Genomic DNA, 57,671 nt, shown 5'->3' on the forward strand with positions numbered 1-57,671 from the left:
TGAGTACAGGCTCACATTGCCTTAACTCCTCCTATGACACCATCATAGTGGGAGTTAATTATTTAGTTAATGGTCTTTTTTTTAAGTGTCCTTGACATGGGGTCCACTTTACCCTATGTGTCTTGTTGCTATCCTTTTTGCATGATTAAATCCATAACGCATCTACGAAAAACCAAATTACCATTACAAACATAATCACTGCTTGTACAACAGAACTTGTAAAAATAGCCGTTAATGCGCCAATACTTGCTTTTATCGCAGACTGAAATGCAATGCCTTGCAAAAGCTCTACAAATAAAACGGTGATAAATGGGACGATAATAATACCGAATGGTGGCAATATAAATGCACCAACAATCACACCGATGAGGGCTGCCCACTCCCCTTTTTTAGAACCACCGAAACGGGTCACAAAATAACGGCTAAGCAGTAAATCTGAAACGAAAATAAGCAACGTCCATAAGACTGCTGAGCCCCAGAACCACCATGATAACGTCTCATTATTAATCCCCCATTGATAGATAAAAAAGCCAATCCAAAGCATTAAAACGCCCGGTATAATGGGCTTCACTAAACTAATAAAGCCTAATATAAAAGCGCATATAATTAACAACCATAAAATTATTTGTAACCAATCCATGCTTTCCCTCCTTCCGAGCAATACACGTTCACACGCTTATGCTTGGGCACTGGCACGTACTTCTTTTTTCGTAAATAAAATTAAAATAAAACCACATGCAAGCGAGAGTGCAGATACATAAAAGACATTACCTAAACCAACCCAGTTACTCATCGCACCACCGAGCAAGTTACCGAGCAATTGTCCAATAACCATTGCGTTAGCGAACAACGTTGACGCATAACCAGGAAATTGCGGCAAAATGTCTTGGAAGTAACTAATCCCAATCCCTAACAATACCGCTAAAAAGGATGCTAATAACACTTGACCGACGAGCATCATTTGAACACTTTCAAAAAGTCCAATACTTGCAAAGAAACATGTCCCGCAAATAGCAGCAATTGCTAATAATGTACGTGTCGATACTTTACTCGCTACAATACCTAAAATAATCATAAATGGCACTTCTAATCCCGCACATAAACTCGCTAAATGACCGACATATTTTTCATCTTCATGTAAATAATTTGTAACGTATAACGGCATATTCAGCGTATACATCCATTGTCCAATATGAAGCAAAATAAACGCTAGAAATGGCACAATTAAATACGTGTGTGTTAACATCGACGGCGCATTTTGTTCTGTATGCGTACTGTTGCTCACAGGTTTTGCTGCCTTCACATCTTTAAAGAAGAACACTTGTAAAATCAATGTCGTTAAAATAATCGCAACGGTCCCACCAAACAAACCGTTATAGCCCATTGACTGATTTAAAATATTGCCGACTAACGGACCGAAAAGGAAGCCGAAAGAAAACATCGAACGTAATACAGAGTTTGCAAAAATAGCACGACTGCTTGACGTAGATTGATTAATCGACTCACGTGCTGAAGCATATAACTGAGGCATCGCTGGGGCAAATAGCCCTTGAAAAATAGCATATAAAATAATAAACAATATAATGTTGTCGACAAAAAATGGCAACGTAAAACTAATCGCCCCCATTAATAACGCCGCAATAATAATCGCTTTTCGATTGATGGCGTGCGTATCTGAAAAACGTGCAACAATCGTATTCATCGTAAACTGACTAATCGCTGCTAATGCTAATAATAAACCGAATTGATTCGTTGTCATGCCTAATTGATTTGTTGCAAATAACACGAAAAATGGTACGGTCACCGCAATGCCCATACCAATCAACATCATATTGACGACAAACAATTTATAATTTTTGATCGTTAATAACTCACGAAACATAAAATTCTCCTTTATTTTTATACTGGAAACTTATTTTTATTGCTTGGGCGTAAGGCAATTACCAAAAGCTTTAAATGTCCTACCCCCGCAAAGGTAACGCGTCAGATGAGCATATATCTAAAACATCTTAGCACTGCAGTTATTATGCATCCATCATGCTATGCAGAGCAGTTGTTTCTTTAATATATGATTTCAACACGCCGATAAATGCGCTCACTTGTGGCAATTGCATCATACTCATATCATAACTTAAATACGTCGCACGAACGAGCGGACGTTCTTCAATATCTACCTTCACCATTGCAAATTGATTTGGATCTAAATCTTTCGTCATAATCTCTGGTAAAATTGTCACACCGACGCCACTTAATAACAACGCTTTACATGTTGCAACTTGGTCCACTTTAATGCGTGCATGATAATCTTGTGACATATGTTGGTAATACCATGATTTAATTTGATTAATATACACAGGATCTGCTTGGAACTCTATAAATGGCAGTTTATGTAATGCTGTCGTCTTATTCTTCGGGTAAATAAAATAATGTTGATCATCCATTAAATGATCATTATGTTTATTTAACAATTGATTCCCACGTACGATCATAATGTGATAGTCATTGTAGTGCTTTTTAATATGATCACTAGAACCAACGTGTAACTTCACTTCTACGTTTGGATATTCTGCTGTGTAACGGCTCAACACTTCAGGTAACAGCGTCTGTCCGACTAAAGATGAACAACCGATGGATAGATTCCCGTTAATCGCACCGATATGCGCTTTAATCTTATCTTTAAATAAATGTTCTTGATTAAGCATTTCTTTGGCATGCGCAATGACCATTGCCCCTTCTGTTGTTGTAATCAATTGCTTTTTCGTACGGATAAAAATCTCCACACCAAAGTAACGCTCAATTGACTTCAAGCGTTGTGTCACGGCAGGTTGCGAAATGTACAATTGTTCCGCTGCCTTACGCAATGTTCTTGTTTCATCTAATGTGATGAGTAAACGATAATCATCCATCTTCATCACGGTTCCTCCTCTGCATGTTGGCATTGTCTATTTGTCTATGAGTGATATAAAGAAACACTAGACGACACATCGCCCAGCGTGTAATAAACTATGAAACATTTGTATCTTTTAGGGTGTGAGACAAAAAGCGTGTTTTACTTCAAATCGCTACTTTCAATCATGTCCCAGCTTCTAATTGTCCCCGTCTATGATACTTATGACGAATTTTGTTAAAACAATACATTGCTTTTTCTTGAATCGTCTTAAAGTCTTCATCGATTTGTATCATCAATTGGTGCGCAATAATATACGCTTCATGATACTGTTTGCGTGTAATTTGTTTCGTGCGCAATGCACGTTCCAAGTCGTCTTGGTCTACCAGTTCATATCGCCCGTCTGGCAGTGCCAATACATCTAAACATAAATCTACCGTTCGTGCCTTGCCCCTTTGTGTGATATTTTTTAGATTAATATCAAAATAATATTGCAGCGGTTGGCCCTGTGGATTAAACATCACAGTCAAGCTGTAACGTTTCTTTTCTGGTACAATTTGCAACCATTGATACTTTTCATCTGCTACAACCATCTTTTTACCTAGTACCGTCACTTCTAACGGTTCTCGTACTTTATTAATCGTAATCAAGCCAATAATCCCTTTAAACTTATTGTTATTGACCTTCACTTCTATATAATCACGGTCTAAGAGGCGACGCCAGTGACGCTTATCTATATACTTTACTTTCACAGCAACCATCCTCCTTTCGTTTATTATATAAAATTAATAGAACCCTGTCACTCGTTCGAGCATATGTCTAAAAAATGCGTGTGGTGCATGAATCAAAATGGCTGCCCACACTGCGCTCAAAGAAACACCCTTTTCTTACCACGTATGACGATAAGAAAGGGTGTCATTCATCTTATATTATTAAAGTGACTGTTTCGCATAGCGACGAATTATCGCTTCATGCTCGGGATATGTTTGTAACAATTCGTCTTGTGTAAACAACTTAAACTGTTCAAATTGGAATGCAGGTTGCACCATACAGCCTACCACAGCAAACGTATTCGGCATCTCAATTGATGAGGCGAATATTGTATGCTTCGGCACGACGTATTGTAGCACTTCGCCTTGATCAACATTTGGGCCGAGTTTTACCGCTTCATACGTATGATCTGGATGAATCATATGAATCGTCAACGTTTCACCGGCATGAAAATACCAAATTTCATCGGCATCTATTTGATGAAAATGTGAAATGTTCGTATCTTCTAACAAAAAGTAGATGCTTGAATAATTCGGGCGTTCTCCCGTCCTATCAGGGCTTACAATCGTTTGACGATAGTATCCCCCTTCAGGATGCGGGCTTAATCCTAAATGCTGAATCCACGCTTTCGCTTCCATAGTCATTATAACGCCACGTTATGGAACACATGTTGAACGTCTTCAAGATCTTCTAAGACGTCGATTAATTTTTCAAACGTCGCTAAGTCGTCACCAGCTAATTCTACTTCTGATTGCGGTAACATTTCTAATTCTGCCACTTCAAATTCTTGTACGCCAAGTGCACGTAATGCTTGTTGAACTGCTGCAAATTGATCTGGCTCTGCATAAACGATTGTTAAGTCGCCTTCTTCAATCACGTCGCGCACATCAATGTCTTGTTCCATCAATTGTTCTAATACTGTATCCGCATCATAACCTTCAAATGCAAATGTCGCTGTATGATCAAACATATACGCAACTGAACCAGATACACCCATGTTACCGCCGTTTTTACCAAAAGCAGCACGCACATCAGAAGCTGTACGGTTCACGTTGTTCGTTAAAGCATCAACAATTAACATAGAGCCACTTGGTCCAAAACCTTCATAGCGTAAGGCGTCAAAATTCTCATCGCCGCCACCTTTCGCTTTGTCGATTGCTCTATCAATAATATGGTTCGGTACAGAATACGTTTTTGCACGTTCTAAGACAAGTTTCAATGCTTGGTTAGATTCTGGATCTGGTTCGCCTGACTTCGCCGCTACATAGATTTCCTTACCAAATTTCGCATAAATACGGCTTGTATTCTTATCCTTTTGTGCTTTTTTCTCCTTAATGTTATTCCATTTACGTCCCATTCTTCCATCTCGCTTTCAATTGCTTTTTAGATTACCCTTTATTATACATGGTAATTTTATATGAAAGCAACATGTGTCAATCGTACACTGCTTCAAATAGCTGTTGACGCAACTTTTCAGCTTCTTGAATATCGTCAGCACCATAAATCAGTAACCGACCATCTTGATATAATGTCATCTCATAACCTTCACTGATCAAGCGTTTCACATACTCATTTTGTACCCCTACTGTCACATGCGGTTGTAAAGACGCTTGAAAGTAACGCTGTGGTAAGCGGAATTGAAATGCACCTCCACATAATGCACGGACACGCGCGATTTGCATATCGTCCAAACGTTGATAATGATGGTGTGCACAAACGTCACAATCCGCTTCTTTTAACGCTTGGACATTAACTCTGCGCATTTTGCCACTGTATATATCTATCATTGTCATATAACTTTCAAAAGTCCCGTGCATGAGGTAGCGAAACACTTCAGCGACAATAAGACTGCATGCTATATGCACAGCCGGTGGCAACACACCATTGATTTCACAACGTTCCATCGTATCGGGGACATCTGGCATGATACATTGCAAACAAGGTCCGTCATGATGTATTGGTAACACACTGACTTGACTCCCTACGACCGCACCATAAATATATGGAATATCCAATTTTCGCGTCGCTTCATTTAGCAAATAACGCATTTCAAACGTATCCATGCCGTCAAGTACAATATCTGGCTGTGCTTGTGTTAAAATATCCAAAATATTTTGTGCCGTAATTTCTTGGTTATATGCGACGACTTCTACATCTCGATTCATCGCATTTAAATGATGTTTTAATGCGACAACTTTTGGTAACATCGCTTCTGCATCAGCTTCTACATAGCCACTTTGTCGGTGTAAGTTAGATAATGTCACAATATCTTTATCGACAATCGTTATATGACCAACGCCACTACGCACGAGCTGTTCTGCCACACCACTGCCGAGTGCACCCACACCCATTACAATGACACGTAAATTTTGGAGTTGTTGTTGCCCATCTTGTCCAAAATGCGCATATTTGATTTGTCTGTCATAACGTTCCATTACAAAAAGCCAAGTCCTTCTGATGGGCTAGACTGTACCGCATTATATTTGATTGGAATACGCCCTGCTTCATAACTTAAACGTCCGGCTTCAATCCCTTTTTTCATCGCTTCTGCCATCTTTACCGGATCTTTCGCACGTGATACCGCAGAATTTAGCAAAATAGCGCCTGCACCTAATTCCATTGCTTCGGCACAATCTTTTGCTGAACCGATGCCCGCATCAACAATGACAGGCACACGACTTTTTTCAATGATATAACGCAAATTGAGTGGATTACTAATTCCTCTACCTGTGCCAATCGGTGACGCTAATGGCATAATCGCATGCACACCTAATGCTTCTAAACGACGTGCTAACACGACATCATCTGAAATATAAGGACAAACGATATAGCCTTTACTCAATAAAATTTCACACGCTTTATACGTCTCAAATGGGTCAGGCAACAACGTATCATCATCACCAATGACTTCAACTTTAATCATGTCACACACGCCCGCTTCATTTGCCAGCTCAGCAATTCGCACCGCTTCTTCCGCTGTTTTGGCGCCTGCTGTATTCGGGAACGTCACAAACTGTTCTAAATCAACATTCGCCAATGGATTCGGTAAATCACGATTATACAAATGCATACGTCGCACCGCAAACGTTAAAACTTCTGTTCCAGACGCTTCAATCGCTGCACTTTGTACTTGCTCATTTTCAAACTTCCCTGTTCCTAAAAACAATCTTGACTGAAATGTTAAATGTCCAATGTTAAACATCTTATCCGCCTCCTACAAATTCTAATAACTCTAATCGATCATCAGGTCGTAAATATGTCGTTACCCACGCAGAACGCTTCACGACCATTTCATTATGTTCGACAGCCATGCGTTTTGCTTCAATACCAAAATGATCTAATACATCTTGAATCGTCGTCTCATCTTGAAACTGCTGACATTCACCATTTACATAAATTTCCATCATGGCATCCTCTCCTTTTTTAACTGTTGCCAATGTTGTACCATCTCTTTAAATGTGGATGTTGACGTTGCAAATGCACTCTGAATACAAGCAATACCAGAAAATTGTGGTGCAACTTCTTTCACTGACGCAACATCAATGCCACCTATTGCGACAAGCGGCCAATGTTGCGACAACGCTTGTTGAATGGCGTCTTTCGTACGCGGTGCTTGCCCAGGCTTCGACGCTGACATAAACAGATGTCCATATACGCCAAAGTCTAACTGTCGATCACGTGCTGTTACGATGGATTCCACACTATGAGCAGACATGCTCACTTGATATGACGGCTTTTGTGCTTTTAACGCAAATGCCGTCATGTCACCTTCTCTAAAATGTAATTGCTGAATCCCCATGCGTTCCGCTAACGTCACGTCAGTGTGGACAATCACTTTCGATTTTGGAAACCCGGCTCGCAACAATGTTTCTATCCAGTTAACAAGCATGTCTTGTTCAGTCGGTGTACGTAATATCACGCCGTCAATATAAGTTTCTATGTCTAACAGTTTATCTATATGTGTCTGTGTCAAACGCTCATATGGTGTCACTACAACAATCATGGCATCACCCCTTTATGCGTACAAATTGCGTTTTACAACCAAAATAAAAAGCCACCTCTCTACATATCAGTAGAAAAGTAGCTTCACATCTATACTTAAGCAAAACCACTTTCCTACGCCAGTACTAACTGGATCAGGTTCAGGAATTTTGAATAAGCATTCAATCTCAGCCAACGCATCTCGTGGCACTTCCAGTGGATTAATTTTATTTAATTAACACGCTAATACTATCATAATAAAATGTGATACATGAATCAATGATAAATGGTTGTATCATTTTATCCCGTAACACTTAACGTCGCATCGTTTGTGCTAGGTTTAACGCATGACGAATAATGCGGAATAGGTTTAGAAATAGATTGAAGCCCATTTCTCTTGGTGCAAAAGCACCGCGTTTCAATCTATTAAAGTCATACAATGTATACAGTAAAAATAGCCCTAAACCGACAACAGATATTACTGTGTATAACATCGGTATATGGAAAATCCATGCGACGAGACTCATACAAATTAAAGCAATCAGTGTCACAAACAAATATTTACCCATGCTTGACGCATCACGAATAACGAAAAAGCCGAGCAATCCAAACACGATAAAACCTGTAATGGCTAAAAGAACAATCATTAAGAAAGTCTCTGCCCCAAGATTTGCTAAAGAATACATAAACGTCGCATAGGACAATAATCCTGCTACAATCGTGTAAATATGTGAAATGATTGGTCCACTAAAACGTGCACGTTGAACCACCATTGTAATCAGCACAAGTAATGCTAAACCAATCGACATCGGTTGACGCCATGCTGCTGGCAAAAATTGACCAAAGTACACGGAAATACCAAAAATCAACCAATAGTACATAAAAAATAACCAAACTTGTCCGTAACGTCTAGAATATGCTGACTGAGACGAACGACCTTCTGTTTTTGCGTTCATAAAACTCTCCTTCTTAACAAATGTTTGTATTGAATAAATGTTACAAAAATGTATGCACACAGTAAAATGATATGCTAAAACAGCGTAGCCCTTTTGCTTACTGTGCCTATGTTATAGCATGAAACCATTTGGTATTTTAAAACAAACCTATCTTGCAAACATTTTAAATTCATTACAGATTCGTAACATCGCCCACAAACGGATTAATCTTTGATACTATATACAAGAATAACAGAACAAAATGAGAAAATATATGAATCAAGATACATAAGGAGGCAATACTTTGAAAAAATTCGCATTTGCACTTACGTTGACATCTGGTGCGGCAGCAGTGCTTACACATCAAGATGCTCAAGCTTCAACACAACACGCAGTACAGTCAGGTGAATCTTTATGGACAGTCGCAGCACAATATGGCACAACAGTTGATGCAATTAAACAAGCGAATGGCCTAACAAACAACATGATTTTCCCTGGGCAAGTATTATCAATCGGTGGCGGTAGCGCAACAACGCAAAACGCTACACAATACAATGTCTCAACAACAAACGTATCAGGTGGCGGACATACTGTTATCGCTGGCGAATCTTTAGATCTTATCGCAGCACAATATGGTGTATCTGTTCAAGATTTAATGAACGCGAACGGCTTGAATGGTTACTTAATCCACCCAAATCAAACATTACAAATTCCAGGACAATCTAGTTATACGACAACAAATGTAAACACTGCAGCAGCAGGTGGCGCTACAGGTGTTACACAAGTGAGCAATGGTTACAACTCACCAACTTTCAACCACCAAAACTTATATGATTGGGGTCAATGTACTTGGCACGCTTTCAACCGTCGTGCAGAGACAGGTCAACCAATCAGCACATACTGGTGGAATGCAGATCACTGGGCAGGCGCAGCTGCAGCTGATGGCTATGTTGTCAATAACAGCCCACAAGCAGGCGCTATTATGCAATCATATGAAGGGCCAGTTGGTCACGTTGCATATGTTGAACGTGTAAACCCAGACGGTAGTGTCTTAGTATCAGAAATGAACTACAACACACCTCCAGGTCAAGTCGGCTATCGAACAGTACCTGGTTCACTTACAAGTTCATATAACTATATTCATTAATCATCCTTTTATATATGAAAGTGGAATGGCTAACGCTGTTCCGCTTTTTTGTATTTCTTTACCTTTTATATGAGCTGACAAGGAAAATTTTCATAGTACACATTACAAATGTAACATTAATAAACGGGGAAACAAGTATGCAAGGACATTATTGGGAGCGGGACAGAAAGCTCATTTTTACAAAAAGCTTTCGTCGTCCCGCCCCGGCAAGGGTGACTAGAAGTGAAAAAAGTTTTTTAAAACGCATTTTCACTTCAGACACCTACTGCCAATTACTGCTTTTCCGCTAATTATTTAGGATGATTTTCCTTATGTCCCAGCCCCGTAGGACTTAGCTGGAACGCCCTATTCTGCTAGAGCATGTATTTAGATTCATGATGTAATCGTTTCTATTGCGAGACTCCTTGTAGGAAAGTGAGCAATAAAGAAAAAAGATTGAGGCGTACTATCGACGTCCCAACCTTTAGATTTATTATGATTCGTTTAAAAAATTAAATTTAAAATAGCATAAATAATACCAGATAGTATCGCAGAGATTGGCAATGTAATAAACCATGTCACAATCATGCGTTTCGCCGTATTCCAATGCACACCTTTAATACGGTTAGCAGAACCCACCCCTAGGATAGAAGATGAAACAACGTGTGTTGTAGAAAGTGGGAAGTGCAATGATGATGCTACAAAGATTGTTAAAGCAGATGATAAGTCTGCTGCTGCACCGTTTGCAGGACGGATTTTCATGATGTTTCCGCCGACTGTTTTAATAATCTTCCAACCACCTACAGCTGTACCAAGTCCCATTGCTGCCGCACATGAGATTTTAACCCATAATGCTGGCTCGACACTTGTTTGCATGTTTGCAACGATCAATGCCATTGTAATAATCCCCATTGATTTTTGCGCATCGTTTGTACCATGTGAAAATGATTGTAACGCTGCCGTGAAGATTTGAAAAATACGGAAGTTACGATTTGTGCGTGCCAAATTCGCATTTTTAAAGACAACTTTTACAATTGAGTACATGATGTAACCGACTGTAAATGCGATGATTGGCGATAAAATTAATACGAGCACAATTTTACCGAAACCTTGTATGTGCAATACATTGATTGAACCTGCTGATGCAATTGCTGCACCTGCGATTGCGCCGATCAAAGCATGTGATGATGAACTTGGAATACCATAATACCATGTTACAAGGTTCCAAATAATCGCTGCAAGAATGGCTGCAAGCACAACAACTAACCCATTATCAAGTTCAAATGGATTAACAATCTCTTTTGTAATCGTTGATGCAACACCTGTAAATGTTAATGCACCAATAAAGTTCATAATTGCGGCTAAGAAAATCGCTTGTCTTGGCGATAATGCACGTGTTGAAACCGCAGTAGCTACCGCATTGGCTGTATCGTGAAACCCATTAATAAAGTCAAAAGCCAACGCAAATATAATAATAGCTATTGTTATAATCATCAAATATTCCATAAGTGAGGACTCCTTAGCTATTCTTCATGATAATTGTTTCAAAGTTGTTTGCGACTGTTTGACAACGGTCGGCGATATTTTCAAGACTTTCATAAATATCTTTAATTTTGATCAATGTCACTGGGTCTGTCTCACTGTTGAAAATGTGTTTAATAGATTGACGTAAAATACCATCACAATTCGTTTCATACTCTTTAATGTTAATTGAGTGCACACGCATATGTGATAATTTTTTCTCAGTCATTAAACCAATAGCTAACTTCATCTCACCAATGGCTTTTTGAATGTTCTCTACAAATTCTGACATGTATTCATCGGTATACTCAATTGAGTACATTTCAAACATGGCTGACGTTTCTTCCATTGCGTCAAGTACATCGTCAATCGCATTACATAACGACATAATATCTTCACGCTCGATTGGTGTGATAAATGTTTGATTCAAGTCCGTAATTACTTGATGCATCAAATCATCACCGTGAGATTCGTACGTCTTAATGTTTTCAGCATAAGTTCTCAAATCTAGGTGTGTTTTGAAGTCCATCTTACCGAACTCAACTGCAGCTCGATCTAAGTTGAAAATCATATCCTCTAGACGCTCCATGAACTTATCCTTTTTTTTCCTAATCATGTTAAATCCTCCGATCAGCGATTGGTACAATCACTTTGATAAATGTTTTGTTAACTTTATTATAAAACACTGTGAATTCAATGTTAACTTATAATCATGGATTGTTGCCAAATTGCCGTATATTTATTCAAATGACTTGTGTCACTTGTTTTCATGCAGATTTCATAATACTTATTGAAAGTATCATATATTACAGCGACCGACAATCAAATTTACAAAACCTTAACATTTTATTTACTTATCATCTCTTATGCACGCCACAAATAAAAATAAAGAGGTTAGGACTTAACAACATCATGCTCTAGGAAACCGATAAACGGTGTCCCAAAAGCAGGGTTTGTCCCAACCTCTACATCATTTCATTATATTGTAAACTTAATTGTTCTTTTCGTATGGATAAATGCGATGACCGCAAACACTGCGTAGATTAAAGAATAAATGCCCATCATAATAAATGCTGGTATTAAGTTCGGGCTATCCATTAACACATTAAACGCGCTTGCGGCAAAGTACGCATGACATAAACCAACGATGAGTGGTAATCCAAAGTTAAAGAGTGTTTTCAATGCAAGCCCTGATGTCATATCTTGGTGTGTATACCCAATCTTACGTAAAATTTCATAGTTACGCATTTCATCATCCGTCTCATCCATTTGCTTAATATAAATCACACAGCCCGCTGCTACAAGGAACGCAACACCTAAGAAACTACTTACAAATACAAACATCCCTGTAAATTGTAAACTTTCTTTTTCAATCACTGAACGTGATGATGGATTCGATTTATTAAACTGATGGTTCAATTGATCTACGACAGACTTATCTTTATCTTGCTTTAACTCATAGCCGATTTGTGTACCTTTTGGATGCTCTTTATTGTTCACATTCGCCGGCTCTAGTTGCTCAAATGTCTGCTCATCGACAACAGCAACAGGTGAACCAAATAAAAGATCGTTACCAATATAGTTTTGACTTGTCATCTTACCAACTTTTAAAGTCTTTTGATAATTGCCTTTACCTAAAACGACATCCATACCTTCTTCTACTTTAGCTGCCTTTTGCGTAATTGAAAACATGTTTACAAATTGTACTTCGCCTGGTGCTACGTGAATACCTTCCAACTCTGTGTCACGCATCAATGGCGTTTCGTCAAAGTACGAACCTAATGCACTTGTTTTTCCTTTAATTGGTACATTCATTAAATGTTGTGTGTACTTTTCAAACCCTATATTTTTTTGTTGCAACGCCACTTCAAACTTATCTGCTGATGCGACATCAAAATACGTGTACTCATAAGGTGATGATAAATTAACATTTTTTTGCACACTCGATTGTCCTAAAGCTGCAAAAGATAAAATCGTAATCGTAATTGCAGAAATAATTCCAATCAGCGTTAATGAAAAAGCGTTTTTCTTCATACGATGCATAATTGATGACGTGAAAACAACATCTGTTACCGTGACATTCCCTTTTTTACGTTTCTTCAATGTTTTAAAAATTAACGATACGGAACTTCTGAAGAAAAAGTACGCGCCTAATACAGTCAAAAATAAAATTGCGAGTGCTACAATAAAGGCTAGTCCGAACATGTACTCATTGGCAAACATAATTGTTGATAAATAATAACCTGTTCCAATCATCACGACACCAAGCATGCCAAAAATAACTTCACTCACTGTAATGCGTGGTACGGCTGTTTCTGTTTGTTGTGTATCTCCCATCAACTGTACGATAGAACGGCGTTTCACAAAGATTAAACTTTGGATCATGATTAAGAGCCATGCACATGCCACCAGTATCAGCGTCACGAGTACCGCTTCTGTTTGAATAGTCATTTTAATATTTATCGGCATATCTAGCACTTTTTTGACGATTAGTTGCAACAAGCGTGAACCGAAAATTCCTATGACAATTCCCATTAACGTAGTTGTAACGAAAATAGCAAGCTGTTCAAGCCCTAACATACGCATTAAATCTCTGCGTGAAAGTCCGACTAATTGAAATAACGCAAAGCTTTTTGCACGTTTTTTAATAAAAAGACGATTGGCATACATTAAGAAAAACAAGATAATGATAAATAAAAACTTTTCACCAATGCTCGCCGCTTTCGATAATAATACAGCATCCTCTGACGCCATCACTTCATCGGTATATTTTAATGTAACAAAGCTAAAATACATCGTAATACTAATAATTAGTGAAATCAGATATATCGCATAATGTTTCAAATTTTGTACTAAGTTTTTGATGATGATTTGATTAAAGCTCATATGTCACACCACCCAAAACGCTCTGATTATGGATAATTTCTTGATAAAAGTCCGCAGATGCTTTATCTCCTTGGAAAAGCTCCGTATGAATTTGTCCGTCTTTCAACATAATGACACGGTCTGAATAGCTCGCCGCAACTGGATCGTGTGTAACCATAACAATGGTTGTGCCCATGTCACGATTGATTTGTTCAAGGCGTGCTAACAAATCTTGCGCACTTTTTGAATCGAGCGCCCCAGTCGGCTCATCGGCAAAAATAATGGCTGGCTTTCCAATAAGCGCACGTGCTGCAGCCGTTCTTTGTTTTTGTCCACCTGATATTTCGTTCGGGTATTTATTACCAATATCTTGAATACCTAACGCAGTCGTCACTTCGTCATAGCGACGTTCTTTTTCTGCGCGATCCAATTTCATAATAGAAAGGGGTAACATAATATTTTCGCGTACTGTGAGTGTGTGCAGCACGTTATAATCTTGGAAAATAAAACCTACTTCTTGTTTACGGAAGTTTGATAATTGCTTGTTAGACATGCGTGTAATATCTTGACCGTTCACTTCTATCTGACCGTTTGTTACATAATCAATAGAGCTTAACACGTTTAACAATGTTGTTTTTCCTGAACCTGAAGGCCCCATAATCGACACAAAGCCACCACGCTTAACTTCAAAATTAATATCCTTCAACACTTCAAATGATTGCTGATGATTTCCATATACTTTCGTCACATGTTTGGCATTTAAGATAGACATGTTGTGCCACTTCCTTTTCTCTTTTGTTACATTTATCATACCTATTTTGTGCGTTTATTGCGTTTGAATCATATAACAAAACGCACCTCTCATGTGACAATATTGTCACTTCGACATGCGTTCTGTATATTGATTTTGTTTAGAAAAGTAAAGTGTCACTGTCGTCCCTTTTCCAACTTCTGACTGCACATCAATCGTAATGCCTAACGCTTCTTTCACACTATCGACTAAGTACAAGCCCATGCCTGAAGCATTAATTTCAGCGTTAGATGTCGTCCCAGTAAAACCGCGTGAAAAAATTCTCGGCAAGTCATGTGCAGGGATCCCACATCCCTCATCTTTTATCGCTAATGACACATGCGCCCCAGTCACTACACCCGTAATCACGACATCACCAGCATTTGAATATTTCACCGCATTAGAAATAATCTGACGCAGCACCATTTTAAGCCAACGCTTATCAGTATAAACTTCTATTTCACGTGCAACTTTTATATCAAAACCAATGCCTTTACGCATACTAATATGACGTGTTTCGCGCACTTCTTCAACTACCAATTGTCGCAGTGACGTCACTTCAAAAAACATATCATGCGCTTTATGATTGAGTCGTGACAAAAACAATTGCTGGTCTAACATATAAGCGATACGCGACCATTCATACATCAATTGTGCACGTCGACCAAAGTCACTTTCTTGTTCAATTAATAATTTCAACGCTGTGACAGGCGTTTTAATATCGTGTACAAACTCTGTTACCGACTGTTCGTTCATACTTAACCAGTGGCGTTGTTCTTCTAATATATGTTGTTGTGTCTTCAACTTATTTTCAAGATAATGAAGTATCAGCTTTTCAAACGGGCTTTCTGCATAGTCCCGATGTCGTATTTCACGAATTGTCGATCCTTTCGCTAACTTATCGTAAAACTTGATTTCTTTCATATACGTTAAAATTAAATAAAAGCTGGCAATAATCACTTGCAGTCCGACAGCAAACCACATACTATCGACAGCCATGCGATCATCTAAATAACCGACACCGATTAACACCACATCCAATAATACGAGCAACAATAGCCATGAACGTCGCTCTGCCACCCACATTGCCAACCATTTAAAGTGTTTCATGTGCCATATATCCCTTTCCTACTTTTGTTTCAATCGCTTGTTGCATATCAAACACACGTAATTTTTTGCGCAGACGATTAATATTAACCGTCAGCGTATTGTCACTTACGAACGCTTCATCATCCCATAAAGCTGTCATCAATTCATCACGCGTCACAATTTGATTCTTTTTCGCCAATAACACATCTAAAATGAGCATTTCAGTTTTGGATAATGTCACACATTCACCATTTCGTTCAATACAATCTTTCGTTAAATCGACAACACATTCTTGCCACATCAACGTTCGCTTCGCCTCTTGATTATATTGATACACACGTCGATAAATGGCTTGTAATTTTGCGACGAGCACGGGCATATGAAATGGTTTTTGCATGTAATCATCTGCCCCCAACTCCATACTCATCACTTGATCCATCGGGTTGTCACGTGATGACAAAAACACAATCGGTACATTGGACTGATTTCTAATTTGACGCGTCCAATAAAAACCGTCATATTTCGGCAATGTCACATCCATAATGACAATTTGAGGCGCCACTTCTATGTATGTCTGCAATATATGACTAAAGTCTGTTACTGCTATGACTTCAAAATCCCATTGTGCCAATGCTTCTGTAATTTGTTGACACAATGTTTGATCGTCTTCAACTAACAGTATTTTCATCAGAGCTCCTCCTTCAATACAGCTGTCCTATACATTTAATATAGCGTTTTTTATGTGAAAAGTCTTATAGAATCACACATATCACCAAAAACTCGCTTGTACAATACGTTTCGTATCACGACAAGCGAGTCACTCATAGCTATTTATTTTTGTTCGTAAGGATTCAAGTTAATTTCAGTATGCGGTATATCCTCTTGTTGCGTATTGCGTTGTGTTTGGTTTGTGTGACGGCTTAAAAAGTGCAAGATTTGTTTGATGTTTTCTTTAGATTCCGGCTTTTCTAAATGAAATTGATATTGATGTTTTAAATGATGTGTCCCATCATAAAAATGCGTATCAACAGGCACATCTTGTGCACGCAATGCTTTAACAAACGCATCATTTTGTGAAGTAAACGGATCAGCATCCCCAACCGATAAATACGTTGCCGGATAGTTTTCTGTCACTTGCTCAGCCGTTGACATTTCTGAGATTTTTTTGAATTGATGTTCCCAATCCTTCACACCTGTGTAACTTCTCATAAATAAATCAATTCGTGGAAACTCTGTCTCACGCACAGTTTGCATATCAAAAAAGCCACCTAAAAATATCGCCCCTTTAATTTGTGCAGGTGTGAATTGTTGTGGAAAGTCCATCTGTTGTCTTAGCTGTCCATTCGTTTGAATCGCTGCAAACTGACTGTTGATTTGTGCACCTGCAGAATCGCCACCAATAATGACTTGATTCAAATCAATAGGTAAATTGCGTTCATTCGATTTAATAAAATCAACGGCATGACGCATTTGAATGAGCGGCGTTGGATATTGATATTCAGGTGCTAACGCATAATTGACGTTCACGACAACGTACCCACGTTCTACGATATGTGACAATAACGCATTTTTATACTGCTTATCTCCCGCAATAAAGCCACCACCATGCGCCCAGAAAATAACGGGCAGCTTATCATCAGCATTGACATTATTTGGCATTAAAATATCTAGCTGACTGTTAGGCAAGCTTTCCATATATGTAATATCTTTATATACAGCGACATTTTTATTTTGGACAACGGCTTGATGCGTCTCTTGTTGCTTATGTTGTATAAAAAAATAGCCGGTAACGAGACCGACTATTACAAGCAAAACGATTGAAAGCATGATAAGCCATCTCTTTCTACGATATATCATAACGATCTCCCTTTCTGGGAAATTGTAACATATCTTAATCGTTAAGCAAATTACGCGATAAATTTCTTATCTTGTGATTTTCTATAAACGTATTTCACGATAACACCCGCAACGATAATTAAACCGATTGCCCCCATAATTGGGTATACGTATTCGATTAATACTTCGAATCCTGCAAAGCTTAATCCGTATGCTAGTGGTACGATGATAGAAATCATAATGTAATATTTTTTAGAGTAAGGTGTTGTAAAACGTGCAGCAAATGAATAAGACAATCCTAAAATGGTATTGTACATAACTGCAAGCATGACGATAGATAAAACGAATGTTAAAATTGGTGAAATGTTGTTCGCTAAAACAAGCGTTGGAATCGCTGAATCTTGAATGCTTGGATATTCTGATTGTAACGCGAAGTTAATCAAGCCTAATAGTACAAGATAAACGATACCACCCATTAAGCCACCCATACCTGAAACCATTCGTTTAGATGCGTCTCCACCGATAGCTACAAGTGTACTAAAACCTACTGCAAAAGCTAAACCACCGTAGTTGAAACCTTTCCAAATACCTACGAGTAAGCTTGGTTCTTCCACGACACCATTGATTTGTGTAAATGAAATTGAACCTTTAAATAAATATGTTGCAGCAATGATCACAACTAACACAATTAATACAGGTGTTACAAGACCAAGTGCGCCAACAATTTTGTTGAAGTCCATCAATAATGTGAGATACACAAGCGCACACATAATTAAAGCCCCAAGCCATACCGGTACACCGAAACTTTCTTCAAATGTAGAACCGGCACCTGCGATCATCGTAATCGTTACCGCAAAAAGTGATAAAATAAGTACGTAGTCAATAATTAAGCCGAATTTTTTTCCAAATAAATATTCGAGCGTTGTTTCATGGTTATCTGCGTCAAATGCTGTTCCGATCTTCGCAACTTGACGTCCGATGAATGTTAAAATAATACCTGATATAAGCACACCGATATAAGAATAGATACCGTGTTTACTGAAGAATTGTAGTACCTCTTGTCCTGTTGAGAAACCAGCACCAACTACAACTCCGACATAAGCGAAAGCAATTTTGATTGCTTCTCTATATTTTTGCATCTGTTTTGACCTCCTCGATTTGCAAAACACGTTAAACATTAAACCACAATATACGATTTATTTCAAATTTCTTCCCATACTCAAAAATCCCAAACCTCTTGATAATAAAGGGATTAACACCTTTTTAAATGAATTTTAAGCGCTGTATTCATACGTCAAAATGTATATCAATACATATAATCAATGTTAAATCGTATGAATATACATCAAAAACATAAAACCTTAGCATCTTTCGATAATTTCCTTCAAAAATTATTGATAAATATAACCTTTTATTCTCATTACATAAAAAAGTACGCCGACAAGCGATGGTCATGTCATTCTATTTGTCGAACGTACTTCGTCATTATGATTCAACTGTTTCTTTTGAAGCATTCGTTAAAGTCACTGCAATGGCAATTCCAATAACGATTAAAGCAATGGCAAATAAGTATGCCGCGTGCATGCCAGATGTCATCGCTTGATCCTGTACCGCTTGCGTCACTTGGGCATGCTGACTCATTTCCTTATTTTGAACACCTGTTAATATGCCTACGAATACGGAAATTCCTGCCGCGCCTGCAAGTGGTTGTAACACATTAAAAATCGCTGTACCGTGCGGATACTTATCTTTCGGTAATGCGTTCAATCCATTCGTACTTGCTGGCATCATAATCGCTGCAACAGCTACCATTAATAACATATAAGCAACGATGAAATGCCACACTGGTACACCCGGATGAATCGTCGTATAGAAGATCATCACGGCCAACAGTGTCACAAGCCCTGGCAAAATCATTTTACGTGGCCCTACACGGTCGAATAAACGCCCCATTACTGGAGAAAGCAAGCCATTCAATAACGCACCCGGCAATAAAACTAAACCTGCTAATTTGGCTGAAAAGCCCATAGGTCCTTGAAGATACATTGGCATTACAATTTCAGAAGCGAATAAACTCATCACTACAATAATAAAAATTAACATTCCGCGTCTATAGTTACGAATACTTAGTATACGGAAATCTAAAATAGGTGTTTCCAGTTTCAATTGACGTCGAATAAATGCAATGATACAAATTAAACCGACAATAAACGGCACGAATATTTGTGCAGACATCACGCCGCCTTCCACTGAACTTGCACTTGAAATGCTGTAAATGACACCTGTAATCCCTACTGTAGACAGTATCACTGACAGCACATCAATTTTCGGACGTGTCACTTCCCCTACATTTTGAAGGTAACGCATTGCGAAAACAAATGTGAATACCATAAACGGTACGACACTGAAAAAGAGCCAGCGCCATCCTAAATAGTCAACAATGACACCCGATAGCGTCGGTCCTATTGCCGGTGCGAACATAATAATTAAGCCGAAAAAGCCCATAACACGACCGCGGACAGAGACATCAAACATTAGTAGCATCGCATTCATAATGAGTGGAATCATCAATCCTGTTCCAATCGCTTGAATCATACGCCCTGCTAATAACATTGGGAAGTTGACTGCCATCCCAGATATGAGTGTGCCTAATGTAAAGACCGCAATAATTGCTAAAAATAAACGTCTTGTTGTAAACCATTGAATAATAAGTGCTGATAATGGCGACACGATAGCTGTTACCATCATAAAGCCACTTGCCATCCATTGTACGGTTGTTCGTGATATATTAAACTGCTCCATCAGCTCTTGTAATGCGATGTTGAGCAAAGTTTCATTCAAAATCATAAAGAAAGCACCAATCAAAAAGACCGTCATAATGATTTTCGTGTGTTGTTTATCTGCCATCTTATCAATCTCCTTAAAAATAAAGTAACTTTGCCATTATACACACCTGTCTAGACAAATGAAAGAGAAAAATCTTATGTGCAAAACAAAAAAACTAAGTAACACTCGTCCTCATATTTGTATGAGGAAGAACGCTACTTAGCGATTTCATTCATATAACGGTCTAACTTATTTTATTTATTTGGCATCTTTATATGCATTTAACTGATCAAAGTCAACGACAACTTGATCCATTCGCTTCGCTGTCTCTTTTAACACGTTACGTGCTACTTTGTTGTTTGGATCCAACTTCAATATTTGCTTCGCTGTATTGAAGGCTTGTTTGTCAGAAATGACCGGTTCAGGAATCGCATGTAACAACAACATCTGTAGTAAGCTTTTCACTTCTTGTCCTTCTGTCAATGTAATCGATGCTTCTGCATGATAATATGCCGCATCAAGTGCACCCGGTACATCGCTCAATGGATATACGAGCAGTAAGAAAGCCAAATCATGAATCTCAGATGTTTCATTTCCTTTGATCATGTCAAGAAGGCATGTATAGTACAACACACTTTCTTGTTCATGCGCGCTTGAAATAAACGCTTCTTCAAATTCAAGAAAATCTGTTGCAGCCATTAAATTTTTAACTGATTCAAATTCACCGTTAAGCACATGGTTTTTAATTAAATCCTTCATGGCTCTCCTCCCGAACAACTATCTAAATATAAGTATTACTAGTGTAACATAAAACGCAAATTATCGCTCGTACATCATGCGACAATTTGACATGATATTCGTTTACTAGCTAAAACGCACGTGTTCGATACATCAAATATAAGAAATACGGTGCTCCGATAATGGCAACAATCACACCTGCTGGCACGCCGGTCGGTTGTAAAACAATTTTCCCAATCGTATCTGAGATAACAAGAAGTAATGCGCCGACAATCAATGCAATCGGTAAAAAGAGTTGATGACGTGGTCCGACGATAGATTTGGCAATGTGTGGCCCCATCAGTCCGATAAACCCGATTGCACCGGCTACCGATACGGCGGCAGATGACAATAGGACGGCAATAAAAACGAGCACTAAACGCTCTCTATTTAATGCAACACCCAGACCAATCGCTGTATTTTCATTCGTATGTAGAATATTCAGCGTCTCTGCTTTATAGAATAGAAACGGAATCAGCACAACGAGCCAAGGTAAGAAGACCCAAACAAACGGCCAACTATCCCCCCATATATTTCCTGCTAGCCATGTCGCAATAAATTCCGACTGATCACGATCAAATGTCGACATAATCGTCAATGCCCCACCTGATAATGCTGTTGAAACGCCGACACCGACGAGAACCATACTTGCTGGCGACAATCCTTTCTCGCCACTATAACTAAATGTAAAAATAAACAGTGCTGTTAATAAGCCACCGACCATACTAATCAACGGTAATACGTAGACAAAATCATCTGCGTTAATTTGTCCAATGGCGATAAACAAAGCAATTGCAAAACCGCTTCCTGCATTAATACCTAAAATCCCCGGTTCTGCCAATGGATTTTTCGTCACACTTTGTAAAACCGCACCACTCATGCTTAATGCCATACCGGCAAGTAATGTAATCAATACGCGTGGCAAACGAAAATCAATTAAAATTAACTCATCTGCATATTCCCCATTACCGAGCAACGTTTGCATAATTTGTGTGAATGACATAGCATACTCACCTGTTGTCATACTCCACACAATCGCAGCAGCGAGTACAACAATTGCGCCTGTTAAAGCGATACGCTGTTTCAATTTATGCTTTGGATGGATCATATCGTACGTCCCCCTCTGCGAATAAGATATAAAAAGTACGGAACGCCGATAAACGAAATAATCGCACTCATAGGCGCTTCACCGAGCATGCGTGCTAATAAATCTGCTGATAAGACAAGAATACCACCTAACACAGCAGCCATCGGAAGAACTTTCACATAGTCTGTCCCGACTAGAAAACGTACAATGTGCGGCACGATTAAACCGACAAAGGCAATTTGCCCGACCATCGCTACCGAAATACCGGCAAGTAGCATCGTAAGCAGTAAACTCACGAAACGAATCATTTTAACATTTTGTCCGAGCCCAGAAGCGAGGGCATCTCCAAGACTCAATATTGTGAGTTGTCTGCTCATAAAAATAAGAAGTGTAATCGCCAAGAAAATAATAGGCGCACTAATCAATACTTGTTGCCAGTTCGTACCTGACACACCGCCTGCGCTCCAAAAATTAATTGATTGATTTAAACGGAAAATTAAAGCAATCCCTTGACTCAGCGCTGTTAGCAACGCACTGACAGCTGCACCTGCAAGGATAAGACGCATTGGATTGAAACCGTCACGTCGAGAAGAACCAATCATTAATACGACCATCCCACCAAATACAGCACCGATAAATCCTGCAAAAATCAATACTAAAAACGGGGCACCTGGATAAAATGCAAAAGTCGTCGCTAACGCAAACGCCGCACCAGAGTTTAAACCGATAAGACTTGGATCTGCGAGACCATTTTTTGTAACCCCTTGAATCACTGCACCTGCAGTTGCAAGTGATACACCGACTAATACCGCACCAATATTACGTGGTATCCGAATTTCTGAAATCACGTTGTGCGCTTGATTCGTCGGGTCATAATGGACAATCGCTTCAATAATCGTTGCAACATGAACACGTGCTTCGCCAAGTACGACAGATAACATAAATACCGCACATAAGACGATCAAGCCTAATAAAAACTGCAACGAAAAATTAAGGTTGCTAATTTGTTTTCTTTTCATTCATGACTTCCTCTATATTTCTTTTATAGTTTTTCATAGTGTTTACATAATAGATTGTATGTGACTAACATTGGCTTTCCTGTGCGTGGATCGGTACTTAATTCCGCATCGATATTGAAAACTTCTTCTAATATTTCATTGTTCAACACTTCATGTGTTTCCCCTTGCTTAATAATTTCACCTTTTTTCATCGCAATGAGGTGGTCTGAGAAACGAATCGCTTGGTTAATATCATGTAATACCATAATGATTGTTGTGCCGTGTTCCTCATTTAACTCTTGCACAAGTTCAAGTATCTCCAACTGATGTGAAATGTCTAAATAAGTCGTAGGTTCATCTAAAAAGATAATATCTGTTTTTTGTGCTAAAGCCATTGCAATCCATACACGTTGTCTTTGCCCACCACTTAAGTCATTGACCGCGCGATGTTTAAAGTCAAGTGTTCCTGTTACACGCATCGCCCAATCAATCTCTTTTTTATCTTGTTCACTTAATCTTCCGAACCCTTTTTGATGTGGAAAACGCCCATATGACACCAATTCTCCTGCTGTTAAACCGTCTGCAACATCTGGTGATTGCGGTAAAATAGCAATTTTTTTCGCGACTTCTTTCGTAGGTTGCGTTTGGATATTCTTGCCGTCCAAACAAATTTCGCCACTTTTTGTATTCAATAGACGTGACAATGCTTTTAGCAACGTTGACTTCCCACAGCCATTCGGTCCAATGATTGATGTGATTTGACCATCGGGTATTGTGACATCTAAGTTGTTAACAATCACGCGATCGCCGTATCCAATTGTTACCTCTTTCCCCGTTAATCTGCTCATTATGCTCCCTCTTTCTCTATTTAATACATCTCATATATGTAAATATTTTCAATCGTATTGAGAATGATTATCATACTTGCCGTATTATATCATTTTTTCTGTCGTATGACTAACTGTTTATACAGCCACGCATATTTCGTCACGTAATGCAACAAAAGTGGCATGCATGACAATCCACACATACCACTTTAATTTATTTATACGTTATTAATTTGTTATCATATGCAGTTTTAATCTTCTACCCAGAAACCATTCCCATAGACATCACGCACATCATGAACAACGACAAAGGCGTTCTCATCAATTTTACGAATCATGCGTTTTGTACGTGATAATTGCGTTTTACTAATAACCGCATATAACACATCTGTCTCTCTTTTTGAAAAATAACCTCGACCATTTAAAATTGTAATACCACGACCGATGTCTTCATCAATCATTTTAGCGATGCGATCGGGCGACTTAGAAATAATTGTCACAGCCTTTTTCGGATTTAAACCTTCAATAACGAAGTCCATTATTTTCGTACCGATATAAAGGCTAATAACCGTCACAAGCGCACGTTCTAACGGCATTACAGTGAGCGAGATAACAACGACAATCAAGTCGAAAAACAACAAGGCATAAGGCGTACTAACATCTAAATATTTATGCGCAATACGTGCCAAAATCGTTGTTCCGGCTGTTGTACCGCCTGCTAAAACAATCACGCCGATACCGAGACCCACAGCTGAGCCACCGAATACCGCATTAATCAAAATATTGTCGGTGTGCACTTGCCATGTTTCAGTTAAGCTCAAAAACAGTGAAATAAACACTGTCGCAACAATTGTTAAATACATGCTACGCTTGCTCAAAAACTTATAACCAATCACAATCAATACCGCATTCACGACTAAGTTTGTGACAGCCGGTGAGATATGGAAGGCATAGTAGAAGATAATCGCCAAACCTGTGACGCCACCTTCACCCAAGTCTCCAGCAATAATAAACGCATTGACGCCGACTGCAAATATAAACGCGCCGACGAGCACTAATGTTAAATCCCTAACCGTACGTTTCACCCAATCACACCTTTCATCTAAAATTCCCTTATCATAAGCCATACTATCACACAATTGTCACAAAACGAAACCGCGTTGTGTGACTTTTCAATAATTACTGAAATAAACAATAAATTTTCTGATTTTTTAGTTTACTTATTGTAGCACCTTCTGTATAATTAAAATTACCTTATTGGTTGTTTTATGCAACAAATAGGATATCTCCTTTGTGTTGTTTATAGTGAGAATAGTTTTGCTCATAGGTAGGTATTGGCTCGAGTACCTACCTTAAAGATTTATTTCCCGTAAAAGATGTACACGTAGCGATAACACTGCGTTTACGTCTTTTTCTTTGCATAAAAAAGCACGTCCGCCCCTTAAATGATGACGAACGTGTTATATCTCCTTAACTTTTTACCATGCAAATAAACCAACAAAGCCTGCTGTTAACAATGATACTAAAATCCCCGCAAGTAACATCATAGGCACATATTTAGATACAAAGTCAGATGTTTTTTCATTTACAATCCCTTTCAATGTACCAATAATCATACCAATTGTTGAGAAGTTTGCGAATGAGATTAAGAATGTTGAAATAACGGCACGACGATGTGGATCGTAGTTATTTACTTCACCAGCGATTTCACCCATAACAACAAATTCATTCGTTACAATTTTCTTCGCCATTTGTTGTGCTACTGGCCATGCCTCTTCAAATGGTAAACCGAGTAATAATGCAAATGGCCACATGAAGACACCTAAAATTTGGTTTAAGCCGAAACTACCTTTAAGGTGCATCACTGACGCTAAACCACCTGTAATCAGGTGAATTAAACGATCTGCTAACTCAGCCAATGCAACAAAACTAATTACAAAGGCGATAATAATCAGTACTAATTTCCCTGCATTAAGAACCGAGTCGCCTAGAAACGAGAAGAATGGTTGGCGCGTTTCATTTGAACGCAAATCATAAATGACATCTTCAGTCGCTTCTAACTTCACTGGGTTTAAAATAGACGCCACAATCATCGCATTGACGATATTCAACGGAATGGCTGTTAATACAAGTTCACCCGGAATCATTGTGACATATGCCCCAACAATTGCACCTGATACTGAACTCATTGACATCATCGCAATCGTTAATACGCGTGCTTCATTCATGCGTTTTAACTGTTCGCTTGAAACGGCTAATGCCTCTGTATTCCCTAAAAACATCATTTCAATACCGAAGAAAGATTCAAACTTTGGTTGACGTGTGACTTTCGCAAGCACCCAACCGATCGCACGAATAATCCATGGTAAAACGCCTAAATACATTAAAATATCAAAAAGTGGTACAACTAACAGAATTGGCATTAATGCAGCAACTGCCATATCCATTTCTTTCGTTGCTGTAAAACTACGAAATGCAAAGCCAATCCCTGAGAACGCTGCGTCAATTACCCAAGAAATACCTGCTGCAGCTTTTTCAACGACAAATGTACCTGCTGGGAAATACACAAAAAAACAAGCCAAGATTAAGTTAAGTACAACTAAAACACCAACAGACCCCCACTGAATGTTTTTACGGTCACGTGAGAAAATAACGGCAACACCTAAAAACACGAGCAAACCTATGATATTGATTAATAAGAACATAACCCTACCTCTAACCTTTCCAATAGTTTATATGAAAACAACGTTATTATACCATGTGCTATAAATTGTGAAAATGCAATTTGTGAGCAGAACAATAAATTCCTACACAATAATAAAAATATTTTTACGTCCTCATTACACGAAGAGGACCCTAATAGCACTTATAAGGCAAATGCACAATTTGATTAAATCGCCATTCATAAGTTCTCTTTTGTTTTTCTAAGATAATACTCTGAATTCCCTTTCATTTTTCGATAATTTTACACATTTGACCTCGAATTTCTATTGCACCCTACTTGAAATAAAGGTATCCTAATAATTGAAAATGATTATCATTAATGTTTAAGAAGCAGGTGATTCGATGATTCATGTAGCAAATGCCGAAGTCGGCACACCCTATCGTATAAAATCTTTAAACACACAAAATATGCAATTAAAACACCGATTACGCGCACTTGGTTGTATCGAAGGCTGTGAAGTATCTATTCATCAAAAAGGCCTATTCAAAGGACCTTGTACGCTAAATGTTAACGGACAGCAAATTTGTGTCCGCAACTGTGATGCCTGCGATATTCGTTTGGAGTATTCACATGAGTAGCACATATTGTATCTTAGGAAATCCTAACGTTGGTAAAACTTCTTTGTTCAATGCCCTGACTGGTTCTTATGAATATGTCGGCAACTGGAGCGGTGTAACAGTTGAAAAGAAAGTCGGACAACTGAAACAAAAGTCCGGTCAGTTAGTTGATTTACCGGGTATTTATGACCTCGTACCGATTTCTCGAGATGAAACAGTCGTAACAAATTATCTATTAAACGAACAGTTTGATGGCATGGTCAATATTATTGATGCCGCACAAATTGAACGAAACTTTAATTTAACCATTCAATTAATGGAATTTGGTGCCCCACTGCTTATCGGATTGAACATGGTAGACGTCGCAAGCAAACGTGGTATTCGCATTGATCATCAAAAGTTAATGACACAGTTGCGTACGCCAATCATTCCCGTTATCGCCCGTACAGGCAAAGGAAGTAGTGAAGTGTTAAAAGCGTTAAGCGATCATCATGTATCGTCAAGACGCCCACTTATGATTGACTACGGACAGGATATAGAAGCTGTCATTAACGTATTGGTTGCACAATTACCAGAATCACTCTCATTAGCACAAAAACATTATCGCTTTTTGGCGATTCAATATTTATTGGGCAATCCGACAGTTCAAACGTATTTCGGTACTGAGCTATGCGAACAACTTGATGCAACTATCGCATCTTTTACAGCACTTGCACATGTCGACATCGCCCAACATATTCAACAACGTCGACAAGATTATATTAATGACTTGTTAGCAGATAGCGTCACTTATCCAGACGCACGTAAACATCACTTAACGGAACGTGTCGATGCATTATTAACGCATAAAGTCTTAGGTATTCCGATTTTTCTCGGTATTATGTGGCTGATTTTCCAAACGACGTTCACATGGATTGGGACACCGTTATCCGACCGTTTAGACGAATTTTTTGGTGGTCCGTTAACAGACTTTGCAAAACAAACGATGGGCGCTATCGGTATTTATCCAGCGTTACAAGACCTTGTCACTGATGGCATTATCGCTGGTGTCGGCGGCGTACTCGTATTCGTCCCACAAATTCTCGTGCTATTCTTCTTTATCTCATTGCTTGAAGACTCTGGCTATATGGCACGTATCGCAGTGATTATGGACCGCACTATGGAAAGCTTTGGACTTAATGGGAAGTCATTTATCCCTATGATTATTGGCTTTGGTTGTAACGTTCCTGGGATTATGGCTGCACGTAGTATTGAAGAAGAAAAAGAACGTCTCACAACGATTTTAATTGCGCCGTTTATGTCGTGTTCTGCACGTTTACCGGTATATGCGCTATTTGTCGGTATCTTCTTTGCGCAAAATCAAGCGTTTGTTGTCTTGAGCTTATATGTGCTCGGCATCGTCGTAGCACTATTCGTTAGTTGGATCCTTTCAAAAACAGTCCTTAAAAAAGATACGTCTATCTTTGTCGTGGAACTCCCACCATACCGCTTACCATCTATTAAAACATTGTGGCGAAGTACTTGGGAGAAAGGTAAAGGTTTCGTTAAAAAAGCAGGGACGTTTATCTTCGCCGGTTCAGTCATTATTTGGTTACTCAATTACACAGGGCCAAGTGGTATTGATGTTCCGATTGAAGAAAGTTTCTTACACATGATTGGCGCAGCGATTGCACCAATTCTTGTACCACTCGGCTTCAGCTCATGGCAAGCCGCTGCAACATTAATACCAGGCTTTTTAGCGAAAGAAGTTATTGTCAGTGCTATGGCAATTATTTACGCCGTGAATGATGACGCCCTAGTTTCAATGGTTTCAACACATTTCACAGCACTCTCTGCTTATTCGTTTATGGTATTTATTTTGTTATACGTGCCATGTTTAGCAACAATTGCAACGATTCGTAAAGAAACAACATCATGGAAATGGACATTATTCGCAGGGACGTATCCATTTGCAATTGCGTATCTCATCTCAATGGCTATTTACCAAATCGGTTCGTTATTTATATAAGGAGGTTACATCATGACACTATTGGTTAATTTACTGCTTGTCGCACTGATTGTCGGCTACTCTACATTTGTTTTAGTTCGCTATATTAAACGCTCAAAACAAGGTAAGTGTAGTGCTTGTGGTAGCGATCAACACTGTCCAACTGAGAAACTTCCTAAACATTTACAGTGATACATCCCTTAAAAAAAGCCCTTTGTGCGGTCGGTGCATAAAGGGCTTTTCCTTATATATTTATTGTTGTGTTAAACTTTGCGTTTCAACAAATTGTTGATATTTCGCATGTGCTTGCATCAATGTTTCATGACGTCCAACGCCCGTTACCTTCCCTTGGTCCAAGAAGATAATTTGACCTGCTTTTTTAATCGTAGACAAGCGATGAGCAATGACAATCGTTGTTCGATTCGCCATCAATGTATCCAATGCTTCTTGTATTTTACGTTCACTTTCACTATCTAAGTTAGCTGTTGCCTCATCTAGAAGTAGAATATCTGGGTTTTTAACAAAGCTGTGTGCAATATCAATACGTTGTCGTTGACCTCCAGATAACTTCAAACCACGTTCACCAACAATTGTGTCGTAACCTTGTTCAAAGTCCATAATAAAATCGTGACAATGTGCCAAACGTGCATAATGCATCAATTCTTCGTCGGGCACTTCTCGCTCAATACCATACAAAATATTATCGCGAATCGTTCCATTCATCATTGCATTGCTTTGCATCACATAACCAATTTTACGACGCCAGTCCGTCAATGGCAGTTGGTAAATAGAAGTATCATGATATGTAATATCCCCTTCAGTCACATCATACATGCGTTCAATCAAGCTGAAAATCGTACTTTTCCCTGAACCAGAAGGCCCGACAAAGGCCGTTACATCACCTGGCGCTATGCGAAATGAAACATCTTGTAAAACAGGCTGTGCATCGTAACCAAACGACACATGGTCGAATGTCATATCGCCTGAAGGAATGTTCTCCGCCTTACTAGGTGCTGTAATATTTTCTAAAGGTTCATGTAAAATTTCATCAATTCGACTACTTGCACCAACCGCCTTTTTATAATCAGTCACAAGTGTTGATAAATTAATAAGTGGCATTGATAAGTTCAATACGTAGAAAATCATTGCTACTAACGTTCCTGCTGAAATTGCACCAGACGCAATACGCAAGCCACCGAAACCAAGAATAATACCAATCGTTGCTAACATGATAATCCCGGATATTGGCTGAATCACAGCAGCGATTTTCGCTTGTTTCAAACCGAGACGATAAATTTCCGATAAGTTTTTATGCGCTTTATCTAACTCGAGCTTTTCAGTGTTAGACACTTTCACAAGACGCATTTCCGTTAAGACACGCCCTAACAAACCGCTAAATTCTGCAATCTCATTTTGTGTATTTTTCGAGATTTTTTGCATCACTTTTCCAAGCGGCATGATTACAATGACAAATAATGGAATCGTAATAAATGTCATTAACGTCATTTGCCAGTCTAAAATGAATAGCATAATGAACGAGCCTATTAGCGTAATAATGGATGGAAACAAATTCGGAAGTTTTTGAGAGATAAAGTCGTTAATGACTTTCGTATCATCTGTAAGACGACTCATCAACTGACCACTCTCATTTTGATCAAAAAAAGGCATTTTTAAGTGGATAATGTGTTGCCATAACACAGAACGAATCGCATAAATCATCTTTTCACCAATCTTGTTGAGTAAGTAGTAACCTACGCCACTCAAAACCGCGTTCACTAAAAAGACGGCAATTAATGCGCCGATAAACCACGGATTAATGGAAGACAAAGTGAATTTATCAACCATTTGTCCTGTAAATAATGGCACTAATAGACCACTCAAACTACCTAAAGAAGAAATAATCACAGCAATTATAATAAGACCAACTGGCCATTTAATCTTCTTTAGTAAATAAAATAGTGGATTGTTCGACTTCATAATCAGCATACCTCATTTAAATAAATTGTAAATATAAGACTTCCCTCACACAGACAGCAGTGTGCGGGTTGTCTGACCTTCACCTTCATGACCTTCCCTATTGCTATACACACGTTATCGAGTAAACACGTTTATCTTCTTCCTTGTTTATGCTAAAATTGGACTGTTATTTTGCATTTACAGATGCGTATTAAGGGAGTACTTTTATGAAAAAATTAATATATGCTATTGTCGTTGTATTCTTCGCTACGACCATTATAACACCTTTTGCACAAGCATACACACAGACGCCTGTTGAAATCGCACAGGAATATGGTTACGGTGTAGACGAACGTTACCAACCTGAGGGACTGGTTAGCATTAGTCATACAGGTCAAGTTCTTTATGACTATGAAGGCCATCAACAATGGAATCCTGCGTCAATGACAAAGCTGATGACGATGTACTTAACATTGAAAACTGTAAAAGAAGGCAAACTCTCTCTAACAGATACGGTTAAAATTACAGACGAACACTACCGTATGTCGACACTACCAGAATTGAGCAACACGAAACTATATCCTGGAGAGACTTATACGATTGCAGAGTTACTACAAATTACAGTATCCGCTTCGAGTAACGCAGCATCATTGATTCTTGCTAACGAAGTGTCAAAAAACACGTCTGACTTTGTAGACTTAATGAATAGCACCGCCAAAAATCTCGGCATGACGGATACGCATTACGTCAATCCAACAGGTGCAGAAAATTATTTGCTCCAAGAATATGCACCTGAACGCTATCAATCGGAAACATCAACAGTAACTTCTGCACACGACTATGCGATTTTAGCACAACATGTCGTTGCCGATACACCTGACATCTTGGCATTCACAAAACAAGTTGCCCCTACACAACATGCTGTTACGTATTATACATTCAACCATTTACTGGAAGGTGCGAATATGAGCGTGCCTGGCACAGATGGTTTAAAAACGGGATCAAGTGACGTTGCCGATTATAATAGCACCGTTACAACCAAACGAGGTAACTTCCGTATTTACAGTGTCATTCTAGGCGCTGGCGACTATGTCAATCTCGGCGGCGAAAAACAACGTGATATGATGAGTGCAAGTACGATTAACGCCATGTTTGATCAATATGAATATCGTAAAATTTTATCAAAAGGCTATCATAAAATTAACGGCACACAATATTATGTTACAGAAGATTTCTACGATGTCGTCCCGCGTGATATGAAAGCACCTTACCAATTTGTCGTTGATGATGGCAAAGTACACATTGATTATCAACGTGAATTTATTTCAAAAGCGTATGGCCCACCTACTGTAAAAGTAGAAAGACCTTTCATTCACGGTTCTAAATCGGTTGTAAAATCAAGTTGGGACGCGCACCCGGTTTTAACAACAATCGGCCTTTTCTTTTTAGTTATGTTCTTCAGCATTATTATTTATTATATTTTGTTGCGTTTCCGTAAACATTAACGCATAAAACAAGCGCTCTTCTCTATTTAACTAGAAAAGAACGCTTGTTTTTTTATTTTGCATCTTTGCCATATAATTCTTGTTTAATTTGTGTTGTTGAAATACCTTCTGTACGTTTTAAATAAATAACTTCACACTGATCTTTTAAGAAGTCAAATTCACCTTCCCAATCGTGTCCCATCACAAACGTATCAATATCGTACTTTTCAACATCTGATACCTTTTGGTCCCAATCGTATTCTGGAATAACTAAGTCAACATATCGGATAGACTCTAACATCATCTTACGTTGCTCATAATCATAATATGATTTTTTATTCTTGATCTGGTTAAACTCATCACTAGATAATGCCACCACTAAATAATCGCCTAACTCACGTGCACGGCGTAATAATTCAATGTGACCGTAGTGTAAAAGATCATACGTTCCATAAGTAATCACACGTTTCATCTCTACAGCTCCTTAGTCTATTCAATTCTATAACATCTACAAAATTATAGCATAACTACACATACTGCTCAAATCATCCTATGAACGATCAAGTTTTTCAACATAGTTCATCAGTTGATTCAAACTATTCGGCGTATTAAACGTATGCCAATCTTTAAATAATGGCTGAAGCTGTCCTTGTGCCATACGTTTATAAAGCGCTGCTTCAGTCGTTACTTTATAATCTTCTGGAATGTCATAATAAAAGCGATTCAAACCACGTACACGTTCATAATCTTTTTCATCATACACGTAAAAAATAGCAGGCTTGTCAATAAAACTTGCTTCGATAGCGAGTGAACTGTAATCCGTTATCACAACGTCTGCAATCATTAATAATTCAGGCGTCGTTAACGAAATGTCTTGCTCAGTATGAGGTGCTTTAACAGCAGGATGATACTTACTTAACAGCGTATAATCAGGTAGTTCACGTTCAAACGCTTGCTTATCAATGATCCTATTTACCTGACCTGCTTCACGATATGTCGGCATATATACTGCTACTTTGCCTTTAATATCGAACCGTTGCTTAAGTTGTTTCTGTTGTTCTGAAACATCACATTTTAAATAGTGTGTTAAACGTGGTAAACCTACATTCAAAAATTGATACGTTTGTGCACCGAATGACTGTTTATAACATTCTCCCATCAACGGACTGCCGACTAAATATTTATCTGTATTATTGTAGACCGCTTGATGTTGTTTCACACTTTTATGATCATGCAAATTGACCGCATGATCTTCTAAGCCAAAGTTTTTCAAAGCACCAGCTGCATGCCACGTTTGTATCACCGTCTGTCCTGCTCGCTTCTTAAAAGTACCAAATAAGTGGTAATACGTATCAATAACAATCACTTTTGCCGACGTTAACGCCCGAAGTTGACGATACACATTGTGTTGCGCAATGGACTGATACGTCACATTCGACATATTTTCCAATGATTTAAAATATGCTTCTTTTGTAAAAACCGTCACTTGAAAGCCACGTTCGGATAACGCCTCAATGACAGGTAATACATCTTCTTTAAACGTCATCATCACAACAACATGATGGTTCTGTACACGTTGTTTTTTGAATAGCAACTGTATAAAAGATACAGCAACACCATACAGTTCTTTTATTATAAAACGGATCATACGTTCCACCTCATTTTAGTAGTAAGCTGAATATACAAATCGCCTCCAACACAGCAATCTGTATTGAAGGCGGTTGACGTCATTACATAAAGTCAGCAAATTGATCTCTATAACGCATGTGTAACATAGAGCCGATTACAAAAACGAATAATACAACAAATACGTTGTACAGTGCCAGCTCCCAATGTGTAATGAAATACCATTCTTTAAAAAGAATTGCCGCACGATAACTTTCTGCAATAAAATAAATTGGGTTTAACTTCATAACCTTTTCAGGAATTGAGCCTGCAATTGGCACCCATAGAATTGGCGACGCATAAAAGAGTACTCGTAATAATGCTTGCATCGCCATTTGTGTATCGCGTACTAACACACACAAAGTAGACGTTAATATAGATATTGCCGTTGTAAATAAATATGCAAATGGTATATATAAAAATAACTGAATAATATAGATTGATGGCATAATACCTGCAATCATGCATAAAATGATAATTGATGCAACCAATGCTAAATGACCATACAACTTACTTGTAATGAAATATGTCGGTATGATAGATAGTGGAAAGTTCATCTTAGCAACCTGACTATACTTCATTGTGATAGATTTCGTACCTTCTAAAACACCTTGGTTGATAAAGAACCACATACTAATACCTACAAGGAGCCAATAAATAAATGGTACACCCTCAATTGGATGGTTGCTTCGTATCCCAAAACCAAACACAAACCAGTACACCAAGATTTGAATAACTGGATTAATCATTTCCCACGCTAGACCTAAATAGTTACTATCATTTGCGATTTTTAACTGGAACTGCGCTAATCTTTGGATTAAGTAAAAGCTTTTAAAATGCTCTTTTAACACTGTTATAACAGAATTCATCGTTTACCACGCTTTCATTTCGTACGTACGATATTGCGAATGTATAACAACTGTACAAACTTCGCATCGTCATGTATTCTTTATAATGAAAAACAACTCGTATGATATTTAAGTTGTTCAGTTATTATAAAGATAGTATGTTTTTGATAGCATTACAAATTTAACAACTACTCAGTAATATATTATAATCTAAATACATGGCTAAACGGAAGTAAAACTCATGACTTTTTATATCATTTTAAGATAAGGACTGTAGAAACATGAAACCAACCGTTACGATTGATCACGTTACAAAAGAATATCGTATATACCGTAACAATAAAGAGCGTTTTAAAGACGCTATTTTACCTAACCATAAAAACAAAACGTTTTACGCATTAAAGGACATTACGTTTGATGCATATGCTGGTGACGTCATAGGACTTGTAGGTATTAATGGATCCGGCAAGTCAACACTCAGCAATATTATTGGTGGTTCGCTTACACCGACCAAAGGACATGTCCAACGCAATGGTGACGTCAATGTTATCGCAATTAACGCCGGGCTCAATGCTAACCTAACAGGCATGGAAAATATTGAATTTAAAATGTTGTGTATGGGCTTTAACAAACAACAAATTAAAGAACTCACACCTAAAATTATTGACTTTAGTGAGCTGGGTGAATTTATTTATCAACCTGTGAAAAAGTATTCGAGTGGGATGCGTTCAAAACTCGGTTTTTCTATTAGTGTGACAGTAGATCCTGAAATACTTGTGATTGATGAAGCATTGTCTGTTGGTGACCAAACATTTACACAAAAAAGTTTAAACAAAATATATGAATTTAAAGAATCTGATAAGACTATTTTCTTCGTGAGTCACAACTTAAGTCAAGTACGTGATTTTTGTAATAAACTCGTGTGGATTGAAGGCGGACGTCTAAAAGCAATTGGAACTGTGGATGAGGTCATGCCTCAATATGAAGCTTTCCTACAAGACTTTAAAAAGAAATCGGTAAAAGAACAGAAAGCTTTTCGTCAACAATTAGATGAAAATCGTTTTGTGATTAAATAATGGCAACGTAGTTGAAGATCAATATACGGTCTTCCAACTACGCTTTAAATATATACACACAAAGGTGGCGCATTGAGATGGAATTTTATCCGATGCCAATGTTTAACAAGTTGCTTGTCAAAGATATGGAACACGCAACAAAATGGTACGAAAAGACGCTTGGTTTCAAAAGTGTTTTCAAGTTTAGAAATGATAAAAATGACGTACTTATGAATCATTTGCGATTAGAAAAATATCAAGATATCATGTTGATTGCGAGCGATGACTTTGAAGTTGGAAATGCTGTTTACCTGAACCTAAGCATTAAAGATATTGAAGTAAAGGGTCAGCGCATTTCACCAAAGTTCGTGGTTTCTCCATTAGCAGAACAACCTTGGAATGCGAAGGAAATGACGATCAAAGATCCTGATGGGCATTTAATTACACTCACACAGTCCAATATTAACGATGCTGAGTTTGAAAAATTAATGCAACACGTTTCAAAAAAATATTAATCCAAAAGGCGGAAACACCAACATGCCTCCGCCTTTTTTTAACGCTTCTTTTTCTGTTTTAAAACTGCCCAGACAAATTTTGGTATTCTTTGTAGGCGTTTAATCCGCTTCAAGTCTTTAAGACTGCGATAGAGCCACTCTAAGTTCAGCTGACGCCAAATGCGTGGTGCCCGCTTCACTTGTCCACTAAAGACATCAATCGAACCACCTACCCCCATCATAAAGGTATGTTTAAAATGATGACGATTGTGTTCTATCCATTGTTCTTGCTTCGGATAGCCCATCCCTACAAAAATAAAATCAGGTTGAAAATCGCGAATTTCTTCAACGACTGACATATCATCAATTGCTGAAAAACCATGATGCCCTGCAACGACAGTATTGGGATATTGTTGTTGTATTTTACGCACCGCTTTACCTACGACTTCATCGGTTGCACCTAATAAAAATACGCGTTTACTTTCCTGTTGTGCAATTTCCAAACACATTTCCATCACTTCGATACCGGGCACGCGTTCTTGTAAAGGCGTTCCTAACCATTTCGCTGCTTTCACAATACCTGTGCCGTCTGGAATAATGTAATCTGCACGCTCAATTAACTGTCGATACGCTGGTGTTTCTGAAGCATAGTGTACAATTTCTGGGTTTGCCGTCACAACAAACAAATTATGTGATGTATTCGTCTGACTATATGACAGAATGGCATGTCGCATACTTGCCATCGACACATTATCAAACATGACACCTAAAACATTGACCCGTTGATAGGGTTTGTGTGGTTTATACGCATCATTAGATACATTTTCTAGAGATGTTGAATGATTCATCAACAGATCCCCTTTCTTAGTCGTTCTCTTTTATATTGATTTCACTTTACCACGTAATGACATAAAATTCATCTCGTCTTTTATGACATCCTAACACTTGTATAAAATTTCTATACGTCTCTTTTTCTATGTTATACTTTTTTAAATTTATAAAGACAAGGAGCTATTACTATGAAAAAAGAATTCGACCCACAGCATGGTTTTTATTACAATCCACAAGATGATGAACTGATTGCCGCCCGCCGCCAAGCACATATTTTCCGCACACAAATTAACAACGCTGATAGTATTGATAAACGTCATGCCATTGTTAAAGACGTATTCGCCCATACATCTGAGTCGTTTTATATTGAACCGACAATTTACTTTGATTACGGTACAAATATTTCAGTTGGCGATAACTTTTATGTTAATGCTAATTCCACATGGTTAGATGCCGCAACGATTACCATTGGCAATAACGTAAAAATCGGTCCTAACGTCCAACTGATTACAATCAATCATCCGTTAGATCCTGATGAACGACGCACTGGCATTGAATATGCTGCACCTATCGTTGTTGAAGATGATGTTTGGATTGGTGCTGGTGTTATTATTTTACCAGGTATTACAATTGGTCAAGGCGCGACAATTGCAGCCGGCAGTATTGTCACTAAAAATGTGCCAGCACGCACAGTGGTCGGTGGAAACCCAGCAAAAATGATTAAACAATTATAAACTTATACGTCCATAGTCCATAGCCAATCTCAACAATTGACGTTATACTCTACATAAATATGTTTTTACAGAAAGGATCGCTATTTATGAATGAACACACATGGCTTACGTCGCCGATTCCTATATACACATTATTACTTTTAGCGATTACTGGCATATATTTATTAAGTTATTACTATCGCAGACATCCTATTTTGTCTATGTTGAGTATTGCGTTTAACTATCTACCTGTCCTCACGCACGAATTCGGTCATGTATTATTCAACCGTTTGAGTGGTGGTCGTGTTGTAGACTTCGTTGTTGTCATGACACAGCGAGAACGCCAAGCAACAGGGCAACAAGGCTATGCGGTGACACAGAGTAAAACGCGTATCGGGCAAATATTTACAACACTTGGTGGCTATATTATGCCCCCACTCATGCTCAGTATTGGCTTAATTATGCAAAGCAAAGGGCAAGGTGTTATTTTCATTTTAATCTACGTCGGTATCTTTTTATACTTCACAATTGTAACTTCTCGAAAAATGGCACCGATCATCATTATTGTATTGTTATGTGGTATTATCTACCTCGGCTTACAATCCGAAAACTTACACAACTATTCATTGATTTATATGCTTGTATATCATTGGTTGCTCGGCACATTATTAGGTGAAGTGATTCAGTCATCCATCACGATTGCCCAACTTACCTTTGCACGCCCACAGCCTAATTGGGACGGTACTGCACTACGCGATTTGACACATGTCCCAACACTTTGTTTTTCAGCATTATGGATTTTACTTAATGGTACCAGTGTTTATTTTTTATCCCAACAACTTTTTATATCACCTAACACGTTCTCATTGATTACTTATATGCCGACACTCACTTTATAAAAAATGCGTACATCACAATGATTTTCTCACTGTTGATGTACGCATTTTTTAATTTTCTAGTTTTTCTCCAAAGATGACTTTCGCATTGCTATAACTTAAAATAACCGTTTCTTGACTGCTTTGTAACTCTAGCATTTGATTAATTTCGTCTTTACGTTTAATCGTTGCAACATCGCCAATTGACATTGCTCGGCTTGATAGATAAACGAGCAACTCCGTCTTATCACGAACACGTCGAATCGTGACAGTATCCCCTTCATCGAATTCTAATAAAGACGTGCAGTATAGTTCTTCATATGACTCGTCTCTTGGTATCACACCACCGTGTGGACACGTTTTTGGATACTCTAATAACGCATCTAAACGATCGACAAATAGTGGTGAAACACGATGTTCTAACACTTCTGCTTCTGCGTGTACTTCTTCCCATGTGTAACCTAAAACCTCTATTAAAAATAACTCAATTAAACGATGACGCTTGATGACATCCAATGTAAAACGCAAACCAACGGGTGATAACTTCACACCTTTATACGGTTTTGTTTCGACGTATCCTTCTTTCTCCAGTCGCCCTACCATCTCACTTACAGAAGGTGGTTTAATATTCAAAAACTGAGAGAGTGTTTTGTTTGATACGTACGTGTTTACACCATCATGACTCAAAATCGCCTTGAGATAGTCTTCTTTTTCTTCTGTTAGCATACTTTCACCTCTTGAACAGATTATGTCCATTGTATCACGAAATGAATTGACATTAGTAATATTCAGTATATAATATAAAATAGTTAGGGTAACCTAAAAATTTAGTAAGAAGGTGTTAAAATGCTATCTATTAAAGATTTAGAATTATATTTAGGTCGTAAACATATCCTTAAAGATATTACTTTAGACTTGCCACTTCATGGAGAAATGATTGGTATTATGGGGCCGAACGGTTGCGGTAAGTCTTCACTTATTAAGTCATTGATTGGCGAACTCCCTGCAAACGGAACGATCACACTTAACGATCAACCGATTAAGCAATGTTTAACAGATATTACATATATTCCACAAAAGTCACTGCTTGATTTAGAATTCCCGATTAATGTGGAAGATTTAGTACTATCAGGTTGTTATCAAGATACAGGATGGTTTAAACGCATTCCTAAAGCGATGAAGCAACGACGCGATAACATTTTACGTGAATTATCACTTTTTGATTTGCGGAAACGTTCACTCAACGCTTTAAGTGGCGGACAACTTCAACGTGTTTATATTGCACGAGCACTCATGTCTGACAGCAGTGTCTACTTACTTGACGAACCATTTGTCGGCATTGATTTCAAAAGTGAAGCGATTATTCTTGAAAAATTAGAAGCACTCAAAGCAAATGGCAAGCTCATCCTTATTGTGCATCATGATTTAGCAACAGCTGCACAGTATTTTGATCGCATCTTACTATTAAACCAATCCATTCAATTTTTTGGTGATAGTGCTGAAGCATTAAAACCCGAACATATTGAATCCGTATTTTTAAGCAAACATACGCTGTCTCAATCAAATGATTCGTCACAACCGAGAAAGGAGGTTGTTCACCGTGCAGTTCATCCAACATCTCTTTGAGTACCAATTTTTATCTCGCGCCATGTTAACTGCTGTACTCGTCGGCATTGTATGTGGTGTCGTTGGCTGTATTATTATATTGCGCGGGTTGTCTCTAATGGGTGATGCGATGAGTCATGCAGTATTACCGGGTGTTGCACTCTCATTTTTATTCCATATTCCAATGTTTATCGGCGCATTGATTACTGGAATGTTGAGCAGCATACTCATTGGCTATATTTCAGATGCATCGAAAACAAAAAAAGATGCTGCCATCGGTATTACATTTACCGCATTTTTAGCATCTGGGATTATTCTAATCAGTATGATTCATAGTGCAACTGATCTTTACCACATTTTATTCGGTAATATTTTGGCGATTACACAATCTGCTTTTTATACGACATTGGTCGTCAGCACGATTGTTGTGGGCCTTATTATTATTTTGTATCGCCCACTCAAAATATCAACGCTCGACCCCATGTTCAGTCGCATGAGTGGCCTCAATACAACAGTGTTACATTATTTCGTTATGCTACTGTTAGCACTCGTCATTGTCGCAAGTGTACAAACAGTCGGCGTTATCTTAGTTGTCGCGTTGCTCATTACACCGGCATCAACAGCCTATTTAATTACACATAAGCTATCCACGATGATGCTGACTTCTAGTATTTTCAGTGTTATCAGTGCCACGTTAGGCATCTATTTAAGTTTTAAATTTAATTTACCAAGTGGTGCAGTGATTGTACTCATCGCAACATTGTTGTACGCAGTCACTTTCATCATCGCAAAATACTTTCAATCTCAACATAAAGGAGCGTATCAAACAATATGATTAAACGTATACTTACCCTACTCGTACTCATGCTCGTCTTAACGGCATGTAGTTTTAACAACAATGGTTCTCACGACAAATTAAAGGTTGTGACAACAAACTCAATTCTCGGTGATATGGTTCAAAATATCGCAGGTGACAAAGCAGAAGTACACAGCATTGTGCCAGTCGGTCAAGATCCTCACGAATACGAAATTAAACCAAAAGATGTCCAAGCTTTAACAGATGCAGACGTTGTTGTTTACAACGGTTTCAATTTAGAAAGTGGGAATGGCTGGTTTGAAAAAGCATTGAAACAAGCAGACAAATCACTTGATGACAAATCTGTCGTACGTGCTACAAAATCAGTTAAACCCATCTACTTGAAGCAAGGTGGTCACTCTGATGATATGATTGATCCACACGCATGGTTAAGCATTAAAAATGGTGTGCAATATGCCAAAAACATTCAAGAAGCACTTATTAAAGCAGATGATGCACATAAAAAAGATTATATGAAGCAAGGCGATGCATACATTCAAAAATTAGAACAACTCAGTGAAAAGAGCCACAATAAATTCCAAGATATTCCTAAAGCACAACGTGTCATGATTACAAGTGAAGGTGCATTCAAATATTTCGCACAACAATACGACATTACACCTGGTTACATTTGGGAAATTAACACGGAAAACCAAGGCACACCACAACAAATGAAACAGGCCATTGATTTCGTTAAACAACATCATATCTCTAACTTGCTACTTGAAACAAGTGTTAGTGATAAAAGTATGAAGAGTCTCGGCGAAGAAACAGACGCAAAAATCTTTGGTACTGTCTATACAGATTCTATCGGTAAAAAAGGTAGCGATGGCGACTCATACTATAAAATGATGGAAAGCAATATTGATACCATTCATCAAAGTATGGTTCAAAACAACCAATAAGATAGACAAAAGCAGCACACGTCACGAGCATATGACATGTGCTGCTTTTATGTTGTATATTTTAACCCAATCGGGAATAGATTTTTTTACGTCGTTTTGCACGCTTTTCAATACGTATTTGACGTTTGCGTTGTTCATCCATTTCATCATCTGCATTCAAGTCTGCATCGTTCGTATGTGCCTCTTTCTGATACATGTATGCACCTGTACGATAAGCTGCACGTGAGACAAGGTGTCCCCCTACTGGTGATGTTATGTTAATAAACACTAAAGCAAGTAATGTACGTACACTGACATACCCTTGCGCAAAGATGAAGTAAATAAATACGCCTACTAACGTTAACATGACCGCTGCGGTAGATGCTTTTGTTGCTGCATGAATGCGTAGAAAAACGTCTTTGAATCGTACAACACCGATTGCACTAATCAATGCTACGATGCCACCTGCAAATACCATAATTGCTGCGAGAAGTTTAATGATTTCGTTTATTGTTGCCATTAAACACGTTCCCCCCTTCGATAAAGCGAGAAATCGTTATAGAACTGAGAAACGAAATAATCGCAATAAGTAAAACCGAATCCAAGAATGAGAACGTTCCGAATAACAAACTCAACACACCTACGATAGACATGACGATCGCACTGATTGCGTCAAAGGCAACGACACGATCTGCCGTCGTTGGCCCTTTAATAAGACGAAACAATGCAACAACTAAAGACACCGCAAATAAGATTAATGCGCCTGATAAGAAAAACTGTGTCCATACTGAAATCATTTCGTCACCTCCAAAATAAGTGCTTCATATTGTTTGATACTTTTCAATAAACTTTTACGCTCTTTCTCTGATAAATCAATCGCATGAATTAAAAACAAATTAGGATCTCGATTGACTCTTATAATTGTTGAACCGGGTGTGATAATAATCATAATCGTTAAGAAAGTAATCGCCCAATCGGATTCTAACTTCGTCTGATAGCGAACAAGTCCCGGCGACATTTTATGTGTGCGAAACAGCACATAATTCGCAATTGAAATCGTTGACGTCATCAGCTGATAAAGATAAATCATTAAAAACTTAAACGACACCCAGATTTTTTTAGGGTAAAATTCTTGGTCGAAAAATTTATGCAATAAATAAATAACAATCAGACCAATTAAATAGCCGGCAACAAACGTTGGAAAGCGAAAGGCGTCCTCATCTTGAAACAATACCCATAGAATGGCAATCATCATATTCAAACCAACTTGTCTCATCTAATGACCCCCTCGAAAATCTGGATTCACCATTTTTTCATATATGTTAACATCCATATTCATTTTTGTTGCTAAATCTGTTACTTGAATGACGACAGGTGCCATTAAACCTAACAACAATGTCACGGTTGTTAAAAACATAATGATATGTTTACGTACCGGTTTGATAGGTTTATAGTCAATAACCGCACCTTTTGCTTCATTCCCTGTGTACATATGGAAGAAAATGCGGAACAGACTGAACATACCGATTAAGCTTGTTACGATCATAAAACTTAAGCCCACATAATGTTGATGTTCTACGGCACCGAGGAAAATTAATAATTTCCCGGGAAATCCACTAAACGGTGGCACTCCACCAATAGCAAGTGTCACAACGACGAACGCAACACCGAGCCACGGTTCCTTTTTCGCTAAACCTTTCAAATAACGATATTGACGATACCCCGTCGTATAAACGATAATCCCTACAACTAAGAACAACAGTGCTTTTACAATCATATCGTTCATTAAATAGAAAATCGCACCGTTAATCCCGTCTACTGTGTTTGTACCAAGTCCAAAGACGACAAATCCAATGGACAAGATGACTTGATATGCAGCAATCTTTTTAATATCTTTGAAGGCGATTGTTCCGACTGCACCGATAACCATCGTAATACATGCCATCACGACAAGCAGTGGCTCTACGACATCACCACTTTGGTTAAAGATAAGTGTAAAGAAACGTATCAACGCATAAGCGCCTACTTTCGTCATCAATGATGCAAATAACGCGGCTAACTCGGTGTTTAGAACCGCATATGCTTTTGGCAGCCACATAAATAACACGAGTGCTGCTTTAGAGCCGAATGCAACGACAAAGGACATGGCAACGAGATGAATTGCGGTTGGATCGTCCATCTCTTGAATACGAACCGCCAAATGCGTGAAGTTCAACGTCCCAATTTGACGATACAACAAACTAATTCCGACGAGGAAAATCCATGAACCGATGACGTTTAATACAACGTAAACGATACTGGCACGCAACTGCTCAACAGATTGTCCTAATGTGACAAGCACGAATGATGCGAGTAACATAATTTCAAACATGACATAAAGGTTGAACAAATCTGATGTTAAAAACGAACCAATTACACCTGTTGTGAGATACAGGATAAAGGATGGTAAGTAATAGCGACTGGCACGTTTTTCTCCTCGACCGAAGCCGAACATGACGATAGACCATACGACGAAGAAAGTCGTTGTCACTAATAATAAACTGAGCGCATCGCCGACATATTGAATACCAAAAGGTGCTGGCCAGCCTGAGAAGTCTAACACGACAGGTTTATGACGCATCACATATATGAGCATATACAGTGACACGACAAATCCTGCGAACAATACAAATAACGAAAGACGTCGTGCAAGCTTCACTTGTTTGTTGAATATCCCGACAAGCAATGCCCCAACAAGAGGTAATAGGAATAATAATGCTAGTAAGTTATCATTCATCATCGTCACCTCTCGTTAATAAATCTATTTCATGCTCTTTCGTTACTTTGAATGTACGGTAAACAAGAACAAGTAAGAAAGCGGTAATCGCAAAGCCAATCACAATAGCGGTTAATACAATCGCTTGTAACAGTGGATCCACATAGTTTTCATAGCCAGATACAATAAGTGGCTCTTTCTTATCTAAAGTATACTCGCCCATACTCATCACAATTAAATTACCTGCATACGTGTAAATGGCGATACCAATCACAATACGAATTAAGTTTCGAGAGAGTACCATATACGTACCGATGAATACTAAGAAGCCGATAACAATAAGTAAAATAATATTCATGATCTCCCTCCACTCAATGATAGAATTGTTGTTACGACAACGCCGACAACGACGAGTAAAATACCAAATTCAAAAGCGGTAATCGTCGATAAATGCACTTGTCCAAAATATGGAAAGTCGACATACCAGTCTGTTTGGTATAGAAAGTTTTTACCGAAGAATACGGGTGCAATTGCTGTACTTAATGATACAAAAGCACCTGTAATCGACAGCAAACGGAAGTCTATTGGCAAAGCTTCTAACACTTTATCCACATCATATGCTAAAAACATCAAAATAAATGCTGAGCTAATAACTAAACCTGCAATAAAGCCACCGCCCGGATTGTTATGACCGGCAAAGAAAAGGTAGAAGCCAAACGTTAAAATAATGAACACGACGAGACGTGTCACAGTCTTTAACACTAAATCATTCTCTTTCATCTTGACCTCTCCTATCTTTATAGTTTAATAACGTGTAAATACCGAATCCGGCAATAATAAGCACAAGCCCTTCTAACATCGTATCGAGCGCTCGGAAATCTCCAAGAATCGCATTCACAATATTTTTACCGCCCGATTTTTCATAAGCGTCATGATAAAACACAGAAATCGTCTCTAACGCATCTGCTTGTTGAATCATAAAGACTAAACCGACTACAGTAAATGCCGTCATAAGCGACACAATAATTTTCACTGATTCACGTCGCATGTTGAATTGTCCACGTGGAATATTTGGCAATCTCGAAAAACTCACAATAAAAAGTACTGTCGTAATCGTTTCTGTAACGAGTTGCGTAAGCGCCAAATCAGGGGCGCGCATTAAGATGAAGAATAAGGCAACGGTATAGCCAATCCCACCTGTTAAAATAACCATCGTTAAGCGTTGGCGAATAAAAATCAATGCGAATCCAATTAAAATAATCGTCACAAGTAAAAGCACATGGAAAATGTGATAATCCGTCACTTCAATTTGATACAGTTCAGGTACGCCAACGCGATAAAATCCGTATACATTAATGACGAAATAAATAACAAATGTCACGATAATATAATAGTTCAATCGGTTATTCATCAGTGTACGCAAACCTAAGCCTGAATATGTTTCAATAGATTCGTACGTTTGTCCTAAAATATTAGGCAACGTCCACTTTTGCTCTTGGTGGATCACATATTTCAGCAAGTTGACACGTAAAACAATCACGCTGCCTACTACAATGATGGCAAGACTCATCATAAGCGGTACATTAACGCCATGCCATGCAGAAAGATGCGGGGCATGTGACACCGCTTCAGAACTTGCTACAACACTTGAAAATGCTGGTTCAATAATGTGCGTGCCAATCCAATTCGGTACGATAAATACGAGCGGCAACAATATTGCTAAAATAGCCGCTGGTAAAATAAACAGCTTTGGCTCATGGATATGTTTTTGAATACGCAATTCACCAAAGAACGTCACTTTGATCATATTCAATGCATAAATAAACGTAAAAATACTTGCGATAAAACCGACTGCCGCGATAATCACCGTTGCAACCTTGTTAAATGCGCTCAGTTCATACGCATGAATCAATCCTTCAAAAAACATTTCTTTACTAATAAAACCATTTAATAGCGGTACACCTGCCATAGAAAGCGACGCTGCAAACATCGCAATCATCGTTAATGGTAAGTATCGGCGTAAACCACCTAAATAACGAATATCACGTGTGCCCGTTTCGTGATCAATCAAACCTACTCCCATAAAGAGCGTCGCTTTAAATAACGCATGGTTAAACAAATGGAAAATCGCCGCAAATAAAATGTAGGCATATGCTTCAAGCATGACACTATCCGTTGCTTTGGCAATACCACCACCCAGTCCAACCATTGACATGATCATACCGAGTTGACTAATTGTTGAATACGCCAAAATTCCTTTCAAATCGACTTGGCGTATCGCCGTGTAAGACCCGTAAATCATCGTAATCAGTCCGACAGATGTCACACTATACGTATAAAAGTCGCTGTACCCTAAAATCGGTGTAAAGCGCAATAATAGGAAAATCCCTGCTTTAACCATTGTGGCAGAGTGAAGATATGCACTGACAGGTGTCGGTGCTGCCATCGCTTTCGGCAACCAAAAATGGAACGGCCATTGTGCTGACTTCGTAAAGGCACCTAGTAATAACATCACGACCATTGGTATAAAGAGTGGGTGTGTTGCAATCTCTTCACGCAATGCGATTTGTTTCGTAATCGTATTCGTCCCGGTCATTACATACAACATAATAAAGCCGACAAACATCGCCAATCCACCGAATACAGTAACCATAAATGATGTCATCGCACCTTGTTGACTTTCCGAGCGATCGTACCAATAACTAATGAGTAAAAATGATGATACACTCGTTAACTCCCAAAAGACATATAAAATAATTGTATTGTTTGATAGTACAATCCCAATCATACTGAACATAAATAAAACGAGATACGTAAAAAATCGAGGTAAGTTATCGTGTTCGTAAGATAGATATTGTGTCGCATAGAAGAATACCGCAACACCAATAAGTGAAATGAGCAATGCAAAAAATAAACTCAAACCATCTAATCGTAGTACTAAATTAATATCATATGCCGGCAACCAACGATACGTCTCTGTCACGACATGATTGTTTAAAACTTTAGGAATGTGATAGATAAACACACTTGAAGCGATAAGTGGTGCAAGTAATGCAACATAACCTGGTAACCGCTTCGTATGCCATTTCATCATGATGATTAAAAGGGTCATCACAATCAGTAATGTGATGAGTAAACCAACCAACATAGCTATGCCTCCTTCTTCATTTATAAATTAAGCGCAATCTTCATATACGCATGCTTTTGCTGTTCACCGATAAACTTCAGTGTTTCTTGCGCAGTTTGGTGTCCTAAATACTTTTGAATAATTGAAATGGGTACGCCCGAATGATATGTATGATAAGCAAATGTTTTGCGTAAAGTCGTCAAACCAACATGAGGAATACCGACTTCATCGGCAGCTGTATGCATAATGCGATAAGCTTGTTGACGACTCAGCCCCTTTTTTGTTTTTTTCGACTGAAATAACAAATCGGTTGGCGCCAACGACTCAGATGCAATATACGCTTGTAACTCTTGACGTAATGTTTCTGGCAAGATGACATGGATTTCTTGGTCAACTGACATTTCCCAATAGCCAATCACTTCATCGTTATCCGTAAAAATATCCATAACCGTTAAATTAAGTAGTTCATTCAATTTAATACCCGTATGAATCGCAAATTTAAACAATAAATAATCACGTTCAGATTGTGTTTTCAACAACTTGTACATGCTTTGAATATCTTCATGACACTTGATGGGATCGACACAATTCATTTTAATCACCTCGCTCAATATGTTCCTTATATAATACTAAATGATATTTAAGTAACATGAAAGACTTTTAACTTAATCAACTTTTTGTATCCGCTATCATTTTAAGTGACAAAATACAACAAACTCCTATATAACAACGACGTATCCGTTTACATGTATTCAGAAAAAATTTTTATAATGACCTGTCCCTTTTATATCCGTCATATCGATATATAGAGTGAAAGGAGGCAACAGCCATGACAATTAAAAATGTCGCAATTATTTTGACGCAAAGCACAACGACACAGGACGGTAAGACGGTAAAGACATCACGTAAAATCAACAATTTAAATCCGGACGCAAGCACTGAAGATTTTCGCACTTTTGCTGCAATGATTGAAGTTTTAACTGGGGAACACTATGACCAAATTGAAGTCGTAAAGACGTCGATGATCAACGTATAAAGGAGCTGATTTTAATGAACTCAAAAACATTAGACATTACTTTTGATACTGCACAACAGAAACCGATTCGTCTCTCATTGCCAAACATTAAACAAGCTGTCACAAAAGAACTCGTCGCCGCGCAAGCAGAAAAAATACTAAAACTTAATATTTTATCAACCGCTCAACAACAAGCAACACAAGTTAAAACAGCACAAATCATTGATAAAACCGTCACAGTTCTCTTTTAAAGGCAAAAGCAGCGATGCACATCTCATTCGTGCATCGCTGCTTTTTTGTTGCTTATTATGCATATCTTGGTCTAAAGCGTACTTCATCGCCATAAAAGACTTTACGCCTACCTAATTTCTCACAAATGGCGTATTTGTCATACACTTCTACTACTCTCGACAATGTTTTATATGCTTTTGATGTATTTAATACTTCTACATATTGTCCAACGCCAAGTTCAGACGCATTTTTAACATTCACAAAAAACATATGTTCATCCAATACACGAACAATTTCATGTTGAGCCATTTTTATCACCACACTTTTATTCCCTACACATAATTAGCCGATTACGCTTGGCTTTTCACATCTATTCCACATTATTTGAATTACTTGCGATTGCTTAATCATGATGACTGCTCACAGCATATCAATGTCTCTACTTTATCTCAAGACCATTTCTTCCCATACTTTTGAATAAACTGTATTATAATAATCATAGCTTATGAAAACACTAAAAGGAAGTAACATTTATGCTTATCTCACTCTTATTATTAGGTTTAGTTGCTGGCGCAGTCGTTCCAGTTCAAACTTCTATTAACACGAGACTCAGTCATTATACACAATCCGCCTTTTATGCCTCAGCGATTTCATTTGTAGTGGGCACATTAGGTTTAGTCATACTCACATTGATTCAACATCCACATTATTTATCATTACATACGCTCTCGACTTACACACTTGATTACACATGGTTCGTCGGTGGTGTGATGGGCGTACTCTTTTTGACTGGTAATCTATTATTACTCCCACGCGTCGGCGCTTCACTCACAGTTGTCACAACAATAGCTGGACAACTCATCATGGGGTGCTTTATTGATACTTTTGGTTATTTTCATGTTACACCTCAACCGTTCACAGCCATTAAAGGAATCGGTCTGATACTGCTTTTCATCGGCATTGCTTTAATGAATATTCAACGACGTCAAACTTTGATTAAGCAGTCGTCACAAAACATCGTGCCTTGGCTCCTACTCGGCTTAGTTTTCGGCTTTGCGCCACCTATCCAAGCGGCAATTAATAGCGCATTGGGTCAAACAGTCGGTTCACCTGTTTTTGCAGCGCTCATCTCATTTACTATAGGCGCCGTCACACTTCTTATTATCACAGCATGCATACATCGCCGTTTTCACGTATTACGTTCACATAAACAATACGGGCCATTGCGCTGGTGGTATTTTATCGGTGGCTTACTCGGTGTATTATTCGTAACAACGACTATTATACTCACCGCCTACATGGGCGTCACTTATACATTAATCGCCGTAATGTTAGGACAAATCATCACAAGTCTTGTTATCGATCACTTCGGTCTACTCGGCATTACACCACGTACAATCAGTAAACAACGTATTGTAGGATTAATAGTTATTTTGCTCGCAATTTGTTTGATTCAATTCGGCCATTAGCATATTTTAAGATTGGGACTAGACGTAGGAAGGGGCTAAAAACCTATCTTACCCTAGTCCCCTTTTATGTTGAATAATCTTCCTAAACTTCAATAGTTGTTGCTTTTCTAGGTTAAAATGCTCATTTTTCCTAACTTGCATCTTCAAACGTCATTTGTATAATAAGGGCACTACTCCATCCCAAAGAGGTGTCTATTATGACGAACAAGACTAAAATATACTTGTCACTCATCGCTATATCTGTATGTGTGGCACTGATTAGCATCCTTTATTATAGCCATTACACAAAGCAACATACTGATATTCAAACGATTGAAGCACACTTGACTTTTCCGTATCAAACAACTGGCATTGTGCAATCTGACTATTACTATCCGCTCACTTTTCAACCACAGTATGGGCAAATACACGAAATTCATGTTAAAGACGGACAATACGTTACTAAAGAAACACCACTGCTCACCTACTATAACCCGCTTAAAATCCCCGAAATCAACGCATTATCGCATCTTTCCACACAAATTCATACGACTGAACAAGCTTACGAATACCTCCGTGACCTCGTCAAACTAAAGTCAGAGCTCTATACAACGATGCAAACACCTGTTCAAGGAATCGTGCGTTTGCATGAACTTGTACCTTCCAAAAAAGATTCAATAATATTAGAAATACAATCAAAAACGCAACATATTATTACAGATTTGCCTGAGGCTATTTTTGTTAAATTGCGTGATCAGAAAACAGTAAATTTAGTTCAGACAACAACACATGAAAACGTCACAGGGCACATCACTACTATATTACCGCCTGTTTCCGACTCTATTTCCAGCAAGCAAAATACACCTTATCGCGCGGTCATTCAGACCGATAAAAATTACCCGATAGGCAGTCATTTTACAATCTATTTAGGTCATCCTGAAATACAATTACCTTCTGATATTTTATTGCACAAAAATTATGTTGTAGTTCATAAAAATGGGAAATATGTTAAACGTATAATAAATTATGATAAAATAAATGGGCAACTTATAATTAAAAGCGGGATATTTGCTGGAGAAAAAGTTGTCCGTAACCCTAATGAAACAGCATTAAAAATCAAGTAACTATGCACCCATTTCACTTGGTCTTTTATCGTGCATGTTTCTTATTGTTATTAAAACCACATATAAATATGCTTGAATGGATATGACTGTTTGCCATGATGCGAATAAGTCATATAGACCTGTCATCTAATGCTACTAGAATCACAACTCCTTCGTAATAAGCACATTTTCTTACATCCATATATAATACTCGAAATAACAGATTTTTTTACCGGACATCATCCATCATAAGCATTATAAATTTAAGATTTATTTATATTTGTATTCAAAAATTACTAATATATCAATGATATTTTAAGTTTTATATGATTTTATGATATGAGCAATATAAGTTTGCTATAATTTGTAGCCTGGGACATAACGGTTTACTGTTACTAAAATGCGTAACAGTAGGTGACTGAATCAACAATTGGCCTTACTAGTTTTTGACTTCTTTTCACCTTTGCTTAGGGAGGCAAATCAAACCTTTTTCAAAATGACATACCTGTCCCAAGTAACATATTATGGGCGTACTCGATTGTATAAGTGAAGCATTATTACCCATGTATTATCTAGGAGGCTATTGCAATGACAGTATCAAAAATTAAAAATTGTTTCGAACTTTTATCCATGGTAACATATGCTGACAAATTAAAAAGTATGATAAAAAAAGAGTTTCATATGACTTTTGAAGAATTTGCAGTTTTAACGCATTTGAGCCATAAAGTTGAATCTGAATATTTCTTGAAGGACATTATTAACAATTTGAACTATAAGCAACCACAAGTTGTGAAAGCAGTGAAAAACCTTTCTCAAGATGGTTACTTTAATAAACGACGTAACGAACATGATGAAAGAACGGTTCTGATTTTAGTAGATGACCAACAACGTCAAAAAATCGACACGTTGTTAGAACAAGTGAACGCAAAAATTAAAGAATCGAATATTAAGCCAAATTAAAACAACAAAAGCCATATATTGAAAGATCTACACCTTTCAATATATGGCTTTATGTATTACTAGCCTCTGCCATTATTTGATGATAATTCAATCGTATAAATAATAATCATCACGAGCAACATAATCCATAGCGCAATTGAAATATATTGTGCTATTTGTACGTCTGGTACAAGTATATCAATCGTCTTTTGTAATAAAAGTAAGCCAATGCCGGTATTTTCAAAGTGACGACGATACAAACCGATGACTGTAATCACAAGTCCAACCATTGCAACAAACAGATGTGCATATGGTGTAACAACGTGAATACCTAATGTAATGTCGAATGAGTGCATTAAAATAAGTATTAACGCACCTAATGCGAGTAGCACACCTAAGTAACGTTCAGACTTATTATGATATAAATAACTTTTATGCTTAATACGCCAATATATGACGATTGATAATGGCAAGACAACGATTGCGTAGACTAAAAACAAGCCTGTCACTGCACCAAAAGGCACCAGCTGTTTATTATAAAGGTAGGCAATTAATATAAAATTAATAATAAAAAAGACAACCGGATTAAAGTGCATAATAAACAAGTTCTTTTGAATGGTCAGCACAAGCTCGGCAGGCGACTTTTGACGATAAGCGATATAGTCAATATTCTGCTGTTCAGACTTCTGAATATCTTTACGCAAGTTTTCCTTCACATCTCCAATTACATGAGGTGTGACACCTTTATTCGTCAAAAAGCTTTCTACACGTTCCAATAGTTCACGATCATTTTCCCTCATTATGTTCCTCCGTCTAGTATTGTTCATAAATCCACAAGAAGAGGAATGGTACAGCGCTTTGACATAGCTGTTACCATTACATTTAACATCACGAAAGAGACAGTAAGCCGATTTCACTCAACCTCTGTCTCTTATATACTGTGGTTTCTCACGTCCAAAGTTATGCTTCTAAGTCAATGCGATACAACTTCAGCTGCTTATCTTTCGGATGTGGTGTTGCAAATTGATAAGATACTTTACCGTCTGCGATATAGCCTGTATTCCCTGTAACATCGTTATAATGTGCACGTTGCACCGCTGTATCATGTACTTGCTTCTGCACACTTTGATACGTTGGTCCTGTCAACTCATTATAACTCATTGAAACACGCGTGACTTTCGCTGTTGGCTTATCATTGTTTGCTGTAATACGCAATAAGCCTTCATCTGTATGATACTCATAATACTGTTCATTTCCGTATGCTGCCATTGTATGAATGCCTTTGCCTTTTGTACGAATCACATCTTTCATACGCTGGCCGACTTCCACACCTTCTAATGTTTGATCACCTGTTTGTAGTGCTTTGACAGATTCTATCGTGTTGCCCGTTGCTGCTTGAACAGGTGTAACGCTGATACATGTCAAAACAATGCTCAACATCATGATGATAGACAAGTATTTCTTCATAAAACACACACTCCTTTTTTAGTGCTGTTTATTTACCTGCTATGCCCAGTATAACGTAAATGTCAAAATGATAACAGTAAGATTACAAAAGCGTTACAAATCCATATGATGTGTCGTCTTATGCATAAAGTTTTTAACCGTTTTAAGAAAGTGATCTTTTTCTTCTACAAATGGGTAAACACCTGAACGCTTAAATAAAGAGAATGTCGCATTAGGCATTTCATCCGCAACATCTTTCGCTTCAAATGGTGTGACACGTTTATTCGCTTGACCTGAGATGACAAGTGTGCGTACTTCAATACTCGGCAACAGCAATGCCACATTCGTATGTAGAAAGGCGTTATCAACGGCTGATGCTTCATAATCCGTCAATAGTGATGCCGAATCATTTACATTTTTTAAAAACTTGCGTACTTTTCTATGTGAGTAATACAGATGTTTTTCTAAAAATGCTTCTTGTTCACGCTTATCCCACGTACGAATTTCAGCTGCGTATTTTCTAAATAAGCGATCATGCGGTAACATATCGTCTTGTACTGTTGGATTTACTAAGATTAACTCTTTCACCATTTCCGGATGGCGTGCTGCAAGATCTAATGCTACTGAGCTGCCTAATTCATTCGCGATGACTGTTGCACTTTCAATATACAAATAATCCATCACTTCTTTAATATCTTGGCTAAATTGATTAAAGTTAATTTTTAATGGTTTGTCTGAATAGCCATGCCCACGTAAATCAATCATAATAACTTGAAAATATCTTGATAAACGCTGTGCGATTTCTTCAAATACTGTATGATTCATATACACTGAATGAATCATGACGATCGGATAGCCTGCCCCCATCGAACGATAGTTAATAGCTGTCCCATCGGAAGTTCTAAAAAGTTCCATTTGATTCTACCTCCTTAGGTATGTGCAATATCTCTAGCAGTTGTTCTAATGATGTAATTTCATAGTCCATTTCCGAAGCAAGTGGTGCGAGGTCGGCATCATGATGCTCATGGCGATACCAGACGCTGACCATTTCCATCGCATGTGCGGGTGCGACATCATTAAGCGCATCATCTCCAACATATAATACCTCTTGTGGTGTCACTTCTAACTTTTCCACAATATCTTCATAAATGCGTGGATGTGGCTTACGGAATCCTACTGTTTCGGATGTCGACAGATGATTCACATAATCTTCAATACCGAGCGCATAGACACGATGTTGTTTGATTTTAGATTTTCCATTGGCGATTACACCAATCTTATACCCTGCATTGTGAAGTTTTTTCAACGTGTAATGTGTATCATGAAACGGAAAGACGTAGCGATAAAAGTGCATTTCAAAGTCGCGAAATAAATCTTTCCAACTTAGTCGATCAATATTAAATTGCTTGATCATTTCTTTATATAAATCCGGCTTATCATGATCCTCATCATCGTCTAACTCTATAAACTTTTTGCGATAATCTGCAAATTGCACACGTACAAAATAATCATGGAAACGTTCATACTGTTCTTCAATAAACTTCTCACGTGATTTTTCACGGTCTAATAATGTACCTTCTAAGTCAAAGATAATTGCTTTAATCTGTGAAACATCCATTTGTTAACCTCATTGCTTTCTTTTCAAATTCCTATATTTATATACTAATCAATCATGCGACGGCTTTCAATCATCATCAAATAAAACATCATAGGGATACCTAACAATGCAAGCACGATACTCGCTGGTAATTGAATCGGTGCGAGTAACTGCGCGCCAAGCACGTCTGCTAAAACCATCACCGTACCGCCAATAAGCAAGTTCAACATCATTTTATAGACGAGCGACCCTTGCACAATACGCTGCACAAACTGTGGGACGACCATACCGATAAAGCCAATCACGCCTACATAACCAATAATGACGGTCGCAAGTATTGTTGCGAGTCCTAAAACAGCTAGCGATAAACGTTGCACGTGTACCCCTAACGCCGCACTTGAGAAGGTATTCAATTGTAACAGCTTAATACGCGGTGCAAGTAGCAATAAGCTTGCGATGACTATCATAAGCATTATGAAAACATATAACACTTCTCGGTATTCTGCGGACGAAAAGCCACCGAATAAATAGCCCATTATGTTTTGTAACCGCGTGGGATTGAATTGTACGAGCAAATACAGCACCGCATTTAATAATGCACCAATCATAATACCAGCTAATATTAATGATTTCGTCGGATAACCGGACGTTAATAATTGTGCCACAATCATTACGACAACAAGTGTCATCAGTCCAAAAAATATGGCTAACGGGGCAATCCATATGAAAGACATGCCAAGAAAAATAGCAAGGGCTGCCCCCACAGTTGCACCATTTGCTAATCCAAGTGTAAAGCTATCTGCCAATGGATTGTTTAAAATTAGCTGATACATTTGTCCAGCAATCGTTAATCCCATACCTGCGAGCAACGCAAGTAATACACGTGGTAAACGCACTTGCCATATTAATGTTCGTGTCAGTGAACTTCCCCAATCAAGCTGACTCCATAGGGCATAACAAACAACAGCTATTAAAAAAAGGCTCCATACACTCAAGGTTATGAAGCCTCTCCATTTACGCTTATTCATAAATGGCATCTCTCAACTTTTTCATGCCGTCATCTAAACGCGGTCCTGGACGTGACAATAAATCATCATTCAACGCTTTGATGCGTTCTTTTTTGACAGCTGTTACGTCATCAAAACCACCACGCTGTGCC

At 38.2% G+C, this 57,671-nt stretch carries 64 protein-coding genes and 1 riboswitch (1 of these 65 running past the window's edge); of the genes, 17 read left to right on the forward strand and 47 right to left on the reverse strand.

Translation table 11 applies throughout. From position 1 onward, the window contains the following. Nucleotides 1–145: 145 nt before the first annotated feature. The 11 genes from TP70_RS05950 to TP70_RS06000 all read right to left on the reverse strand — a co-directional run bounded on the left by TP70_RS05950 (nucleotide 146) and on the right by TP70_RS06000 (nucleotide 8,595). Nucleotides 146–640 (reverse strand): DUF456 domain-containing protein, encoded by a 495-nt coding sequence (locus TP70_RS05950; RefSeq protein ID WP_044360299.1) that lies wholly within the window; start codon nucleotides 638–640, stop codon nucleotides 146–148. A gap of 36 nt (nucleotides 641–676) precedes the next feature. Next, nucleotides 677–1,882 carry a sugar efflux transporter gene (locus TP70_RS05955; protein WP_044360301.1) on the reverse strand — a complete coding sequence of 402 codons (1,206 nt, stop codon included), beginning with the start codon at nucleotides 1,880–1,882 and terminating at the stop codon, nucleotides 677–679. Between the two features lie 142 nt (nucleotides 1,883–2,024). Next, entirely contained in the window at nucleotides 2,025–2,912 is an 888-nt protein-coding gene (locus TP70_RS05960) for a LysR family transcriptional regulator (RefSeq protein ID WP_044360302.1), read from the reverse strand. Nucleotides 2,913–3,072: 160 nt separating this feature from the next. Next, nucleotides 3,073–3,639, reverse strand: a complete 567-nt coding sequence (locus TP70_RS05965) for a ribonuclease FAU-1 family protein (RefSeq protein ID WP_044360437.1) — start codon at nucleotides 3,637–3,639, stop codon at nucleotides 3,073–3,075. Between the two features lie 180 nt (nucleotides 3,640–3,819). Continuing rightward, a complete protein-coding gene (locus TP70_RS05970; protein WP_044360438.1) occupies nucleotides 3,820–4,296 on the reverse strand; it encodes a cupin domain-containing protein in 477 nt (158 codons plus the stop codon). A gap of 5 nt (nucleotides 4,297–4,301) precedes the next feature. Beyond that, complete coding sequence (locus TP70_RS05975; protein ID WP_044360304.1) at nucleotides 4,302–5,015, reverse strand: YebC/PmpR family DNA-binding transcriptional regulator; 714 nt, start codon at nucleotides 5,013–5,015, stop codon at nucleotides 4,302–4,304. Nucleotides 5,016–5,091: 76 nt separating this feature from the next. Beyond that, nucleotides 5,092–6,093: a ThiF family adenylyltransferase gene (locus TP70_RS05980; RefSeq protein WP_044360305.1), complete on the reverse strand. Its 1,002-nt coding sequence runs from the start codon at nucleotides 6,091–6,093 to the stop codon at nucleotides 5,092–5,094. Then, nucleotides 6,093–6,860: a thiazole synthase gene (locus TP70_RS05985; RefSeq protein WP_044360307.1), complete on the reverse strand. Its 768-nt coding sequence runs from the start codon at nucleotides 6,858–6,860 to the stop codon at nucleotides 6,093–6,095. The genes TP70_RS05980 and TP70_RS05985 overlap by 1 nt, the downstream gene beginning before the upstream one ends. Nucleotide 6,861: 1 nt before the next feature. Next, the gene (gene thiS, locus TP70_RS05990; RefSeq protein ID WP_240626979.1) at nucleotides 6,862–7,065 is read right to left on the reverse strand and encodes a sulfur carrier protein ThiS; all 204 of its coding nucleotides are present in this window, start codon (nucleotides 7,063–7,065) and stop codon (nucleotides 6,862–6,864) included. Beyond that, nucleotides 7,062–7,661: a thiamine phosphate synthase gene (locus TP70_RS05995; RefSeq protein WP_044360309.1), complete on the reverse strand. Its 600-nt coding sequence runs from the start codon at nucleotides 7,659–7,661 to the stop codon at nucleotides 7,062–7,064. The genes thiS and TP70_RS05995 overlap by 4 nt, the downstream gene beginning before the upstream one ends. Nucleotides 7,662–7,754: 93 nt before the next feature. Then, a riboswitch (TPP riboswitch) is annotated at nucleotides 7,755–7,864 on the reverse strand. Between the two features lie 89 nt (nucleotides 7,865–7,953). Then, nucleotides 7,954–8,595, reverse strand: coding sequence for a Bax inhibitor-1/YccA family protein (locus tag TP70_RS06000; RefSeq protein WP_044360310.1), 642 nt, complete (start codon nucleotides 8,593–8,595; stop codon nucleotides 7,954–7,956). A gap of 283 nt (nucleotides 8,596–8,878) precedes the next feature. On the opposite strand from TP70_RS06000, the gene TP70_RS06005 reads away from it, so the two are divergent. Then, entirely contained in the window at nucleotides 8,879–9,721 is an 843-nt protein-coding gene (locus TP70_RS06005; protein WP_044360311.1) for a LysM peptidoglycan-binding domain-containing protein, read from the forward strand. A gap of 483 nt (nucleotides 9,722–10,204) precedes the next feature. Here the strand turns inward: TP70_RS06005 and TP70_RS06010 are convergent, their stop codons facing one another. The 15 genes from TP70_RS06010 to TP70_RS06080 form a co-directional block, all read right to left on the reverse strand. Beyond that, complete coding sequence (locus tag TP70_RS06010) at nucleotides 10,205–11,206, reverse strand: inorganic phosphate transporter (protein WP_044360313.1); 1,002 nt, start codon at nucleotides 11,204–11,206, stop codon at nucleotides 10,205–10,207. Nucleotides 11,207–11,219: 13 nt separating this feature from the next. Further along, nucleotides 11,220–11,837 carry a DUF47 domain-containing protein gene (locus TP70_RS06015; protein ID WP_044360316.1) on the reverse strand — a complete coding sequence of 206 codons (618 nt, stop codon included), beginning with the start codon at nucleotides 11,835–11,837 and terminating at the stop codon, nucleotides 11,220–11,222. Between the two features lie 362 nt (nucleotides 11,838–12,199). Continuing rightward, the gene (locus TP70_RS06020; RefSeq protein ID WP_044360318.1) at nucleotides 12,200–14,107 is read right to left on the reverse strand and encodes an FtsX-like permease family protein; all 1,908 of its coding nucleotides are present in this window, start codon (nucleotides 14,105–14,107) and stop codon (nucleotides 12,200–12,202) included. Further along, nucleotides 14,097–14,858 carry an ABC transporter ATP-binding protein gene (locus tag TP70_RS06025; RefSeq protein ID WP_044360320.1) on the reverse strand — a complete coding sequence of 254 codons (762 nt, stop codon included), beginning with the start codon at nucleotides 14,856–14,858 and terminating at the stop codon, nucleotides 14,097–14,099. The genes TP70_RS06020 and TP70_RS06025 overlap by 11 nt, the downstream gene beginning before the upstream one ends. Nucleotides 14,859–14,963: 105 nt before the next feature. Then, nucleotides 14,964–15,986 (reverse strand): sensor histidine kinase, encoded by a 1,023-nt coding sequence (locus TP70_RS06030; RefSeq protein ID WP_044360321.1) that lies wholly within the window; start codon nucleotides 15,984–15,986, stop codon nucleotides 14,964–14,966. Then, entirely contained in the window at nucleotides 15,973–16,653 is a 681-nt protein-coding gene (locus TP70_RS06035; RefSeq protein WP_044360323.1) for a response regulator transcription factor, read from the reverse strand. Before TP70_RS06035 ends, TP70_RS06030 begins: the two co-directional genes overlap by 14 nt. A gap of 143 nt (nucleotides 16,654–16,796) precedes the next feature. Next, the gene (locus TP70_RS06040) at nucleotides 16,797–17,822 is read right to left on the reverse strand and encodes an alpha/beta hydrolase (protein ID WP_044360324.1); all 1,026 of its coding nucleotides are present in this window, start codon (nucleotides 17,820–17,822) and stop codon (nucleotides 16,797–16,799) included. A 50-nt stretch (nucleotides 17,823–17,872) separates the two neighbouring features. After that, nucleotides 17,873–18,940 carry a YkvI family membrane protein gene (locus TP70_RS06045; RefSeq protein ID WP_044360325.1) on the reverse strand — a complete coding sequence of 356 codons (1,068 nt, stop codon included), beginning with the start codon at nucleotides 18,938–18,940 and terminating at the stop codon, nucleotides 17,873–17,875. 346 nt (nucleotides 18,941–19,286) lie between these two features. Then, complete coding sequence (locus TP70_RS06050; protein ID WP_044360327.1) at nucleotides 19,287–20,708, reverse strand: MDR family MFS transporter; 1,422 nt, start codon at nucleotides 20,706–20,708, stop codon at nucleotides 19,287–19,289. Nucleotides 20,709–20,885: 177 nt separating this feature from the next. Beyond that, a complete protein-coding gene (locus TP70_RS06055) occupies nucleotides 20,886–21,386 on the reverse strand; it encodes a hypothetical protein (RefSeq protein ID WP_044360329.1) in 501 nt (166 codons plus the stop codon). A gap of 109 nt (nucleotides 21,387–21,495) precedes the next feature. Continuing rightward, a complete protein-coding gene (locus TP70_RS06060) occupies nucleotides 21,496–22,512 on the reverse strand; it encodes a FecCD family ABC transporter permease (protein ID WP_044360331.1) in 1,017 nt (338 codons plus the stop codon). Continuing rightward, the gene (locus tag TP70_RS06065; RefSeq protein ID WP_044360333.1) at nucleotides 22,509–23,510 is read right to left on the reverse strand and encodes a FecCD family ABC transporter permease; all 1,002 of its coding nucleotides are present in this window, start codon (nucleotides 23,508–23,510) and stop codon (nucleotides 22,509–22,511) included. The genes TP70_RS06060 and TP70_RS06065 overlap by 4 nt, the downstream gene beginning before the upstream one ends. A 23-nt stretch (nucleotides 23,511–23,533) precedes the next feature. Continuing rightward, entirely contained in the window at nucleotides 23,534–24,337 is an 804-nt protein-coding gene (locus tag TP70_RS06070; RefSeq protein WP_044360334.1) for an ABC transporter ATP-binding protein, read from the reverse strand. Nucleotides 24,338–24,567: 230 nt separating this feature from the next. Further along, nucleotides 24,568–25,401, reverse strand: coding sequence for a YitT family protein (locus TP70_RS06075; RefSeq protein ID WP_044360335.1), 834 nt, complete (start codon nucleotides 25,399–25,401; stop codon nucleotides 24,568–24,570). A 393-nt stretch (nucleotides 25,402–25,794) separates the two neighbouring features. Next, complete coding sequence (locus TP70_RS06080) at nucleotides 25,795–27,021, reverse strand: NupC/NupG family nucleoside CNT transporter (protein ID WP_044360336.1); 1,227 nt, start codon at nucleotides 27,019–27,021, stop codon at nucleotides 25,795–25,797. Nucleotides 27,022–27,382: 361 nt separating this feature from the next. On the opposite strand from TP70_RS06080, the gene TP70_RS06085 reads away from it, so the two are divergent. From TP70_RS06085 to TP70_RS06095, 3 genes are read left to right on the forward strand one after another with little or no spacing between them, the layout of a single operon-like run. Beyond that, a complete protein-coding gene (locus tag TP70_RS06085) occupies nucleotides 27,383–27,619 on the forward strand; it encodes a FeoA family protein (protein WP_044360337.1) in 237 nt (78 codons plus the stop codon). Next, complete coding sequence (gene feoB / locus TP70_RS06090; protein ID WP_044360338.1) at nucleotides 27,612–29,606, forward strand: ferrous iron transport protein B; 1,995 nt, start codon at nucleotides 27,612–27,614, stop codon at nucleotides 29,604–29,606. Before TP70_RS06085 ends, feoB begins: the two co-directional genes overlap by 8 nt. Nucleotides 29,607–29,618: 12 nt before the next feature. Then, nucleotides 29,619–29,777: a FeoB-associated Cys-rich membrane protein gene (locus TP70_RS06095; RefSeq protein WP_044360339.1), complete on the forward strand. Its 159-nt coding sequence runs from the start codon at nucleotides 29,619–29,621 to the stop codon at nucleotides 29,775–29,777. Between the two features lie 60 nt (nucleotides 29,778–29,837). Here the strand turns inward: TP70_RS06095 and TP70_RS06100 are convergent, their stop codons facing one another. Next, the gene (locus TP70_RS06100; protein WP_044360340.1) at nucleotides 29,838–31,562 is read right to left on the reverse strand and encodes an ABC transporter ATP-binding protein; all 1,725 of its coding nucleotides are present in this window, start codon (nucleotides 31,560–31,562) and stop codon (nucleotides 29,838–29,840) included. 206 nt (nucleotides 31,563–31,768) lie between these two features. On the opposite strand from TP70_RS06100, the gene pbp4 reads away from it, so the two are divergent. Continuing rightward, entirely contained in the window at nucleotides 31,769–33,046 is a 1,278-nt protein-coding gene (pbp4, locus tag TP70_RS06105) for a penicillin-binding protein PBP4 (RefSeq protein WP_044360342.1), read from the forward strand. Nucleotides 33,047–33,098: 52 nt separating this feature from the next. On the opposite strand, the gene tagD is transcribed toward pbp4, so the two are convergent. From tagD to TP70_RS06120, 3 genes are all read right to left on the reverse strand, one after another. Then, nucleotides 33,099–33,497, reverse strand: a complete 399-nt coding sequence (gene tagD / locus TP70_RS06110) for a glycerol-3-phosphate cytidylyltransferase (protein ID WP_044360344.1) — start codon at nucleotides 33,495–33,497, stop codon at nucleotides 33,099–33,101. Nucleotides 33,498–33,575: 78 nt separating this feature from the next. Continuing rightward, complete coding sequence (gene tarB, locus TP70_RS06115; RefSeq protein WP_044360346.1) at nucleotides 33,576–34,673, reverse strand: teichoic acid glycerol-phosphate primase TarB; 1,098 nt, start codon at nucleotides 34,671–34,673, stop codon at nucleotides 33,576–33,578. 82 nt (nucleotides 34,674–34,755) lie between these two features. Continuing rightward, complete coding sequence (locus TP70_RS06120) at nucleotides 34,756–35,559, reverse strand: ABC transporter permease (RefSeq protein ID WP_044360347.1); 804 nt, start codon at nucleotides 35,557–35,559, stop codon at nucleotides 34,756–34,758. A gap of 260 nt (nucleotides 35,560–35,819) precedes the next feature. Between TP70_RS06120 and tagH the strand changes: the two genes are divergently transcribed. Together tagH and TP70_RS06130 are read left to right on the forward strand one after the other, a co-directional pair. Continuing rightward, on the forward strand, nucleotides 35,820–36,614 hold the full coding sequence (gene tagH, locus TP70_RS06125; protein WP_044360348.1) for a teichoic acids export ABC transporter ATP-binding subunit TagH: 795 nt from the start codon (nucleotides 35,820–35,822) through the stop codon (nucleotides 36,612–36,614). 77 nt (nucleotides 36,615–36,691) lie between these two features. Further along, nucleotides 36,692–37,108 (forward strand): VOC family protein, encoded by a 417-nt coding sequence (locus TP70_RS06130; RefSeq protein ID WP_044360349.1) that lies wholly within the window; start codon nucleotides 36,692–36,694, stop codon nucleotides 37,106–37,108. 38 nt (nucleotides 37,109–37,146) lie between these two features. Here TP70_RS06130 and tarA read toward each other — a convergent pair whose 3' ends face one another. Continuing rightward, complete coding sequence (tarA, locus tag TP70_RS06135) at nucleotides 37,147–37,935, reverse strand: N-acetylglucosaminyldiphosphoundecaprenol N-acetyl-beta-D-mannosaminyltransferase TarA (protein ID WP_084207661.1); 789 nt, start codon at nucleotides 37,933–37,935, stop codon at nucleotides 37,147–37,149. A gap of 171 nt (nucleotides 37,936–38,106) precedes the next feature. Here tarA and TP70_RS06140 point away from each other — a divergent pair, with 171 nt between their 5' ends. Both TP70_RS06140 and TP70_RS06145 read left to right on the forward strand, forming a co-directional pair. Then, on the forward strand, nucleotides 38,107–38,652 hold the full coding sequence (locus TP70_RS06140) for a sugar O-acetyltransferase (protein ID WP_044360350.1): 546 nt from the start codon (nucleotides 38,107–38,109) through the stop codon (nucleotides 38,650–38,652). Between the two features lie 86 nt (nucleotides 38,653–38,738). After that, nucleotides 38,739–39,530, forward strand: coding sequence for a M50 family metallopeptidase (locus tag TP70_RS06145; protein ID WP_044360351.1), 792 nt, complete (start codon nucleotides 38,739–38,741; stop codon nucleotides 39,528–39,530). A gap of 48 nt (nucleotides 39,531–39,578) precedes the next feature. Here the strand turns inward: TP70_RS06145 and TP70_RS06150 are convergent, their stop codons facing one another. Continuing rightward, the gene (locus TP70_RS06150) at nucleotides 39,579–40,232 is read right to left on the reverse strand and encodes a metal-dependent transcriptional regulator (protein WP_044360352.1); all 654 of its coding nucleotides are present in this window, start codon (nucleotides 40,230–40,232) and stop codon (nucleotides 39,579–39,581) included. A gap of 120 nt (nucleotides 40,233–40,352) precedes the next feature. On the opposite strand from TP70_RS06150, the gene TP70_RS06155 reads away from it, so the two are divergent. Genes TP70_RS06155 through mntC form a run of 3 tightly spaced genes read left to right on the forward strand, consistent with a single transcriptional unit; the run spans nucleotide 40,353 to nucleotide 42,872 of the window. After that, the gene (locus TP70_RS06155; protein ID WP_044360354.1) at nucleotides 40,353–41,132 is read left to right on the forward strand and encodes a metal ABC transporter ATP-binding protein; all 780 of its coding nucleotides are present in this window, start codon (nucleotides 40,353–40,355) and stop codon (nucleotides 41,130–41,132) included. Further along, entirely contained in the window at nucleotides 41,071–41,946 is an 876-nt protein-coding gene (locus tag TP70_RS06160) for a metal ABC transporter permease (protein ID WP_411914111.1), read from the forward strand. The genes TP70_RS06155 and TP70_RS06160 overlap by 62 nt, the downstream gene beginning before the upstream one ends. Further along, nucleotides 41,943–42,872 (forward strand): manganese ABC transporter substrate-binding lipoprotein MntC, encoded by a 930-nt coding sequence (gene mntC / locus TP70_RS06165; RefSeq protein ID WP_044360357.1) that lies wholly within the window; start codon nucleotides 41,943–41,945, stop codon nucleotides 42,870–42,872. The genes TP70_RS06160 and mntC overlap by 4 nt, the downstream gene beginning before the upstream one ends. 61 nt (nucleotides 42,873–42,933) lie before the next feature. Here the strand turns inward: mntC and TP70_RS06170 are convergent, their stop codons facing one another. Genes TP70_RS06170 through TP70_RS06205 form a run of 8 tightly spaced genes read right to left on the reverse strand, consistent with a single transcriptional unit; the run spans nucleotide 42,934 to nucleotide 49,326 of the window. After that, a complete protein-coding gene (locus tag TP70_RS06170; RefSeq protein ID WP_044360360.1) occupies nucleotides 42,934–43,371 on the reverse strand; it encodes a Na+/H+ antiporter subunit G in 438 nt (145 codons plus the stop codon). After that, nucleotides 43,346–43,648, reverse strand: a complete 303-nt coding sequence (locus TP70_RS06175; protein ID WP_044360362.1) for a monovalent cation/H+ antiporter complex subunit F — start codon at nucleotides 43,646–43,648, stop codon at nucleotides 43,346–43,348. Before TP70_RS06175 ends, TP70_RS06170 begins: the two co-directional genes overlap by 26 nt. Then, nucleotides 43,645–44,127: a Na+/H+ antiporter subunit E gene (locus tag TP70_RS06180; RefSeq protein WP_044360364.1), complete on the reverse strand. Its 483-nt coding sequence runs from the start codon at nucleotides 44,125–44,127 to the stop codon at nucleotides 43,645–43,647. Before TP70_RS06180 ends, TP70_RS06175 begins: the two co-directional genes overlap by 4 nt. After that, nucleotides 44,128–45,627: a Na+/H+ antiporter subunit D gene (locus TP70_RS06185; RefSeq protein ID WP_044360366.1), complete on the reverse strand. Its 1,500-nt coding sequence runs from the start codon at nucleotides 45,625–45,627 to the stop codon at nucleotides 44,128–44,130. It lies immediately after the preceding gene. Continuing rightward, nucleotides 45,620–45,964 (reverse strand): Na+/H+ antiporter Mnh2 subunit C, encoded by a 345-nt coding sequence (gene mnhC2, locus TP70_RS06190; RefSeq protein ID WP_044360367.1) that lies wholly within the window; start codon nucleotides 45,962–45,964, stop codon nucleotides 45,620–45,622. Before mnhC2 ends, TP70_RS06185 begins: the two co-directional genes overlap by 8 nt. Next, complete coding sequence (mnhB2, locus tag TP70_RS06195) at nucleotides 45,961–46,386, reverse strand: Na+/H+ antiporter Mnh2 subunit B (RefSeq protein WP_044360368.1); 426 nt, start codon at nucleotides 46,384–46,386, stop codon at nucleotides 45,961–45,963. Before mnhB2 ends, mnhC2 begins: the two co-directional genes overlap by 4 nt. After that, nucleotides 46,373–48,754 (reverse strand): DUF4040 family protein, encoded by a 2,382-nt coding sequence (locus TP70_RS06200; RefSeq protein WP_044360369.1) that lies wholly within the window; start codon nucleotides 48,752–48,754, stop codon nucleotides 46,373–46,375. The genes mnhB2 and TP70_RS06200 overlap by 14 nt, the downstream gene beginning before the upstream one ends. Before the next feature lie 20 nt (nucleotides 48,755–48,774). Beyond that, nucleotides 48,775–49,326: a tyrosine-type recombinase/integrase gene (locus TP70_RS06205; RefSeq protein WP_044360371.1), complete on the reverse strand. Its 552-nt coding sequence runs from the start codon at nucleotides 49,324–49,326 to the stop codon at nucleotides 48,775–48,777. 236 nt (nucleotides 49,327–49,562) lie between these two features. Between TP70_RS06205 and sroA the strand changes: the two genes are divergently transcribed. Both sroA and TP70_RS06215 read left to right on the forward strand, forming a co-directional pair. Next, the gene (gene sroA, locus TP70_RS06210; protein WP_044360373.1) at nucleotides 49,563–49,769 is read left to right on the forward strand and encodes a sigS mRNA-stabilizing protein SroA; all 207 of its coding nucleotides are present in this window, start codon (nucleotides 49,563–49,565) and stop codon (nucleotides 49,767–49,769) included. Nucleotides 49,770–49,783: 14 nt separating this feature from the next. Beyond that, a complete protein-coding gene (locus TP70_RS06215) occupies nucleotides 49,784–49,999 on the forward strand; it encodes a DUF2922 domain-containing protein (RefSeq protein ID WP_044360375.1) in 216 nt (71 codons plus the stop codon). A 55-nt stretch (nucleotides 50,000–50,054) separates the two neighbouring features. On the opposite strand, the gene TP70_RS06220 is transcribed toward TP70_RS06215, so the two are convergent. Next, a complete protein-coding gene (locus TP70_RS06220; protein WP_044360377.1) occupies nucleotides 50,055–50,288 on the reverse strand; it encodes a hypothetical protein in 234 nt (77 codons plus the stop codon). 224 nt (nucleotides 50,289–50,512) lie between these two features. Between TP70_RS06220 and TP70_RS06225 the strand changes: the two genes are divergently transcribed. The 3 genes from TP70_RS06225 (at nucleotide 50,513) to sarA (ending at nucleotide 53,490) form a co-directional block, all read left to right on the forward strand. Next, the gene (locus TP70_RS06225; protein ID WP_044360379.1) at nucleotides 50,513–51,448 is read left to right on the forward strand and encodes a DMT family transporter; all 936 of its coding nucleotides are present in this window, start codon (nucleotides 50,513–50,515) and stop codon (nucleotides 51,446–51,448) included. A 197-nt stretch (nucleotides 51,449–51,645) separates the two neighbouring features. Continuing rightward, entirely contained in the window at nucleotides 51,646–52,551 is a 906-nt protein-coding gene (locus tag TP70_RS06230) for an efflux RND transporter periplasmic adaptor subunit (protein WP_044360380.1), read from the forward strand. A 567-nt stretch (nucleotides 52,552–53,118) separates the two neighbouring features. Continuing rightward, nucleotides 53,119–53,490, forward strand: a complete 372-nt coding sequence (gene sarA / locus TP70_RS06235) for a global transcriptional regulator SarA (protein WP_044360381.1) — start codon at nucleotides 53,119–53,121, stop codon at nucleotides 53,488–53,490. A gap of 59 nt (nucleotides 53,491–53,549) precedes the next feature. Here the strand turns inward: sarA and TP70_RS06240 are convergent, their stop codons facing one another. From TP70_RS06240 to TP70_RS06265, 6 genes are all read right to left on the reverse strand, one after another. Beyond that, a complete protein-coding gene (locus TP70_RS06240; RefSeq protein ID WP_044360382.1) occupies nucleotides 53,550–54,269 on the reverse strand; it encodes a hypothetical protein in 720 nt (239 codons plus the stop codon). A 160-nt stretch (nucleotides 54,270–54,429) separates the two neighbouring features. Then, nucleotides 54,430–54,936, reverse strand: coding sequence for an SA0570 family protein (locus TP70_RS06245; protein ID WP_044360384.1), 507 nt, complete (start codon nucleotides 54,934–54,936; stop codon nucleotides 54,430–54,432). Nucleotides 54,937–55,029: 93 nt separating this feature from the next. After that, entirely contained in the window at nucleotides 55,030–55,830 is an 801-nt protein-coding gene (locus TP70_RS06250) for an alpha/beta fold hydrolase (protein ID WP_044360385.1), read from the reverse strand. Further along, entirely contained in the window at nucleotides 55,817–56,533 is a 717-nt protein-coding gene (locus TP70_RS06255) for an HAD family hydrolase (RefSeq protein ID WP_044360387.1), read from the reverse strand. The genes TP70_RS06250 and TP70_RS06255 overlap by 14 nt, the downstream gene beginning before the upstream one ends. Before the next feature lie 44 nt (nucleotides 56,534–56,577). After that, nucleotides 56,578–57,507, reverse strand: a complete 930-nt coding sequence (locus tag TP70_RS06260) for a FecCD family ABC transporter permease (protein WP_338091861.1) — start codon at nucleotides 57,505–57,507, stop codon at nucleotides 56,578–56,580. Nucleotides 57,508–57,532: 25 nt separating this feature from the next. Next, nucleotides 57,533–57,671, reverse strand: the final stretch of a protein-coding gene (locus TP70_RS06265) for an ABC transporter substrate-binding protein (protein ID WP_044360390.1). 737 nt of this gene lie beyond the right edge of the window; only the last 139 of its 876 coding nucleotides appear in the window; the start codon falls outside the window, past its right edge; the stop codon is at nucleotides 57,533–57,535.

Source organism: Staphylococcus microti, from assembly GCF_000934465.1.
Classification (GTDB): domain Bacteria; phylum Bacillota; class Bacilli; order Staphylococcales; family Staphylococcaceae; genus Staphylococcus; species Staphylococcus microti.

Coding starts and splice junctions, on each gene's coding strand:
- TP70_RS05950 (WP_044360299.1), bottom strand. CDS start 640: ATGGATTGGTTACAAATAATTTTATGGTTGTTAATTATATGCGCTTTT.
- TP70_RS05955 (WP_044360301.1), bottom strand. CDS start 1,882: ATGTTTCGTGAGTTATTAACGATCAAAAATTATAAATTGTTTGTCGTC.
- TP70_RS05960 (WP_044360302.1), bottom strand. CDS start 2,912: ATGAAGATGGATGATTATCGTTTACTCATCACATTAGATGAAACAAGA.
- TP70_RS05970 (WP_044360438.1), bottom strand. CDS start 4,296: ATGGAAGCGAAAGCGTGGATTCAGCATTTAGGATTAAGCCCGCATCCT.
- TP70_RS05975 (WP_044360304.1), bottom strand. CDS start 5,015: ATGGGACGTAAATGGAATAACATTAAGGAGAAAAAAGCACAAAAGGAT.
- TP70_RS05980 (WP_044360305.1), bottom strand. CDS start 6,093: ATGGAACGTTATGACAGACAAATCAAATATGCGCATTTTGGACAAGAT.
- TP70_RS05985 (WP_044360307.1), bottom strand. CDS start 6,860: ATGTTTAACATTGGACATTTAACATTTCAGTCAAGATTGTTTTTAGGA.
- thiS (WP_240626979.1), bottom strand. CDS start 7,065: ATGATGGAAATTTATGTAAATGGTGAATGTCAGCAGTTTCAAGATGAG.
- TP70_RS05995 (WP_044360309.1), bottom strand. CDS start 7,661: ATGATTGTTGTAGTGACACCATATGAGCGTTTGACACAGACACATATA.
- TP70_RS06000 (WP_044360310.1), bottom strand. CDS start 8,595: ATGAACGCAAAAACAGAAGGTCGTTCGTCTCAGTCAGCATATTCTAGA.
- TP70_RS06010 (WP_044360313.1), bottom strand. CDS start 11,206: ATGGAATATTTGATGATTATAACAATAGCTATTATTATATTTGCGTTG.
- TP70_RS06015 (WP_044360316.1), bottom strand. CDS start 11,837: ATGATTAGGAAAAAAAAGGATAAGTTCATGGAGCGTCTAGAGGATATG.
- TP70_RS06020 (WP_044360318.1), bottom strand. CDS start 14,107: ATGAGCTTTAATCAAATCATCATCAAAAACTTAGTACAAAATTTGAAA.
- TP70_RS06025 (WP_044360320.1), bottom strand. CDS start 14,858: ATGTCTATCTTAAATGCCAAACATGTGACGAAAGTATATGGAAATCAT.
- TP70_RS06030 (WP_044360321.1), bottom strand. CDS start 15,986: ATGAAACACTTTAAATGGTTGGCAATGTGGGTGGCAGAGCGACGTTCA.
- TP70_RS06035 (WP_044360323.1), bottom strand. CDS start 16,653: ATGAAAATACTGTTAGTTGAAGACGATCAAACATTGTGTCAACAAATT.
- TP70_RS06040 (WP_044360324.1), bottom strand. CDS start 17,822: ATGATATATCGTAGAAAGAGATGGCTTATCATGCTTTCAATCGTTTTG.
- TP70_RS06045 (WP_044360325.1), bottom strand. CDS start 18,940: ATGCAAAAATATAGAGAAGCAATCAAAATTGCTTTCGCTTATGTCGGA.
- TP70_RS06050 (WP_044360327.1), bottom strand. CDS start 20,708: ATGGCAGATAAACAACACACGAAAATCATTATGACGGTCTTTTTGATT.
- TP70_RS06055 (WP_044360329.1), bottom strand. CDS start 21,386: ATGAAGGATTTAATTAAAAACCATGTGCTTAACGGTGAATTTGAATCA.
- TP70_RS06060 (WP_044360331.1), bottom strand. CDS start 22,512: ATGATCCATCCAAAGCATAAATTGAAACAGCGTATCGCTTTAACAGGC.
- TP70_RS06065 (WP_044360333.1), bottom strand. CDS start 23,510: ATGAAAAGAAAACAAATTAGCAACCTTAATTTTTCGTTGCAGTTTTTA.
- TP70_RS06070 (WP_044360334.1), bottom strand. CDS start 24,337: ATGAGCAGATTAACGGGGAAAGAGGTAACAATTGGATACGGCGATCGC.
- TP70_RS06080 (WP_044360336.1), bottom strand. CDS start 27,021: ATGTTCTTATTAATCAATATCATAGGTTTGCTCGTGTTTTTAGGTGTT.
- TP70_RS06085 (WP_044360337.1), top strand. CDS start 27,383: ATGATTCATGTAGCAAATGCCGAAGTCGGCACACCCTATCGTATAAAA.
- feoB (WP_044360338.1), top strand. CDS start 27,612: ATGAGTAGCACATATTGTATCTTAGGAAATCCTAACGTTGGTAAAACT.
- TP70_RS06095 (WP_044360339.1), top strand. CDS start 29,619: ATGACACTATTGGTTAATTTACTGCTTGTCGCACTGATTGTCGGCTAC.
- TP70_RS06100 (WP_044360340.1), bottom strand. CDS start 31,562: ATGAAGTCGAACAATCCACTATTTTATTTACTAAAGAAGATTAAATGG.
- pbp4 (WP_044360342.1), top strand. CDS start 31,769: ATGAAAAAATTAATATATGCTATTGTCGTTGTATTCTTCGCTACGACC.
- tagD (WP_044360344.1), bottom strand. CDS start 33,497: ATGAAACGTGTGATTACTTATGGAACGTATGATCTTTTACACTACGGT.
- tarB (WP_044360346.1), bottom strand. CDS start 34,673: ATGATCCGTTTTATAATAAAAGAACTGTATGGTGTTGCTGTATCTTTT.
- TP70_RS06120 (WP_044360347.1), bottom strand. CDS start 35,559: ATGAATTCTGTTATAACAGTGTTAAAAGAGCATTTTAAAAGCTTTTAC.
- tagH (WP_044360348.1), top strand. CDS start 35,820: ATGAAACCAACCGTTACGATTGATCACGTTACAAAAGAATATCGTATA.
- TP70_RS06130 (WP_044360349.1), top strand. CDS start 36,692: ATGGAATTTTATCCGATGCCAATGTTTAACAAGTTGCTTGTCAAAGAT.
- tarA (WP_084207661.1), bottom strand. CDS start 37,935: ATGAATCATTCAACATCTCTAGAAAATGTATCTAATGATGCGTATAAA.
- TP70_RS06140 (WP_044360350.1), top strand. CDS start 38,107: ATGAAAAAAGAATTCGACCCACAGCATGGTTTTTATTACAATCCACAA.
- TP70_RS06145 (WP_044360351.1), top strand. CDS start 38,739: ATGAATGAACACACATGGCTTACGTCGCCGATTCCTATATACACATTA.
- TP70_RS06150 (WP_044360352.1), bottom strand. CDS start 40,232: ATGCTAACAGAAGAAAAAGAAGACTATCTCAAGGCGATTTTGAGTCAT.
- TP70_RS06155 (WP_044360354.1), top strand. CDS start 40,353: ATGCTATCTATTAAAGATTTAGAATTATATTTAGGTCGTAAACATATC.
- TP70_RS06160 (WP_411914111.1), top strand. CDS start 41,071: ATGATTCGTCACAACCGAGAAAGGAGGTTGTTCACCGTGCAGTTCATC.
- mntC (WP_044360357.1), top strand. CDS start 41,943: ATGATTAAACGTATACTTACCCTACTCGTACTCATGCTCGTCTTAACG.
- TP70_RS06170 (WP_044360360.1), bottom strand. CDS start 43,371: ATGGCAACAATAAACGAAATCATTAAACTTCTCGCAGCAATTATGGTA.
- TP70_RS06175 (WP_044360362.1), bottom strand. CDS start 43,648: ATGATTTCAGTATGGACACAGTTTTTCTTATCAGGCGCATTAATCTTA.
- TP70_RS06180 (WP_044360364.1), bottom strand. CDS start 44,127: ATGAGACAAGTTGGTTTGAATATGATGATTGCCATTCTATGGGTATTG.
- TP70_RS06185 (WP_044360366.1), bottom strand. CDS start 45,627: ATGAATGATAACTTACTAGCATTATTATTCCTATTACCTCTTGTTGGG.
- mnhC2 (WP_044360367.1), bottom strand. CDS start 45,964: ATGAATATTATTTTACTTATTGTTATCGGCTTCTTAGTATTCATCGGT.
- mnhB2 (WP_044360368.1), bottom strand. CDS start 46,386: ATGAAAGAGAATGATTTAGTGTTAAAGACTGTGACACGTCTCGTCGTG.
- TP70_RS06200 (WP_044360369.1), bottom strand. CDS start 48,754: ATGTTGGTTGGTTTACTCATCACATTACTGATTGTGATGACCCTTTTA.
- TP70_RS06205 (WP_044360371.1), bottom strand. CDS start 49,326: ATGAATTGTGTCGATCCCATCAAGTGTCATGAAGATATTCAAAGCATG.
- sroA (WP_044360373.1), top strand. CDS start 49,563: ATGACAATTAAAAATGTCGCAATTATTTTGACGCAAAGCACAACGACA.
- TP70_RS06215 (WP_044360375.1), top strand. CDS start 49,784: ATGAACTCAAAAACATTAGACATTACTTTTGATACTGCACAACAGAAA.
- TP70_RS06220 (WP_044360377.1), bottom strand. CDS start 50,288: ATGGCTCAACATGAAATTGTTCGTGTATTGGATGAACATATGTTTTTT.
- TP70_RS06225 (WP_044360379.1), top strand. CDS start 50,513: ATGCTTATCTCACTCTTATTATTAGGTTTAGTTGCTGGCGCAGTCGTT.
- TP70_RS06230 (WP_044360380.1), top strand. CDS start 51,646: ATGACGAACAAGACTAAAATATACTTGTCACTCATCGCTATATCTGTA.
- sarA (WP_044360381.1), top strand. CDS start 53,119: ATGACAGTATCAAAAATTAAAAATTGTTTCGAACTTTTATCCATGGTA.
- TP70_RS06240 (WP_044360382.1), bottom strand. CDS start 54,269: ATGAGGGAAAATGATCGTGAACTATTGGAACGTGTAGAAAGCTTTTTG.
- TP70_RS06245 (WP_044360384.1), bottom strand. CDS start 54,936: ATGAAGAAATACTTGTCTATCATCATGATGTTGAGCATTGTTTTGACA.
- TP70_RS06250 (WP_044360385.1), bottom strand. CDS start 55,830: ATGGAACTTTTTAGAACTTCCGATGGGACAGCTATTAACTATCGTTCG.
- TP70_RS06255 (WP_044360387.1), bottom strand. CDS start 56,533: ATGGATGTTTCACAGATTAAAGCAATTATCTTTGACTTAGAAGGTACA.